Annotated in this window: 40 protein-coding genes, 1 pseudogene and 1 riboswitch (1 of these 42 running past the window's edge); of the genes and pseudogenes, 26 read left to right on the plus strand and 15 right to left on the minus strand. The window is 63.5% G+C overall.

The window, feature by feature from the left end; all coding sequences use genetic code 11:
• Positions 1 to 809, plus strand: partial view of a TonB-dependent receptor gene (locus tag ASE85_RS05975; RefSeq protein ID WP_056685271.1) — the 3' portion only. Its footprint begins 1,597 nt before the window's first position; the window shows 809 of its 2,406 coding nt (coding positions 1,598-2,406); its start codon lies off the left edge, out of view; the stop codon is at positions 807 to 809.
• 242 nt (positions 810 to 1,051) lie between these two features.
• Here ASE85_RS05975 and ASE85_RS24190 read toward each other — a convergent pair whose 3' ends face one another.
• The 3 genes from ASE85_RS24190 to ASE85_RS05985 are packed head-to-tail and all read right to left on the minus strand — an operon-like array spanning position 1,052 to position 1,905.
• Positions 1,052 to 1,183, minus strand: coding sequence for a hypothetical protein (locus tag ASE85_RS24190; protein WP_268795116.1), 132 nt, complete (start codon positions 1,181 to 1,183; stop codon positions 1,052 to 1,054).
• A gap of 56 nt (positions 1,184 to 1,239) precedes the next feature.
• Positions 1,240 to 1,380, minus strand: a complete 141-nt coding sequence (locus ASE85_RS23460; RefSeq protein WP_200928310.1) for a hypothetical protein — start codon at positions 1,378 to 1,380, stop codon at positions 1,240 to 1,242.
• 15 nt (positions 1,381 to 1,395) lie between these two features.
• A complete protein-coding gene (locus ASE85_RS05985; RefSeq protein ID WP_056685134.1) occupies positions 1,396 to 1,905 on the minus strand; it encodes a winged helix-turn-helix domain-containing protein in 510 nt (169 codons plus the stop codon).
• Between the two features lie 379 nt (positions 1,906 to 2,284).
• On the opposite strand from ASE85_RS05985, the gene ASE85_RS05995 reads away from it, so the two are divergent.
• The 3 genes from ASE85_RS05995 to ASE85_RS06005 all read left to right on the plus strand — a co-directional run bounded on the left by ASE85_RS05995 (position 2,285) and on the right by ASE85_RS06005 (position 4,616).
• Positions 2,285 to 2,632, plus strand: coding sequence for a hypothetical protein (locus tag ASE85_RS05995; RefSeq protein ID WP_156358220.1), 348 nt, complete (start codon positions 2,285 to 2,287; stop codon positions 2,630 to 2,632).
• Between the two features lie 101 nt (positions 2,633 to 2,733).
• Entirely contained in the window at positions 2,734 to 4,203 is a 1,470-nt protein-coding gene (locus ASE85_RS06000; RefSeq protein WP_056685142.1) for an aldehyde dehydrogenase, read from the plus strand.
• A gap of 2 nt (positions 4,204 to 4,205) precedes the next feature.
• A complete protein-coding gene (locus tag ASE85_RS06005) occupies positions 4,206 to 4,616 on the plus strand; it encodes a hypothetical protein (RefSeq protein ID WP_056685145.1) in 411 nt (136 codons plus the stop codon).
• A gap of 9 nt (positions 4,617 to 4,625) precedes the next feature.
• On the opposite strand, the gene ASE85_RS06010 is transcribed toward ASE85_RS06005, so the two are convergent.
• From ASE85_RS06010 to ASE85_RS06025, 4 genes are read right to left on the minus strand one after another with little or no spacing between them, the layout of a single operon-like run.
• A complete protein-coding gene (locus ASE85_RS06010) occupies positions 4,626 to 5,537 on the minus strand; it encodes a CmcJ/NvfI family oxidoreductase (RefSeq protein WP_056685148.1) in 912 nt (303 codons plus the stop codon).
• A complete protein-coding gene (locus ASE85_RS06015) occupies positions 5,537 to 6,973 on the minus strand; it encodes an aldehyde dehydrogenase family protein (RefSeq protein WP_056685151.1) in 1,437 nt (478 codons plus the stop codon). The genes ASE85_RS06010 and ASE85_RS06015 overlap by 1 nt, the downstream gene beginning before the upstream one ends.
• An 11-nt stretch (positions 6,974 to 6,984) precedes the next feature.
• Complete coding sequence (locus tag ASE85_RS06020; protein WP_235523287.1) at positions 6,985 to 7,806, minus strand: glutathione S-transferase family protein; 822 nt, start codon at positions 7,804 to 7,806, stop codon at positions 6,985 to 6,987.
• A gap of 3 nt (positions 7,807 to 7,809) precedes the next feature.
• Positions 7,810 to 8,562, minus strand: a complete 753-nt coding sequence (locus tag ASE85_RS06025; RefSeq protein WP_056685155.1) for a glutathione S-transferase family protein — start codon at positions 8,560 to 8,562, stop codon at positions 7,810 to 7,812.
• Between the two features lie 215 nt (positions 8,563 to 8,777).
• Between ASE85_RS06025 and ASE85_RS06030 the strand changes: the two genes are divergently transcribed.
• From ASE85_RS06030 to ASE85_RS06045, 4 genes are all read left to right on the plus strand, one after another.
• Positions 8,778 to 9,449 (plus strand): glutathione S-transferase family protein, encoded by a 672-nt coding sequence (locus ASE85_RS06030; protein ID WP_235523289.1) that lies wholly within the window; start codon positions 8,778 to 8,780, stop codon positions 9,447 to 9,449.
• Positions 9,446 to 9,868 carry an acyl-CoA thioesterase gene (locus tag ASE85_RS06035; protein WP_056685158.1) on the plus strand — a complete coding sequence of 141 codons (423 nt, stop codon included), beginning with the start codon at positions 9,446 to 9,448 and terminating at the stop codon, positions 9,866 to 9,868. Before ASE85_RS06030 ends, ASE85_RS06035 begins: the two co-directional genes overlap by 4 nt.
• A gap of 65 nt (positions 9,869 to 9,933) precedes the next feature.
• Positions 9,934 to 10,605 (plus strand): DUF4197 domain-containing protein, encoded by a 672-nt coding sequence (locus ASE85_RS06040; RefSeq protein ID WP_056685161.1) that lies wholly within the window; start codon positions 9,934 to 9,936, stop codon positions 10,603 to 10,605.
• Between the two features lie 52 nt (positions 10,606 to 10,657).
• Positions 10,658 to 10,921 (plus strand): hypothetical protein, encoded by a 264-nt coding sequence (locus ASE85_RS06045; protein ID WP_056685164.1) that lies wholly within the window; start codon positions 10,658 to 10,660, stop codon positions 10,919 to 10,921.
• 34 nt (positions 10,922 to 10,955) lie between these two features.
• Here the strand turns inward: ASE85_RS06045 and ASE85_RS06050 are convergent, their stop codons facing one another.
• On the minus strand, positions 10,956 to 11,792 hold the full coding sequence (locus ASE85_RS06050) for a helix-turn-helix transcriptional regulator (protein ID WP_056685167.1): 837 nt from the start codon (positions 11,790 to 11,792) through the stop codon (positions 10,956 to 10,958).
• Between the two features lie 137 nt (positions 11,793 to 11,929).
• Here ASE85_RS06050 and ASE85_RS06055 point away from each other — a divergent pair, with 137 nt between their 5' ends.
• The 3 genes from ASE85_RS06055 to ASE85_RS06065 are packed head-to-tail and all read left to right on the plus strand — an operon-like array spanning position 11,930 to position 14,623.
• Positions 11,930 to 12,787 (plus strand): 3-keto-5-aminohexanoate cleavage protein, encoded by an 858-nt coding sequence (locus ASE85_RS06055; RefSeq protein ID WP_268795118.1) that lies wholly within the window; start codon positions 11,930 to 11,932, stop codon positions 12,785 to 12,787.
• 13 nt (positions 12,788 to 12,800) lie between these two features.
• Positions 12,801 to 13,733 (plus strand): SDR family oxidoreductase, encoded by a 933-nt coding sequence (locus tag ASE85_RS06060; protein WP_056685175.1) that lies wholly within the window; start codon positions 12,801 to 12,803, stop codon positions 13,731 to 13,733.
• Positions 13,730 to 14,623, plus strand: coding sequence for an SDR family NAD(P)-dependent oxidoreductase (locus ASE85_RS06065; protein ID WP_056685178.1), 894 nt, complete (start codon positions 13,730 to 13,732; stop codon positions 14,621 to 14,623). Before ASE85_RS06060 ends, ASE85_RS06065 begins: the two co-directional genes overlap by 4 nt.
• A gap of 264 nt (positions 14,624 to 14,887) precedes the next feature.
• On the opposite strand, the gene ASE85_RS06070 is transcribed toward ASE85_RS06065, so the two are convergent.
• The 7 genes from ASE85_RS06070 to ASE85_RS06100 all read right to left on the minus strand — a co-directional run bounded on the left by ASE85_RS06070 (position 14,888) and on the right by ASE85_RS06100 (position 24,321).
• A complete protein-coding gene (locus ASE85_RS06070) occupies positions 14,888 to 15,775 on the minus strand; it encodes an amidohydrolase family protein (protein WP_082462680.1) in 888 nt (295 codons plus the stop codon).
• Positions 15,765 to 17,900, minus strand: a complete 2,136-nt coding sequence (locus ASE85_RS06075) for a PQQ-dependent dehydrogenase, methanol/ethanol family (RefSeq protein WP_056685181.1) — start codon at positions 17,898 to 17,900, stop codon at positions 15,765 to 15,767. Before ASE85_RS06075 ends, ASE85_RS06070 begins: the two co-directional genes overlap by 11 nt.
• A gap of 37 nt (positions 17,901 to 17,937) precedes the next feature.
• A complete protein-coding gene (locus ASE85_RS06080) occupies positions 17,938 to 19,500 on the minus strand; it encodes an AMP-binding protein (RefSeq protein WP_056685183.1) in 1,563 nt (520 codons plus the stop codon).
• Positions 19,501 to 19,504: 4 nt separating this feature from the next.
• Positions 19,505 to 20,254 carry a glutathione S-transferase family protein gene (locus ASE85_RS06085; protein ID WP_056685186.1) on the minus strand — a complete coding sequence of 250 codons (750 nt, stop codon included), beginning with the start codon at positions 20,252 to 20,254 and terminating at the stop codon, positions 19,505 to 19,507.
• A complete protein-coding gene (locus ASE85_RS06090; RefSeq protein ID WP_056685189.1) occupies positions 20,251 to 21,018 on the minus strand; it encodes a glutathione S-transferase family protein in 768 nt (255 codons plus the stop codon). The genes ASE85_RS06085 and ASE85_RS06090 overlap by 4 nt, the downstream gene beginning before the upstream one ends.
• A gap of 65 nt (positions 21,019 to 21,083) precedes the next feature.
• A complete protein-coding gene (locus tag ASE85_RS06095) occupies positions 21,084 to 23,591 on the minus strand; it encodes a TonB-dependent receptor (RefSeq protein ID WP_235523296.1) in 2,508 nt (835 codons plus the stop codon).
• Between the two features lie 274 nt (positions 23,592 to 23,865).
• The gene (locus ASE85_RS06100) at positions 23,866 to 24,321 is read right to left on the minus strand and encodes a MarR family winged helix-turn-helix transcriptional regulator (protein WP_235523303.1); all 456 of its coding nucleotides are present in this window, start codon (positions 24,319 to 24,321) and stop codon (positions 23,866 to 23,868) included.
• Between the two features lie 112 nt (positions 24,322 to 24,433).
• Between ASE85_RS06100 and ASE85_RS06105 the strand changes: the two genes are divergently transcribed.
• The 15 genes and pseudogenes from ASE85_RS06105 to ASE85_RS06180 all read left to right on the plus strand — a co-directional run bounded on the left by ASE85_RS06105 (position 24,434) and on the right by ASE85_RS06180 (position 44,476).
• Positions 24,434 to 25,909, plus strand: coding sequence for a carotenoid oxygenase family protein (locus ASE85_RS06105; protein ID WP_056685196.1), 1,476 nt, complete (start codon positions 24,434 to 24,436; stop codon positions 25,907 to 25,909).
• Between the two features lie 179 nt (positions 25,910 to 26,088).
• Positions 26,089 to 26,736: a gluconate 2-dehydrogenase subunit 3 family protein gene (locus ASE85_RS06110; protein ID WP_235523305.1), complete on the plus strand. Its 648-nt coding sequence runs from the start codon at positions 26,089 to 26,091 to the stop codon at positions 26,734 to 26,736.
• Positions 26,733 to 28,415, plus strand: coding sequence for a GMC oxidoreductase (locus tag ASE85_RS06115; RefSeq protein WP_056685199.1), 1,683 nt, complete (start codon positions 26,733 to 26,735; stop codon positions 28,413 to 28,415). The genes ASE85_RS06110 and ASE85_RS06115 overlap by 4 nt, the downstream gene beginning before the upstream one ends.
• Entirely contained in the window at positions 28,415 to 29,839 is a 1,425-nt protein-coding gene (locus ASE85_RS06120; protein WP_056685202.1) for an MFS transporter, read from the plus strand. Before ASE85_RS06115 ends, ASE85_RS06120 begins: the two co-directional genes overlap by 1 nt.
• A gap of 69 nt (positions 29,840 to 29,908) precedes the next feature.
• Positions 29,909 to 31,144 (plus strand): MFS transporter, encoded by a 1,236-nt coding sequence (locus ASE85_RS06125; protein WP_056685205.1) that lies wholly within the window; start codon positions 29,909 to 29,911, stop codon positions 31,142 to 31,144.
• Positions 31,144 to 32,250 (plus strand): FAD-dependent oxidoreductase, encoded by a 1,107-nt coding sequence (locus ASE85_RS06130; RefSeq protein WP_056685208.1) that lies wholly within the window; start codon positions 31,144 to 31,146, stop codon positions 32,248 to 32,250. The genes ASE85_RS06125 and ASE85_RS06130 overlap by 1 nt, the downstream gene beginning before the upstream one ends.
• An 18-nt stretch (positions 32,251 to 32,268) precedes the next feature.
• The gene (locus ASE85_RS06135; RefSeq protein WP_056685210.1) at positions 32,269 to 33,171 is read left to right on the plus strand and encodes a VOC family protein; all 903 of its coding nucleotides are present in this window, start codon (positions 32,269 to 32,271) and stop codon (positions 33,169 to 33,171) included.
• 4 nt (positions 33,172 to 33,175) lie between these two features.
• Positions 33,176 to 34,333 (plus strand): alpha/beta hydrolase family protein, encoded by a 1,158-nt coding sequence (locus ASE85_RS06140; protein ID WP_056685213.1) that lies wholly within the window; start codon positions 33,176 to 33,178, stop codon positions 34,331 to 34,333.
• A complete protein-coding gene (locus ASE85_RS06145; RefSeq protein WP_056685217.1) occupies positions 34,330 to 35,109 on the plus strand; it encodes a cyclase family protein in 780 nt (259 codons plus the stop codon). Before ASE85_RS06140 ends, ASE85_RS06145 begins: the two co-directional genes overlap by 4 nt.
• Before the next feature lie 3 nt (positions 35,110 to 35,112).
• Positions 35,113 to 36,057, plus strand: a complete 945-nt coding sequence (locus ASE85_RS06150; protein WP_056685220.1) for a fumarylacetoacetate hydrolase family protein — start codon at positions 35,113 to 35,115, stop codon at positions 36,055 to 36,057.
• A 152-nt stretch (positions 36,058 to 36,209) separates the two neighbouring features.
• Positions 36,210 to 38,606: a DUF3772 domain-containing protein gene (locus tag ASE85_RS06155; protein ID WP_235523307.1), complete on the plus strand. Its 2,397-nt coding sequence runs from the start codon at positions 36,210 to 36,212 to the stop codon at positions 38,604 to 38,606.
• Between the two features lie 32 nt (positions 38,607 to 38,638).
• A riboswitch (TPP riboswitch) is annotated at positions 38,639 to 38,749 on the plus strand.
• A gap of 34 nt (positions 38,750 to 38,783) precedes the next feature.
• Positions 38,784 to 41,078, plus strand: coding sequence for a TonB-dependent receptor (locus tag ASE85_RS06160; RefSeq protein WP_056685223.1), 2,295 nt, complete (start codon positions 38,784 to 38,786; stop codon positions 41,076 to 41,078).
• Positions 41,079 to 41,081: 3 nt separating this feature from the next.
• Complete coding sequence (locus tag ASE85_RS06165; RefSeq protein ID WP_056685226.1) at positions 41,082 to 42,191, plus strand: phosphotransferase enzyme family protein; 1,110 nt, start codon at positions 41,082 to 41,084, stop codon at positions 42,189 to 42,191.
• On the plus strand, positions 42,191 to 42,745 hold the full coding sequence (gene pnuC, locus ASE85_RS06170) for a nicotinamide riboside transporter PnuC (RefSeq protein WP_056685291.1): 555 nt from the start codon (positions 42,191 to 42,193) through the stop codon (positions 42,743 to 42,745). Before ASE85_RS06165 ends, pnuC begins: the two co-directional genes overlap by 1 nt.
• Before the next feature lie 367 nt (positions 42,746 to 43,112).
• A pseudogene (locus ASE85_RS06180) lies at positions 43,113 to 44,476 on the plus strand (IS3 family transposase).
• Positions 44,477 to 44,524: the final 48 nt, after the last annotated feature.

Consider the following 44,524-nt stretch of genomic DNA (forward strand, 5'->3'; position numbering starts at 1 on the left):
CCGGCACCTTCAGCGGCAATCGGGTCGATTACCGCATCGGCGTCAACTATCGCTGGTCGAGCGAACTCATGACCTATGCCCAGCTATCGACCGGGTTCAAGGGCGGCGGCATCAACCCGCGCCCGTCCGCGCCCGACCAGGTGCAAAGCTTCGGCCCGGAAAAGCTGACCACCTATGAAGCCGGTTTCAAGGCGGACTTGTTCAGCCGGATGCTGCGTTTGAACGGTGCGGTCTTCCTCAACAAATATAATGACATGCAACTGGTGCGCTATCAGTGCCCGGAAAGCGTCGTCCTGTCCTGTTCGGTGCCGTCGAATGCCGGCGATGCGGAAGTGTTCGGGTGGGAATTGGAAGCACAATTGCACCCGGCGGACGGTCTGTCGTTCGACGCATCGGTCGGCTATCTGGATTTTGATTACAAGACGATCACCAATCCAGCGACTTTGGTGACGAAAGACATGATCGCCCCGTTCATCAGCAAGTGGCAGTTGTCCGCAGGCGTGCAATATGAGGCGGACCTGGGCGGCAACGGCACGCTGACGCCCCGCATCGACTGGTCCTGGCGCTCCAATTTCTATTATAATTCGGTCAACAATCCCTATAATCTGATTGACGCGCCCAGCCTGGTGAATGCGCGGCTGACCTATCAGGCGCCGGACAAGGACTGGTCGCTGAGCGCTGGCGTCACCAACGTCTTCGACAAATTCTACTATAATGGCGTTGCGGAAAATGTCGGTACCTTCGGCGTCGTGACCGGTACCGTCGGCCGCCCGCGTGAATGGACGGTCACCGCCAAGAAGAGCTTCTGATTTCCTGTAGGACTGGGGAGGAAGGCTCGTCCGCAACAAGCGGGCGAGCCTTTTTGGTTGGCGATTATGCACTTTACAAACCTAGTGGTAATCGCCTGTTCGTGTGGGGATGATTAGACCAATCCCCACAACGCCGAGGATGAGTTGAAGAACGCGATTGGACGGCCCCGCGAGACCTGCACCGATAATGCAGGTAATGCCAAGGCTGATCCTAATCCAACGCGGGTAGTCATTCAGCCCCTTCATTCCGGCCTTTCCACCGGCTTGTGCTTTAGACTGGCGAGTGCCTTCAGCTTGGCCTCGTTGCGCTGCTGCTGCGCCCGCTCCCAGTCAGTAGCCGCTTGGCCCTCGACAGGCAGTATCGCTGTAGCCACGCGCGCCTTGCGTCGTGCGCTGCTTGTCCGCGACCGGCTCCCCGCGACAACGCTGTTCATTTCACGCTCGGCTCCACCGGCTTATGCTTCACGACCTTCGCCAGCCTCTCTTTGAAACGCGTCGGATCGTCGTCCGTTTTTAGATCGCTGGCGGCTTCTTTGAACTTGTCGAGTTGAGTTTTTGGATCATCGATCATTTACAATGCTCCTCGTTAGGCAAACGGGTTTCCGCCAAGGTCATTGACCTGAACTTCAAATCCGTTTTCCTCAGGTGCTGGTTCTATGCCCGGGTCAGGCGCAGTGGCTTGCTTCTCCGCAGGTTTAAAGCTGCGGTTTGGATACCACTCCTTTAGACCCCAAGTGCCACGGCTTACGCGGACAACATCGCCTACTTGATTGAACCGTCGCGTGAGGACCGAACTGATGACATTGACGGGGTCAGCACCGGTCAGGACGAGGCCTCCAGCCTTTAATTCGGCGTATATATCTGCGTTCGGCATTGCTCGTTTACGCATACCAAGAAGTTTCTTGGCGGCGTCAACAATGGACATCCCTAGATATGCACCCGCATCCGGGACGGTTGATTCTTGCGAGTGCGTGACAGAATTTTCCGTGCTGACGCTACCGCCAGTCCGCATTGCTGTCAGGAGCATAATTGTCTGGTCGATCTGGTCGCGCTTTGCGCGAAGGTCCAGGAGGACCGCCTCGTACGGGTCGGTCATCTTGACAACTCCATGGTTCACGTTTAGTGAAGGAGCCGTTCCTTGTAGCGCGAAGCTCCAAGGAACGGCGATGCCGTAATCGCTCCGACATCAGGGTTTTTGACCCCTCGGACTATCTCCTCATCGTCATCTTCTTCGCAACCTCCGCTGGACTTTGCCTGAACGCTGGCTTGGTGGAACACGATGCCGGGGTGTAGTGACCCCGGCATCGTCGTATCTGCCATAGGTGATGATTTGAATCAAGCGTCCATATTTTCAATCAAACACAGCGCTTGATTGCTAAGCGTCCCCCGATTTCCTCAGTTTTCTAGGCAGAGGCCCGCAGGGCGGGCAAATCTTTGGTTAATCAGGTGACTGCACTGATAGAAAAGTCACCCTCTTGAGCGCTGTGAATGGTTCCGATGCGGTTTTGTGCGTCGGCACTGTATCGGGCCTGCGCCGATCCCTGCTCGACCATCAGGGATCGGCGCAATTATGCGCCATAGCCCGTGCCATGCCGGGCACCGCTGCCACGATGGCTGACGTGTTGGCCGCGCCGCTGATATTATATGGCCTGAGCAGGCATCATGCGCTCAGTTGTATCGCTTCGGTGACTGCGCTCGCGCTGGGGTGGGCAGTTTACGAGCAGAGTGATGGGCTGCATGATTATCTGGAGGAGATGATCGGTTTTGACGAAAGTTTCGTCGCCGGGCTGGAGGCGATGGTGTCGGGTTTTCGCGTCGATTGACCCGTTGCAATAATAATAACGTTCGTTATGATGAATCTATCATTCGCGCCAGCCGCATGCCCATCAAGGGCGCGGCGGCGACGTGCAGAAGAGGATAGACCATGACTCCCGACGCCATCCGCATCGCCCATCCCGACAAGCTGTTCATCGGTGGCGCCTGGGTCACATCGACAGGGGAGGGCGTGATCGAGATCGTGTCGCCCAACAGCGAAGAGGTCATCGCGCGTGTCGCCGACGGGACGGAAGGGGATATGGACCGCGCCGTTGCCGCCGCACGCAAGGCATTCGATGAAGGGCCTTGGTCGACCATGGCCCCGGCCGAGCGCGGGGTGATCGTCCGACGCATGGGGGCGGAACTGGAAAAGCGCGCGCCCGAACTGGCGGCGGCCTGGACCGCGCAGGTCGGCGGGCTGGCGAACTTCGCGCCGGTCATGACCGGTGGCGCGACAGCAACGCTGATGGCGATTGCCGGCTATGCCGATACCTATCCCTTCGTGGAGCGACGGCCTTCGCACATGGTCAACACCGCGATCGTGGTGCAGGAGCCGGCCGGCGTGGTCGCGGCGATCGCGCCGTGGAATGCGCCCTATGGCATCATGTCGGCCAAGGTCGCCTACGCGCTCGTCGCGGGCTGCACCGTCATCATGAAGCCCTCGCCCGAAACCCCGCTGGAAGCCTATATCATGGCCGAAGCGGCGGAGGCGGCGGGTGTGCCTGCGGGTGTCGTCAATCTTGTCGCGGCCGGGCGCGACGCATCCGATCATCTCGTCCGCAATCCCGGCATCGACAAGGTGACGTTCACCGGGTCAACGCTGGCGGGCAAGCGGATCGGGGAGGTCTGCGCGGGTCGCGTGGCGCGCTGCACGCTGGAACTGGGCGGCAAATCGGCGGCGATCGTGCGCGACGACTTCCCGATCGAGGTGGCCGCCGCGATCCTGGGCAATACCATCACCATCATGAGCGGACAGGTCTGCGCGATGCTGAGCCGCGCAATCGTGCCCAAGCATCGGCATGACGAATTGGCCGACGCCATCGCCAAGGTCATGCAGGGCATCCGTATCGGCCATAGCGACGCGGCCGACACCCAGCTTGGCCCGGTAGCCATGAAGCGCCAACTTGATCGGGTGGAGGACTATATCGCGCTAGGCCGGACAAGCGCTGACCTCGTCACGGGCGGCAATCGGCCTGCGCATATGAACAAGGGCTATTTCATCGAGCCGACCCTGTTCGCCAATGTCGATAATAGCAGCCGCATCGCGCAGGAGGAGATTTTCGGTCCGGTCCTGTGCCTGATCCCGGCGGAGGATGAGGAGGACGCGATCCGCATCGCCAATGATAGCGCCTTCGGCCTCAACGGGTCGGTGCTGACCAACGATGCCGATGCCGCCTATCGCATCGGACGGCGCATCCGTGCGGGCGGTTTCGGGCAGAATGGCATGAAGCTGGAATTCGGCCTGCCCTTTGGCGGCTTCAAGCAATCGGGGATCGGACGCGAGGGCGGGGTCGAGGGGCTGCATTCCTATCTGGAAACCAAGACGATCCTGCTCGACGCGGCGCCTGCGGGCTTCTGATCATGATCGGGTTGAACGCGCAGTTGCGTGGCACCGGTGCGGCGTTCACCGCTGCCCGGATCATGTTCGGGGGCTGGTTCCTCTTCTCGGGGGTGGAATATTTCACCCCCTTCGATCTCCAGCCGCTCGGCAATACGCCGCTGGCACAGGAATTCACGCTGACACTGATCCATTCGGGCCTGTTCGCCTGGATCAAGGTGATGGAGGTGGTCGCCGCGCTGCTGATCCTGGCAAACCGGGCGGTGTTGCCGGCCGCGCTTGCCTGCGTGCCGCTCAACATCGTAATCGGCTACTGGAATTTCGTGCTCGATCCGGGCGTGGTCGAATATGCGTTCGGGGTGGTGACGCTGCTGCTCAATGCGATATTGCTGTGGCCGTGGCGGCAGGAATTGATGGGACTGCTGCGCTGGTAGGGTCGTAATTCATTCGAAGAATGCCACCGCCCGCACTTCGATACTCGACCGGGTCTTCGTGCCCGGCAGGCTGCTGTCGTGGAAAGCGGTGTGCGGGCAGCGCCATGTGACGCTGTGGTCGCTGTCCTGGAATTTGAACAGCAGCACATCGTCCGTCGTCATGTTCGAGAAATACCACCAGCGATGGCGATCTCGATGGCGGAAGATGGAGGCGGCGATCATCTGGTCCTCGCCTTCTACTGGGGCAGTCAGCGCCGCGCCGACCGGCAGTTCGTCCACCACGAACAGGGTGTTCGACGTCGCCTCTTCATCGGACACGGTGCGGCCGTCGCATACCGCAAGCGGCCAATCCTGCGGGCCGGGGGAGAAGGTGCGCCAGAAACTCACGCAGACAGACCGTCTATAGCCTGGCCCATCGGGGAAGGCGGCGGCATAAGCCCTTTCGGCGGCACGCCGACCGGTAATCTCATTATAATCGACATGCGCTTCGCCCGCAGGCGGCTGGATGCCACCCTCATGGCGATAATTCTCGACCTTCTCCTGCGCGCGGGCAGTCAGGTCGGCGGATGTGCGGATCATCCAGCCACCGGCCGATACGCAGGACGCACCGGTCAGCGCCTGTATCGCCTCCTCACATTCGCGCAGATAAAGGCGATCGACCTCCGCCTTGTCGAAGAAATCGTGGATCGCGCTGCGATGCCTGCCGAGCATGAAGCCATGGGTGTCGAAGTGGAAATGATCGCGGATCGGCATGCCGTCGCGCACGCCCATGCGATGGTCGCCATAGCGGCCGGTGTTGATCTCCACGCCGCGCGACACATAGCGCCGCGTGACGAAGTCGCCCTCGTCCAGATAGCGGATCAGCGCGGGCGCCTGCCGTGCGCTGTCCTCTATGTCGGCTGTGACCGGCAGGCTGGCCATCAGTCCACCTCTTCGGGCAAGGCGCCGATCACCGATTTGACCTCCAGAAACTCCTCCAGCCCGAACTTGCCGAATTCGCGGCCATTGCCCGATTGCTTGTAGCCGCCGAACGGCATGTCCATGGCCAGCCCGCCGGCATTGACGAACACCGCGCCCGCGCGGATGTGGCTGACGAATTTGCGCGCATGGGTGGGGTCACCCGCGATATAGGCGCCCAGGCCATAGGGTGTGTCGTTGGCGATGCGGATCGCGTCTTCATCATCGTCATAGGGCATGAGGACCAGGACGGGGCCGAAAATCTCCTCCTTTGCGATGGTCATGTCTGGCGTGACGTCGGCGAACACAGTGGGGCGGACATAGCTGCCCGTGTCCATGCCATCGGGACGGCCGGTGCCGCCGGTGACGAGGGTCGCGCCCTCGTCGATGCCGGTCTGGATCAACCCCTGAATCCGGTCCCACTGGCGCTGGCTGACGACCGGGCCGATATGGTCGCCTTCGCTCAGCGGATCGCCGACCTTCTTGGCGGCGAACATCGCGCCGACCTTTTCCGCCGCTTCGTCATGCTGCGATTTGTGCACCAGCATCCGGGTGGGCGCGACGCAGCTCTGGCCGCTGTTAAGCAGCACGCCGCCCACTCCGCCGGGCAGCGCCTTGTCGAGCGGTGTCCCCTCCAATATGATGTTGGGCGACTTGCCGCCCAGTTCCTGTGCGACCCGCTTGACCGTATCGGCGGCATTCTTGGCCACCATGATGCCCGCGCGGGTGGAGCCGGTGAAGCTCACCATGTCGATATCGGGATGTTTGGCGAGCGCGGTGCCGACGCCTTCGCCATCGCCCTGCACCAGATTGAAGACGCCAGACGGCACGCCTGCGGCATCGAGTATTTCAGCGAAGATCGCGGCGCAGCTTGGCGCTTCCTCGGACGGTTTCAGGATCATGGTGCAGCCGGCCGCCAGCGCCGGGCCGACCTTGGCGACGATCTGGTTCATCGGCCAGTTCCATGGCGTGATCAGCGCCACCACGCCGATCGGCTCACGCACGACGCGGTTGTTGCCGATCTTCTCGGAAAATTCATAGTCCTTGAGCGCCGCCAGCGCTTGCCCCAGATGACCGAGGCCTGATCCCGCCTGCGCGGTCTGCGCCATGGAAATGGGGCATCCCATTTCGGTGGCGATGGCGTGGGCGATGTCGGGCACGCGCTTCTGATATTCGCCGACGATCCGTTCGAGCAGCGCGATGCGCTCTTCGCGGCTGGTCAGCGAGAATGTCTCGAACGCGCGGCGTGCGGCGACCACGGCCGCATCGACATCGGCGGCCGTGCCCAGGATCAGGTCGGCGGCGCTCTGGTCGGTCGCGGGATTGATGACGGCGACGGTCCGGCCGCCCTGGCTGTCGACCCACTGGCCGTCGATATAATGCTGGATCGTGTTGGGCATGATGAATGTCCTTATGCGGGAAGAAGGCCGAGTTCGGCGTCGGTGGCGGGCGTGCCCCATTTGTCGCGCGGCGGCAGGGGGCGGCTGTCCCAGGGCGGGTCGAGGGCGAAGCTGGAGACGGTGCGGCCTTCGGGCAGGCGTCCGTTGCCGCCGCCCTGGGCATAATCATAATAAAGCGTCATCAGTTCCTGATAGCCATGATGACGCTGCGCCACGGGATGTGACAGACAGGCCTCGCGCCAGCGCAGCAGCCGGGTCAGATGCTGCGGAATCTGATAGGCTTCATAATAATCAAGGAACCACAGCCGCTTGAACATCGGCGTGAAGGCGACCTCGGCCCAGCCGAAGCGGTCGAACAGAAAATCGCCGTCCGGGGCGTAATGGCGCAGAAATTCGTCCAGCCGCGCATATTGGGCATCGACCTCCGCCTTGTGCTCGTCGCGCTTGGCGGGATCGCGGTTCAGGATCATGCGGTATCCTGCACCGGTGAACTGGCCATCGGTCGCGCACAGCATTGCTTCGATCGCATGTTCATAGGGGTCTTGCCGCGCCACTGGCGGATCGGGAAAGCGATCCTCGAAATAGCGCATGATGACCATGCTTTCCTTCAGCGTCTCGCCATTTTCCAGTTCCAGCGCGGGAAGCGCGGTGGTGCCGCGCGTCTTGGCGAGCAGCCAGTCGGGCCGGGGCTGCGAAATGTCGATCTCATGGTCGGCCATGATGCCGTGCAGCCCCTTCAGGTCGAGCAGCAATTCGATCCGCTCGGAAAAGGGGCAGCCGGGGATATGATACATGCGCAACTGCCCGGCCGCCGGTTCGTCCTGCCAACCCATGGATCAGGCCGCCGTCGCGGTGGGGCGGGCCGGCATTTCGCTCTTCGATCTGGCGAACATGGCCTGTGTGGCGGGGCGGGCGTTGATCCGGTCGATCCAGGCGACCAGATGCGGGGTCGCGTCCTTGTTGACGATGTCGGCGTAACCAAACTGCATCCCGTTCGCGATCGCGAAGTTGCAGATATCGGCCAGCGTAAAATCTTCCCCCGCCAGCCAGGGGCTTTGCGACAGCCGCTGTTCCAGCCGGTCGATCGACACGCGGATCTTGCGCATCTCCTCGTCCAGCACCGCCTGCGGGAAGCCCGCGCGGGCGCTGCGCCATTTGGCCTGTTGCTCCGGGATCGGGATGTGTTTCAGCTTCTCCTCGAACTCGGCATCCGACAATTTGCGCGCCATCGGGCCGATCATCCGTTCCCAGCCGATGGTCGACACGCACCAGCAGAAATATTCGTCCACCCATTTGGTCCACACGCGCATTTCGGCGATCTGTACCGGATCGGTAGGGCGCAGACGTGGCGCGTCGGGGAAGGCATCTTCCAGATATTCGCAGATCACCGTCGATTCGGTGATGATATGCCCGTCATGGTCGAGTGCGGGCACCTGGCCGCGCGGATTGATCGCCTTGAACCAGTCCTCATGATGTTCGAACCGGGTCGGGTCAACGAAGCGGGGGACGAATTCCAGCCCTTTTTCATACAGGGCCAGCAGGGGCTTCATGGAGTTGGCGGCCGGACCGAAGCTGTAGAGCGTCAACATGCGCTATCCTCACCTTATGTTTGTGGCGTCTGGTGCGCCTTCGGGCATGAAACTGGCCGCCGATCGGGCGGGCCGCAAGTCGTCTGCCGATACTATCAGCACGACTACCCGGCAGCGCGCCCGCTCAACCTGTCAGTCGCAATAATAGCGCCGCCACTCGTCTTGCGGTGGGGCCAAGGCTTTGCTTTGGATAACGACAAGAAAAGCCGGAGAGAATGATGCTGGAACTGCTGACGTCGGAAACGCCCAATGGCTGGAAGGTGTCGATCCTGCTGGAGGAACTGGGCGTGCCCTATAAGGTGACGCCGATTTCGCTCACCGACCGCGTCCAGAAGCAGGACTGGTATGTCGCACTGAACCCCAATGGCCGCATCCCGACACTGGTGGATCATGAGGCGGGGGATTTCGCTATCTTCGAATCCGGTGCGATCCTGCTGTATCTGGCGGAAAAATTCGGGCGGTTCATGCCAGCGGATGCACAGGATCGCAGCCGCGTCATCCAGTGGGTGATGTGGCAGATGTCCGGGCTTGGCCCGATGATGGGGCAGGCGACCGTCTTCAACCGCTATTTCGACGAAAAATTGCCGTCGGTGATCGACCGTTACGTGCGCGAGAGCCAGCGCCTGTTCGGCGTCATGGATGCACGACTGGCGACCCGCGACTATCTGGTGGGCGACTATTCGATCGCCGACATCGCCTGCTTCCCCTGGGTGCGCGGCCATGACTGGGCCGGCGTCGACATGGGTGGCTTCCCTAACCTTCAGCGCTGGTTCGAAAGGATTTCAGCGCGGCCCGCGGTGCAGCGCGGGCTTCTCATCCCCACCCCGCCGACCGATGAGGAAATGGCGGAGAAGACCACGAAGCAAGGAAAGACCATAATCGCGTGAGCGCCTTTCTTCAGCGGATCGTCCGCATCGAATGGGGGCATTGCGACCCCGCCGGCATCGTCCATGCCCCGCGCTATTTCGACATTTTCGGCGAAAGCACGATGCTGTTGTTCGAACAGGCCGGCCTGCCCAAGAAGCGGGAGATGCTGGCGACCATGCCCTTCGCCGGCTTCCCGATGGTCGATGTGTCGGCGCGCTTCTTCGTGCCCACCGCCTATGGCGACGATGCGCTGGTGGAGGCGGACGCGCCGGTCTTCGGCAACAGCAGCTTCACCGTCGCGCACCGCCTGTCGCTGGACGGGCGGCTGTGCGTGGAATGTACCGAAAAGCGGGTGTGGACTGTGTCCGACGCGAGCCGGCCGGGCGGACTGCGGGCAGAGCGCGTACCGGATTCGGTGCGGACGCTGTTTGCAGCCTGATTCATGTTCAGCGCCGGGCAAGCCTGACAAGGCCATAGCATCCACCACGAAGAGGGAGATGCGTCATGGAGCAATCAATCGGCCATTCCGACAGGCGCAGCCTGATCGCGACACTGGCGCTGTTGCCGCTGGCCGCCTGTGCCACGCCGATGGGTCGCTATACGGTCGAGGATGCGGTGCGGCGACTGCTCCAACTGTCTAGCGAGCGGGCCTTTGCCCGGCTGACCGAACCGGGCGGATTTTATGACGACCAACTGACCCGCATTACGCCGCCCGACCTTGGCGGTGGTAAGGGCGGGGCTGTGCTCTCCGCGCTGCTGCGCACCAATGCGGTGCGCAATCAGGTGGCGCGGTCACTTAACGATGTGGCGGTGGATCTGGCCGATAACGCGACGCCGATCGTGATGGACGCAGTACAGCGCATGACGCTGGCTGACGCCGTGTCGGTGCTGCGCGGCGGGCCGACGGCGGCGACTGACCTGCTGGCCGGGGAAGCGCGCGGATCGGTTGTCGAGGCGCTGTTGCCCGGCGCGTCGCGGGCGTTGCGGTCCGATATGTTCGAAATGCTGTCGGTCGCCCTGTCCGCCAGTGGCGGCAAGGATTATGCTGCGATCGCTGACAATGTCTCCGGCCAGATCGGCGATGCCATCTTCCGCGCGATCGGCCGGGAGGAAGCGGAGATTCGCCGCGATCCGGGCGCGACCCGCGATCCCATCCTGATGGCGCTGCTGCGATAGTTTCCGATTCTTAGACCTTGATTTCATCGCCGGGGCGTGGTGTCCCCACGCCATGGAACAGAAATATCCCGGCGTCGCCGGCATCCCCTGGGATCAGCCCGCGACCATGATCGACCTGGACGGCAAGCCGCCGCTGATCGGCACGATCCGCGACTGCGCCGTCCATTTTGGCCTCTACAAGGACCATGCCAAGGCGCAGGCGCGCGTCCTGCTGACGCAGCCGGTCCATCGCGAGGGGCGCAAGACACGCACCTGGTTGCTGGACCCGGAAGAGATCGAAGCGCTGGCCGAGCGGCTGAAGCGCGAAACGAACTGATACCGGCCGGCCCGTTCCCGGCACGCACCGGCGCTCAGGCGAGCGCCGGCGACTCCGTTTCCGCCACCAGTCTGGCGAGGCGCGCGGCGCTGACATCGTCCAGCGGCGCGAAGAGCAGCAAGCGCTGGCCCGGCGCTTCCTCGATCGCATAGCTGGTGTGGCGGAACATGATTTCGCCCACGCCCGGCATATCGGCGATGTTCGTGTCCTCGAAATGGGCCATGATTTCCGATTCCTGCCAATAACGTCGGAAAAATTCGGACTGCTCCATCATGTCGGCGATGATCCCTTCGAACACGTCGGGCTGGGCGGTGCGGCTATAGTCCCATTTGAAGCGGGCGATCAGCCGCCGGCACATATCCTGAAACTTGTCCGGGTCGGCCCGATAGCGCGGGTTCAGCATCAGGATGCGGAACAGGTTGCGCTCTTCGCGCGGCATGGCGCTGTAATCGCGAAAGGCGCGGCCGACGAGGCGGTTCCAGCCGATCACGGTCCAGTCCTCCACGATGACCAGCGCAGGAATCGTCAGTGCGTCCATCAGATGCTGCGTACCGACATGGATCGTCTCGTCCGGGCGGCGCGCCAGTGGCGGCGGGCGATGCTGGGCCAGGGCGAAGAGAAATTCGCGCTCATTGGGATTGAGGCGCAGGGTGCGGCTCAGTCGTTCCAGCATCGGCGCGGATAGCTGCACCTCGCGCCCCTGTTCGAACCAGGTGTACCAGGTGACGCTCATCCCCGCGAGCGTCGCCACTTCCTCGCGCCGTAACCCGCGTGTGCGGCGACGTTCGCCCGGCGGCAGCCCGACTTCCGACGGCGCCAGCTTGGCGCGGGCGGCTTTCAGGAACCGCGACAATTCTTCCCTCTGTGCCATGCCTTATCCAGTTACTCGCAATAATGGGACATCCACCGGCCTTCTTGCGGGCCTTCTCCTCTGCAAGACCCTGCGGTCTGCGATCGGCAACATAGCCGAGACTAGACAGGAGAGCGATATTGGCTGGCAAGCTATTTGTGACATGCGCGGTGACGGGAAGTTCGCCAATGCCGTCACATCCCAATTTTCCCTTCCGCCCGGACCATGTCGCGGCTGAAGCCCTGGCAGCGGCGGAGGCCGGCGCGGCGATCATCCATCTGCATGTACGTGACCGCGAGACGGGCGATCCGTCGCAGGCTTTGGAGGACTATCGTGAGGTCGTTGGCCTGATCCGTGCCAAGAATAATGAGGTGATCCTGAACGTCACCACCGGGCCGGGCTGCACCTGGATGCAGGGGGACGAAGACCCGGCGGTCTGCGGTCCCGGCACATTGATGTTCACCGCCGAGCGGCGGCTGGAGCATATCCTCGATCTCAAGCCCGACATGTGCACGCTCGATATCTGCACCATGCAGTTGTGGGGCGGGGTGGCGATCAACCTCGATCCCATGATTACCAAGATGGGGCATATGATCCAGGATGCCGGCGTGCTGCCGGAGATCGAATGTTTCGAGGCGGGCGATTTCGTTTTCGCCGACGACCTGATGGCCAAGGGCGCGATTCCCAAGAATGTGCCCTTCACCTTCGTCCTGGGCACCAAATATGGCCTGCCCGCCACGCCCGAAGCGATGCTCTATGCGAAGAATCAGATTCCGCGCGGTGCGCAGTTCACCGGCTTTGGCGTCAGCCGTCATAGCTTCCCCATGGCGGCGCAGTCGGCGCTGCTGGGCGGGAACATTCGCGTGGGTTTTGAGGATACCATCTATCTGCGGCGCGGCAGGCAAGCGACGGACAATGCCGACCTGGTGCGCTGGGGCGTGGAACTGGTCGAGCGGATCGGCGGCGATATCGCGAGCGCCGGAGAGGCACGGGCCATGCTTGGCCTGAAACAATAAGGGAGAGGATCAGATGACGACAGCAACCAGCCCGATGGGCGATGTGCATGGCAGGACCGCCTTCATCACTGGCGGCGCGAACGGCATAGGGCTGGGCATAGCCCGCGCGCTGGTGCGGGCGGGCGCCAATGTGGTGATCGCCGACATTCGCGAGGACTCTCTGGCGCAGGCGAAGGCCGACCTTGGTTCGGACGCGCAGGTGCAGACGGTGCAACTGGACGTCACCGACCGCGCGGCTTTTGCCCGCGCCGCAGACGCGGCGGAGGCGCGCTTCGGCAAGATCCATATGTTGATCGGCAACGCCGGCATCGGCGTGATGGGACCAGTGCTGGATGCCCGCTTCGATGACTGGGATTGGGGCATGGGCGTCAATCTGGGCGGGGTCATCAACGGCCTCGTCACGATCCTGCCGCGCATCAAGGCGCATGGCGAGGGCGGGCAGATCGTCACCACCTCCTCTCAATCGGCGCTGATCCCGATCAGCTATTCGGCCATCTATACGGCGGCCAAGGCGGCTGTGCTGGGCATATCCGAAGCGATCCGGGGTGAGCTGGCGGCCGAAAATATCGGTGTATCGGCTTTCATGCCGGGTCCGGTGCAGAGCCATATCGCCCATAGCGGCGAATTGCGGCCAGCCGAGTATCGCGAGGATAGCGGCTATCGCCAGCGTGAAGAGGAACTGGAACAGCGGCCCGTCTCCCCGCTCTGGATGAGCGCGGACGAGGTGGGCGAGCGGGTGCTGGCCGGTATCCGCAACAACGACCTCTACATCCTGACCCATCCCGAATTCGGCGCCGGCATGAAGACCCGGTTCGACGCGATCCTGGCGTCGGTGCCCGATGAGGCGATCAATCAGGATCGGGCGAAGGAGATCGGCTTCCTGCTGTCCAATCCGGTGTTCGATGACCAGTTGGCGCGCCGCAAGGCGAAGGAACTGGCGGCATGACGCAGGTCGCGGGACGCACGGCCTTCATCACCGGCGGCGGATCGGGCGTGGCGCTGGGGCAGGCGAAGGTCTTCGCCCAGGCCGGGTGCAAGGTCGCGATCGCCGACATAAGGCAGGACCATCTGGACGAGGCGATGGCCTGGTTCGACGGGCGCGGCCATGATGTGATGGCGGTGAAGCTGGATATCACCGACCGCGCCGCCTATGCCCGCGCCGCTGACGAAGTGGAGGCGAAGCTGGGGCCGGTGGAACTGTTGTTCAACACGGCGGGCGTGTCGATCTTCGGCCCGCTCCAGAACGCCACCTATGACGATTGGGACTGGCAACTGGACGTCAATCTGCGCGGCGTCATCAATGGCATCCAAACCTTCGTGCCGCGCATGATCGAGCGGGGCAATGGCGGCCATATCGTCAATACCGCGTCCATGTCTGCCTTTGTGGCGCTCAAGGGGACGGGCATCTATTGCACATCGAAGATGGCGATCCGGGGCCTGAGCGAATGTCTGGCGCTGGATCTGGCAGATCATGGCATCGGCGTGTCGATGCTCTGCCCCGGCGCGGTGAATAGCAACATCCATGAAGCGGTGCTGACCCGCCCGGCGCATCTCCAGAAGACCGGCTATTATGGCGCGGACCCCGATGTCATGGCGCATCTGAAGCAGGTGATTGCGGTTGGCATGGAGCCGGAAGTGCTGGCGCACTATGTGCTGAAGGGCGTGGAAGCGGACCAGCTTTACATCCTGCCTTATCCCGAATTTCGCGGGACGCTGGAGGAAATCCACGCGCGCGTCATGGCGGCGGTGGCGCGGCCGGAGGATGATCCCGACTATGCAAAGCGCGTGGCCCATGGCGTGCCGGGGGGCGAGAAGCGGGAAAAGGTCGAGGGTTAGATATGCCTCTGGCCGGGACGGATAAAGGGGTCTGCCCGGCCAGCTTTTTGAAAGCGATTATCCTACAGGAACGGCCTTAACTTCGCACATTTCCCGTAGGTTTTGAAATTTAAGAACAAAAGTTGGACATTATCCAATAAACTGCCGTCATTGCGAGCGCAGCTTCGCTACGTTCGCAATGACGGACTTCATGACAGATAATCGGGCGGTAGGACAGCTACACCTATCCTTCCCCGGCCTTCGCCGGCGAGCAAGGTAAGGAGATCAGCCCAACCCCAGCAGCTTGACCGCATTATCCTTCATGATGAGCGGCAGCACCTCTTCGCGGAAGCCTGCCTCGCGGGCGGCGTCGATCCATTTTTCCGGGCGTATAAGCGGCCAGTCGGAGCCGAACAGCATCTTATGCTTGAGCTGCGTGTTGGCGTACTGGATCACCTGTTTCGGGAAATATTTGGGCGACCAGCCGGACAGGTCCATGAAGACATTATCCTTGTGCAGCGCCATCGACAGGCTTTCGTCGGTCCAGGGCCAGCTTGGATGGGCCAGAATGATCTTCATGTCGGGAAAATCGACCGCGACGTCATCGACCAGGATCGGCTGCCCATATTTCAGGCGCACCCCGCCGCCGCCGCGCATCCCCGTCCCCATGCCGGAATGGCCGGTGTGGAAGATGGCGGGCAGCTTATATTCGGCGATCACTTCATAGATCGGATAGGCGACCCGGTCGGCCGGGTGGCAATCCTGCATGATGCCGTGGAATTTGAAGCCCTTGACCCCGTAATTTTCCACCAGGTCGCGGGCTTCGCGCGCGCCATACTTGCCCTTGCGCGGGTCGATGGAGGCGAAGGGGATCACGATGTCGCTGTCGTTGGCGGCCAGTTCCGCGACTTCATAATTGCTGATCCGCTTGGCCCCGATGCCGCTTTCGCAATCGACGGTGAACAGGCAGAAGGCGATATTCTGGGCGCGGTAATAAGCGATGGTTTCGGGGATGGTGGGCCGCTTGCGATCCGCCTTGAAATAGGCCGAGGCGGCATCGAAATATTTGGCCATCACCGGGTCTTCGGGATCGTGGCACGACACTTCGGCATGGACATGCACGTCGATGGCGATGACTTTGGTCGGATCAATTGGGGTCGGATCAACGGGCATTTGGCTTGCTTTCCAGTGTCTTGTCCTCATTGGCGCGGTGGATGACATAGGCGCGGATGTCTTCGATCTCTTGCGCGGAGAAGATCGACGCGAAGCTGACCATGCCATTATCCTTCAATGCGCCGTCATGCACGATCATCTGCCAGGTCGCCTTGTCGTTCAAGGGGGCGCTGCGGCGCAGGTCGGGGACGATGCTGCCGCCGATCGCCGCGTCGCCATGGCAGGTGCTGCAATAGCGGCCGAAGCGCGCCGCGCCCGCCGCGATCTGCGCCGCGCTGGCGGTGGAGGGCGGCGGGTCGAGCGGCATGGCGGTCAGCGGCGGCGCGGGGGGGAGCGCGGCCTTGCCGTCGAGCTTGAACACCAATAGCCGGCTGATATTACGGCTCGGCCCGCTCTTGTCGGACAGGACGCCGGGGGCCAGCGCCCAGACGCCGCCCCAGCCCGCCATCACCGCGACATATTGCTGCCCGTCCAGTTCATAGCTGATGGGCGCCGCGACGATGCCGGTCTGCGCCGGGAAGGACCAGAGTTTGCGGCCGTCCTTGGTCGCATAAGCGTTGAAGTCGCCGGTCGCCGTCCCCTGAAACACCAGGTCGCCGCCGGTCGCCAGCAGCCCGCCATTCCACGGCCCCTTGTAGGAGACGCGCCATTTTTCCTTCTGCGCGACCGGGTCCCAGGCGATGAGCGCACCAGTGGTCGCCTTCATCGCAGCGTCGCGCACCGCCTTGTCGGCGGGCATGGCGGCGGCGGCGATATCCACGCCGACATTGAAGCCCAGCCTGTTCGCCTTCCACCCCTTTTCCGGGATGTAGGGGAAAGCGGCAAGGTTGGCGGGAATGAACACGGTCTGGCTCTTGGGATCGAAGGCCATGGGATGCCAGCTATGCGCGCCGGTCGCGCCGGGCGAGCCGATGAAGGGCTTGCCGGTCTTGTAGTACCGCGCCTCAGGATTTTCGATCGGACGGCCGGTCGCCATGTCGATGCCGCTGGCCCAGTTGACCGGCACGAAATTCTTTGCCGACAGCAGCTTTCCATTGGTGCGATCCAGCACGTAGAAAAAGCCGTTCTTGGGCGCCTGCATCAACACTTTGCGCTTCTGGCCGCCAATCTCCATGTCGGCGAGCATGATGTGCTGAGTGGCGGTGAAGTCCCAGCTATCGCCGGGCGTGGTCTGGTAATGCCAGGCATATTCGCCAGTCCTGGCATGGACCGCGACGATCGAGGACAGATAGAGATTGTCGCCCTTGCCATCCGACCGATAGGCCTGGTTCCATGGCGATCCATTGCCGACGCCGATATAGAGCAGGTCGAGGTCCGGGTCATAGGCCATGGCGTCCCACACGGTGCCGCCGCCGCCCTGTTTCCACCATTGCCCATACCAGGTGGCGGCCGCTTTCTTGAGGTAGTCCGGCTCCTTTTCCGTGCCGGGCTGGGCCGGGACGGTATAGAATTTCCACTTTTCCGCGCCGGTGTCGGCATCATAAGCCGCGACATAGCCGCGCGCGCCGAACTCCGCCCCGCCATTGCCGATCACGACCATGCCGTTCACCACGCGCGGCGCGCCGGTGATGGTGTAATTTTTGGTCTGGTCGAGCGTGACCTTGCTCCAGACCGGCCTGCCGCTCTTGCGGTCGATCGCGATCAGGCGGCCGTCGAGCGTGCCGACGAACAATTTGTCGCCCCATGCCGCGACACCACGATTGACCGCGTCGCAACAGGCCTTGACCAGGGTGTCGCGCGGGACTTCCGGGTCGTAGGACCAGAGCAGCTTGCCGCTGCGCGCGTCATAGGCCTTCACCATGCTCCAGGCGGTGGAGGTGTAGAGCACGCCATCGATGAACAACGGCGTCGCTTCCTGCCCGCGATTGGTGTCCATGTCCGCGGACCAGGCGAGGCCGAGCTTGCCGACCGTGTCCTGATTGATCGCGGACAGCGGGCTGAACCGCTGCTCGTCATAGGTGCGGCCGGTGGAGAGCCATTCGGCAGGCTTGGCGGCGATGATGCGGGCGGCATCGACGCCGCCAGTCGAGGCCGGGGCGGCCGCTTCCTGGCTCGTGCCTTTGCCGCAGGCCGACAGGGCCAGACTCGTTCCCAACAGCAGCGCAATCGCGACCCGCATTTTCATCCTCTCCTTATGCGGTGCAGGTTTCTGCATCCGGCACCTAATTGACCATCCGCGCGCCGGACCAATAGGCGGCGCGCAGGGCTTTCTTGTCCATCTTTCCGGCGGCGGTCCGGGGGATGGCGGGGACGAAGGCGACGCTCTTGGGCGCCTTCACGCCGCCCAGCCGGGCCTTGGCATGGGATATGATCTCAGTCTCACCGATATTGTCGGCGACGACAATGGCATGGACGGCCTCGCCCCATTTTTCATGGGGGATGCCGATGACCGCACATTCGCGCACCGCTGCCAGTTCGGTGACGGCCGCCTCCACCTCGGCGGAGAAGACGTTGAAGCCGCCGGACACGACCATGTCCTTCTTGCGATCGACGATGTACAGATAGCCGTCCTTGTCGCGCCGGGCGATGTCGCCGGTGTGATGCCAGCCATGGGTGCGCACTTCGGCCGTGGCATCGGGCATGGCATAATATTCGCGCGAGACGAGCACGCCGCGCACCACCAGTTCGCCGGCCTCGCCATCGGGCAGCAGCGCGCCGTCTTCGCCCATGATGGCGACGCGCACGGAGCGGCTGGGCCGACCGCAACTGGCGAGCCGTTCGGGCCGGTCGCCCGATGCCGCCGCCGCGACATCCTCCGGCGAGAGCCAGGTGACGATCATCGGTGATTCCACCTGACCATAGGTCTGGCACAGACAGGGGCCGAATATCTCCACCGCCTGCCGCAGCTTTTCCGGCGAGACGGGCGATCCGACGAGCAGGAAGATTTTGAGGGAAGATGTGTCGCTGCGCGCCAGTTCCGGCGCGTCGAGCAGGCTGTAGAGCGCGGTCGGCGGCATATAGACATGGGTGACGCGATGCCGCGCGATCGTGTCCAGCACGGCGGGGGCGTCGAAGCCGGGCAGGATCACTTGGCTAGCGCCCAGCGACAGCGTGGCCAGCGCCACCGGCCCAGCCGCATGGGTGATCGGTGCGACAACGAGTGAGACAGGTGTTTCGGTTCTTCCGTCGACCGCCTGCGCCAGCGTTTCGATCATCGTGCCCCAGCCCAGATTGGTGACGACCACGCCCCTGGACGGTCCGGTGGTGCCGCCGGTGGGGAAGAGGCCGACGACATCGTCCGGCTTGCCGAAGGGATCGGAGAAGTCCGGCAAGCTGTCCAACTCGCTGTCGCAGATGAACTGATCGAGCGAGGGATCGCCGTCATGGGGCCGGTCGAGGCAGACGAAATGGGTGAGGCCGGGGACGCGGGCCTTGAGCGCCGCCACATCGTCCGCCTGGCTGCTGTGGTAGAAGAGCCAGCCGCAACGCACATAGTCGAGATAGGCGGCGTTGGCGTCGATGGCGTTGCGGGTGTTGACCGGCACCCACTGGCCATTGGCGCGCCAGATGGCGAGCAGGGCGACCATTATCGTCGCGCTGTTGGGACCATAAAGCGCGATCGGCTGCTGGTTGCGGAAGCCCGCCGCGTGGAGTGCGGCGGCGATCCGGATGGTTTGCGTCCTGACCGCCGCGAAGCTCAGCGTTTCGCCGCTCTCCACATCGATCAGGCAGGGGCTTTCGGGGTCGATATCATGGCCCCGGTCGAAATAGTCGATCGCGCGCATCCCATCAGCCCCAGCGGTTGATCTCCGGGCCGATGGCCCAGATGGCTTCGGGGTTGGGCACGGTGGCGAGGCCGAGCGCCCGCGCCACCGCCGGGCGGGCGCGCAGCCGCGCTTCCCAGGCGTCGGTCAGTGGCGCGGCGGCAAAGGCGTCGGGCACGAGGCGGCGCATGCCCGCCAGCCAGGCATGGGTTTCAAGATCCGCGATCGAGAAATCGCCCATCAGCCAGTCGCGGCCGTCGGCCAGTTGCGCCTCGATCTTCTCGACCGCCTGCACGATCTTGGTCCGGCTGTCGGCCAGATGGGCTTCGTCGACCTTGCCTTCCACTGCCTGCGTCCAGCGGGCGGCGAGGTCTGCGCTGGCGATGCCGGCGGGGACGGATGCGGGCGGGGTGGCGGCATTGCCGAGCGCGGCGGCGGCAGGAGCCACGCGCTCGATCACATAACGGCACCAGGCCATCATCTGCCAGCGGGCATAGGGATCGGCCGGGCGGATGGCCGGGCCGCCGCCGACGTCATCCAGATAGCAGGCGAGAAAGACGCTGTCGGTCATCGCCACGCCGTCCACGACCAGCACCGGGCCTTCGCCCTCGATCGATTGATCGACTTCAAGGGGGTGGGGCAGGGCGGTGGAGTGCCGCTCGCCCGCAACCAGATCTATGGCGCGCAGGTCCAGATCGACGCCTTTCTCGAACGCGGCGGCAAGGACGGTGAAGGACGGGCCGTTGGGCTGGCCATGATAGAGGATGCCGGTCATGCGGGTTCGCTTTCGAGCAGGGAGATGCGGCGGGCGAGGTCGGTGCGGCCAAGCGCCCAGCAGGCGCGGGTGGCGGGGCGCGCATAGATGGCGCGCAGCCAGCGCATGATGTTGGGGGTCAATTCGTCATTGCACAGATGCGGTTGCGACAAGGGCATGGCATAGGCGAGGTTGAAGCCGTTGATGTCGGCCAGGCCATAGCTGGCCGACGCCAGCCATTCGCGCTGGCCCAGCGCCTGTTCCAGATAGCCGATGCCGAGAGCTACGCGGCGCTGCGATTCCGTCATCTCCTCTGGCGAGAAGGCACCGTTGATCGCCTTGCGCCAGGCGGTGCGCCGTTCGGGCATGGGGATGCGGTCGATCGCGGCTTCCAGTTCGGCCGGGTCTTTCTGCCGCACCGACGGGCCGACGAAGACGCTCCAGCCGATCATGGAGAAGCTGGGCGCGAGCCACTGGTCGAGGAACTTCATCCACCAGCGCGTGCGCCACTGGTCGACCGGATCGGCGGGCATCAGGCGGGGGCCATCGAATGCCTCATCCACATATTCCATGATCGCGGTGGATTCGGTCAGCACCAATTTGCCATGCGTCATCGCCGGAATGGTGCCGAGCGGATTGACCGCCAGATAGTCGGGCCGGTGCTGGTCGAAATTCAGCAGGTCGAGATAATGGCTGTCGAACGCGACGCCCTTTTCGAACAAGGCCAGCATGGGCTTTCCCGAATTGGCGTTGGGTTCCCAATGATAAAGTGTGACGTCGGTCATGCCGGATGCGTCTCCAAAAAGAAGCCGGCCGGGCCGTGTGCAGCCCGACCGACCGAGGGGGAGGCCTAGAATTTCTTCTTCACGGTGATCGCCCATTCGCGCGGATTGCCGGGGCGTGCCTTCCGCACGCCTGCGCCTGCGCCGCGCAGGTCGAAGATGGAGAGATAATAATATTTATCGAAGAGGTTGGTGACTTCGAACGACACGTCGAGATCCTCGTCCGCATTCTGCCAGGTCAGTCGCGCATTGGCGAGCGTGTAGGCCGGTACGAAGTTGAGGACACGCACGCCATTGATGACCGCGCCGCCGCCGAATTTCTTGTCTTCATAAGTGACGTCGAACCGCGGGGTCAGGCTGCCGGCCTTGTCCAGGTCGATCTTATATTGCGCGCCTGCGCTGAACTTCCAGGGCGGCGATGCCGGCGGATCATTGGCCGACACGCCGCCCGGATTGGTCGGGAATGACGCGGCGGGATCAAGGCTGCTGGCGATATATTTAAAGTCGAGATAGCTGATCGACGCATCGATCGCGAGGCCGTCGATCGGATAGGCGGACAGTTCCGCTTCAAACCCCTTTACCCGCGCATCGCCGGCATTGAGCCGCGCGGCGCAGGGTGCGCCGGGGCAGGTCAGCACCGGGATCTGGATATCGATATAGTCGTTGATGAAGGCGGCGGCGTTCAATCGGACCCGGCGATCGAAGAAGTCGCTCTTGAAGCCGATTTCATAGGCGGTCAGCTTTTCCGGGCGGAAGGCGATGACCTGCTGTGTGTTGAACGGGCGCGGGTTGGAACCGCCGCCCTTGAAGCCGGTGGACACCGAACCATAGACCATCAGGCTGTCGGTCAGGCGATAGTCGGCGGCAATGCGATAGTCCCAGCGTTTGGCGCTATAATGGGCGGTGAGGCCGGACAAGGCCGTGACAGTTTCAGTGGTGTTGCCATTGAAATTGGTATCGAGCGTGTCCGCACCCGAATAGCCGATGCCATAGGCCGCGCCGACCGGATCGAGGAAGGCATTGACCGTGCCGTCATAGTTCAGGCGGAAATAGGTCTGGTCCTTCGTTTCCGTGGTGTAGCGAAGGCCACCGCTGAGTGTCAGGCGGTCGATCGGTTTCCAGGACAGATGTGCGAAGGCGGCCTTCGCCTCTGCCTTGGTCGGGTCGGGCTGGCGGAATTGCAGCGGATAGACCGGGACGTAGCGAATATCCTGAAGCGAGTCATAGGTCGATTTCTGCCTGAAATAATAGCCGCCGACGGTAGCGTTCAGATTGTCGCCCAGTTCCGCGTTCAATCGGACTTCCTGGCTGAAGCTCCAATTCTCCAGATAGTTGCGGCCAAAGCCGATATTGGCGGGCGAGATGTCGTCATCGGAATCGAATTGGGTGTTGAAGGTGCGATAGCCGGTGATGGACGACAGTTTGAAGGCGTCGGACAGGGCATAGTTGATCTGGCCCGACACCCCCCAGCCCTTGTAGAGGCTGCGGTCGGTGCCCTGGGTGGCAGCGAGTGGCGTGCCGGCCGCGCCGAAAGGATCGACCGGGATGGGCGGCACCCACACGCCTGCGGGCTGGCCTGTGCCGATATAGTTGCAATAGCGGCCGCAGATGAAACGATCATCATAGACGACGCCGGGTGCCGGGTTGGTGTTGGGCGAATTGACGGGGTTGGTCGCGATCAGCACTTCGCCGGCGATCGTATGTTCGTCGCGGGTGTAATCGCCGATCACCGTGACATCCAGCTTGTCGCTGGGTTCCCAGAAGGCGATGGCGCGGATCGCCTGATAGCCGACGCCGCCCAGCTTGCTGATGGTGCAGTCTCCGGCCGGCTGGGTCGACGGGATGCCGCTGCCCGGATTGGCGCAGCCATAGTCGATGCGGTCGACGAACCCTTCCTGCTGCTTGGCGACGCCGGAAATGCGGACGGCCAGCGTGTCGGTGATGCCGAAATCGGCGGCGGCGCGGATGCCGATGCGGTTGCGGATGCCGTAATTGACCTCGACAAAGCCGCCGCCATCGCCGCTGGGTCGCTTGGAATAGAGTTTGATCGCGCCGCCCTCGGCATTGCGGCCGGCCAGCGTGCCCTGTGGCCCGCGCAGGATTTCCACGCGGTCGAGATCGAGCAGTTCGAACACCGCGCCGGTCAACTGCGGATAATAGACATCGTCGATATAGATGCCGACACCCGGTTCATAGGCCGGGTTGAAATCGTTCTGGCCCACGCCGCGAATGGAGGCGGTGATGGACGGGCCGAAGGAGGCTCCCTGAGGCTTCAACGATACGTTGGGCGCGGCATCGGCCATCTGCGCCAGGTTGGTCTGGCTCTTGGCTTCCAGTTCGGCGGCGCCGACGGCGGTGATGGAGATCGGCGTGTCCTGCAATCGCTGGGCGCGGAACTGAGCCGTGACGACGATGTCCGCGACGGACGATTGCGACGCCGTGCCCTGCTCGGCCGCCTGCGGTGCGGCCGCTGGCGGCTGGGCCGATGATTGCGCCGACGCTGGCGTGGTGATTGCGAGGATGGAGGCCGACGCCAACAGGGCGCGCGACATCATTGCACGAATATCGTGTTGCATGGGTAATCCCCTCTCCTGATCCGGCTTTGTAAGATCCATCCTGACCGGACGTGATCCGCCTTGTGACATGCTGTGTGTCGATTGTTAGTAAGACATACAATTTTATCGGTTGCAAGGGCCTGATAGCCCCGATGACGAACATTGTCGCAATATTTGCCGACATTGCGAGAGGGCAAATAATGCTGTTGTCTCTATTGGTAGTAGTGCCAGTAACAGGATGGTCGCGGCCGGGAGGGGAAGGCCGCGAAAATCCCGCATATCGTCCTTTGCCGGGTCAGACGTAGACGCGGCGCAGCAACTCCACCAGCATCGCGGTTTCGGCCGGGCTGAACCGGGCCTTGAGCCAATTCTCATGCTCCGCGATGCAGGTGCGCGCATCGCCAAGCGAGTCGCGGCCGCTGTCGGTCAGGCTTAACGTCTGGCGTCGGCGATCCTGTGCGGACGCGCCACGGGTCAGAAAACCCCGGTCCTGCATGCGATTGACGATGGCCATGACGCTGGCCCGGTCCATCTTCAGCCGGCGGCCGATATCGGCCTGGGCGATGCCGGGCTGATCTTCGATCAGCCAGAGGACGGCGACCTGTTTCTGGGTGAGGCCGAGGTCGCTGAACGTTTCGGTAAAATGTTGATAGACCGCCGCGCTGGCCAGCCGGATGTGAAAGCCGACCAGCCCGTCGATGCCGCTGAGGCCGGGATCGGGGAAGAGGTCGAGCGGCTCAATGTCTTTCATGGTATTCATAGTAACAGTGTGCGCAGTAAGACTTGGATCGTCAATCCTGCGGCTTGAAAAAATGTGATTGTCACATACAATATCGTCAACCAGAACAGGGAGAGGATCAGCCGTGGCGCATTTTCCGGACACACCGTCCTTCACGGGTTTCAACACGCCTTCGCGGATCGAGGCGGACATTGCCGATCTGGACGTGAAGGGGGCCGTGCCGCCGGACCTGGACGGGGCCTTCTACCGGGTGCAGCCGGACCCGCAATTTCCGCCATTGCTGGGCGACGACATCGCTTTCAACGGCGATGGCATGATTTCGATGTTCCGGTTCAAGGATGGCCGGGTCGACCTGCGCCAGCGCTGGGCCAAGACGGACAAATGGAAGCTGGAGCATGAAGCGGGCCGGGCGCTGTTCGGCGCCTATCGCAATCCGCTGACCGATGACGAGTCGGTGAAGGGCAAGATACGCGGCACTGCCAACACGACGGCTTTCATCCATGGCGGGCGGCTCTATGCGTTGAAGGAGGATAGCCCGGCGCTGGTGATGGACCCGGCGACGCTGGAGACGGACGGCTATACGCGCTTCGCCGGCGCGATGACGGGGCAGACCTTCACCGCCCATCCCAAGATCGACCCCGTTACCGGTGACATGATCGCCTTCGGCTATGCGGCCAAGGGGGTGCTGACGCGCGACATGACCTATTATGTCGTGTCGCCCGATGGTGCGTTGAAACAGGAGCTTTGGTTCGAAACGCCCTATTATGCGATGATGCACGACTTCGCGATCACGCCCGATTATGCGCTGTTCCATGTGGTGCCGAGCACGTCGAACTGGGAGCGGCTGGAGCAGGGGCTGCCGCATTTCGGTTTCGACACCACGCTGCCCGTCTATCTGGGCGTACTGCCGCGCCGGGCCGATGCGAGCGCCGCGGACATTCGCTGGTTCAAGCGCGACAATTGCTTCGCCAGCCATGTCATGAACGCGTTTCAGGAGGGCACGAAAATCCATTTCGACACGCCCGAAGCGAAGAACAACATGTTCCCCTTCTTCCCCGACATCCATGGCGCGCCGTTCAATGGGCCGGAATCGGCGAGTTTTCTGACGCGCTGGACGGTGGACATGGCATCCAATGGCGAGGATTTCGCCAGCGTGCGGCGCTTGACCACCATGATGGGGGAGTTTCCCCGCATTGACGATCGGCAAACGGGCCTGCCCTATCGCTATGGCTGGCTGCTGGTGATCGACCCGACCAAGCCGGTGGAGTTGAAGGGCGGCAGCCCGTCCGGCATGCTGATGAACACGCTGGGTCTGATCGACCATCGCACCGGGGAGGAGCAACGCTGGTGGTGCGGGCCTGTGTCGTCCTTGCAGGAACCCTGTTTCATCCCGCGGAGCCCCGATTGCGCGGAGGGCGATGGCTGGATCGTACAGGTGTGCAACCGGCTGGAGGAGCATCGCAGCGACCTGCTGCTGTTCGACGCGCTGGATATCGCCAAGGGGCCGATCGCGGAAGTGCGCGTGCCGATCCGGCTGCGTTTTGGCTTGCATGGCAATTGGGCCAGCGCGGACCAGATCGGGCTGGCGGGGAAGGCGTAACAACTTTCCATCAGATCCGTCATTGCGAGCGCTGCGGGCCGCAGCCCGCTGCGCTCGCAAGGACGATATGCCATGAAATCGGACCGCTCTTGACCACCGCCCTCTTCATCTTCTAATAATAGAACAACAATTTTAATTCATATATGGGCGCGGCCTTCATAGCGTCCGTTGGAGGGGTAGTGGCACAGCATAGCGAGCAGGCCTTGGGTGAGCGTGGCCTTGATCGGCGGCAGTTGATCGGGGCGGGACTGTTGCTGGCGCTGGGCGTCGGCACGCCGATCGCACTGTGGCGCCGCCACGCCGAGGGCGAAAGCGGCAGCGCCGATGCCGGGCAGCGGGCGTTGGCCGAGCGGCTGAGCGATCTGGTCGTGCCCGCCACCGACACCCCCGGCGCGCTGGCGGCCAGGGTGCCCGACTGGCTGCTGCTGGCGCTGAGCCATGGGCAGGCCGGGACAGGGACGCAGCCGGCTGGTCCATTTGCGACCGTGCGTGCGGTCGGGGCTGCCGCGCCGATGGGGCTCGGCTGGCTCGATGCTGTCGGGCGCCAGTTGAACGCCATGGCCAGGGGGGATTTCGTCAGCCTCCCCGCCAAGGCGCAGCATGACCTTCTGGCGGCGCTCGATGCAGAGGCGTTCAAGCCCGGCAATGACGCCCATCCCTGGCACAAGATCAAGGAGCTGATCCTGACCGGCTATTACACATCCGAAATCGGCGGGTCGCAGGAGCTGCGCTATGAACTGGTGCCGGGGCGATGGGAGCCGGACATTCCGATCGGCCCGCAGACCCGCGCCTTTTCGAGCGACTGGACTGCGGTGGACTTCGGATGAGCGCGACCTTTGATGCGATCGTCGTCGGCTCCGGTATCACCGGCGGCTGGGCGGCCAAGGAACTCACGCAAGCGGGCCTGAAGGTGCTGCTGGTCGAACGCGGGCCGGATGAGCCGCATGGCCAGTATCCGACCGAGATGAAGGCACCGTGGGAGATGCCCTTTCGCGGCATGGGCGATGCGCAGGAATATCTCAAATCCTATCCGGTCCAGTCGGGCAATCGCCATTTCAACGAATTTACCCAGCATCATTTCGTTCGCGACGACATCAATCCCTACACGGTGGGCGAAGGGCAGGCGTTCAACTGGTGGCGCGGCTATCAATTGGGTGGGCGATCGCTGACCTGGGGGCGGCAATGCTATCGCTGGTCCGACTATGATTTCGGCGCGAACAAGGCGGACGGCCATGGCAGCGACTGGCCGATCCGCTATGCCGACCTTGCCCCCTGGTATGACAAGGTCGAGGAATTCGTCGGCGTGTCGGGATCGGCCGAGGGGCTGGCGGCGTTGCCGGACGGACGGTTCCAGCCGCCCATGGCGCTGAATGTGGTCGAGCAGCATGTGCGCGGCGTGATTGGCCAGCAGTGGCCCGACCGCTGCCTGACCGTGGGCCGCACGGCGAATCTGACGCAGGAAAAGGAGGGGCGGGCCAAGTGCCAATATCGCTCCATCTGCGCGCGCGGATGCAGCTATGGTGCCTATTTCTCGACGCAAAGTTCCACCCTGCCCGCCGCGCAGGCCACCGGCAATCTGACGCTGGTGACGGACAGCATCGTGGACCAAGTGGAGGTCGACCCGGTCACGAGGAAGGCGACCGGGGTGCTGATCCTGAACACCGCCACCGGCAAACATATGCGGGCTACGGCGCGGATGATCTTCCTCAACGCCAGCGCCTTCAACAGCGTCCATATCCTGCTGCGATCGCGGTCGGAACTGTTCCCCAAGGGCCTTGCCAACACCAGCGGCGTGCTGGGAACGCATATCATGGACCATGCCTCCACCCTGTCGGGCATGGCGCTGATGCACGGGTTCGAGGATCGGACCACCTATGGCAACCGGCCGACCGGCATCGTCATTCCGCGCTTCCGCAATCTGGACAAGACGGATGGTCGGGGCTTCACGCGCGGCTACAGCTACCAAGGCGGGGCGCTGCAATCGACCTGGACGCAGGGCAAGCGGATGCCGGGCATCGGCGCGGAGATGAAGGACACGCTCCACAAGGTCGGGCCGTGGAAGATGGTGTTGGTCACCTATGCCGAAAGCCTGCCGCGCGCGTCCAATCGGCTGACGCTGGACCCGGTCAGGACCGACGCCCATGGCATGGCGGCGCTGCACATCGCCTTCGACCATGGCGCCAATGAGCGCGCCGCGCTGGCCGACGCGAAGACCGAGGCGAAGGCGATGCTGGAGGCGGCCGGCGGCACCTATCTGTTCGGTTTCGACCAGCCGGGGGCGGGTGGTTCCTCCATTCACGAAATGGGCGGCGCACGCATGGGGAATGATCCGTCGACGTCGGTGCTGGACAAATGGAACCGCGCGCATGACGTGCCCAACCTGTTCGTCACGGATGGCGCGGCGATGGCCTCGTCCGCCTGCCAGAATCCCTCGCTCACCTATATGGCGCTGACGGCGCGGGCGTGCGACGCGGCGGTCACGATGCTGAAGGACGGGCGGCTTTGATGGACGCGGCGCAAGCGGCGGCATCCCTCAGTCCGGGCCAGCGTCGCGCGGCGCTGGGCACGCTCATCATCGCCTTCGTGGTCGATGTGCTGGACGGCACGATCGTCAATGTCGCGGTGCCGGCGATCCGTTCCGACCTGCATGCCAGCGCGCTGGCGGTGCAGTGGATCGTGGCCGGCTATGCGCTCGCCTTCGGCATGCTCCTCATCAGCGGTGGGCGGTTGGGCGACCTTTATGGTTATCGCCGCCTGTTTCTGACCGGGATCATTGGTTTTTCGCTGAGTTCGGTGGCCTGTGGCCTTGCCGATGACGCACTGCATCTGGTGCTGGCGCGGATCGCGCAGGGGGCGACGGCGGCGCTGATGGCGCCGCAGGTGCTGGCGCTGATCCAACTGCTTTATGGCCCGTCGGAACGGGTGGGCGTGCTGGGCATGTTCGGCCTGCTGGGCGGCGTATCCGCCATTCTCGGCCCGATCGTCGGCGGGGCGCTGATCGACGCGAATATCGGCGGCCTCGGCTGGCGCCCGATCTTCTTCATCAACGCGCCGCTGGGTGTGGCCGGAGTGATCGCCGCGCTGAAATATCTGCCGATCGGGCGATCGGCCCATCCGTTGCGGATGGACTGGCGCGGCAATGTACTGGTGATGGCGACCCTGTTCGCGCTGATCTTTCCGCTGGCGATCGGCCGCGATCTGGGCTGGCCGCTCTGGTGCGTGATGCTGCTCGCGGCGACCGTGCCGCTCCTCTGGACGACGCTGCGCTATCTGACCGCGCGCACGGCGCAGGACGGGTCCGCCCTGCTTGATCCCGCGCTGTTCCGGCAACGCAGCTTCGGGCTGGGCGTGATCGTGTCTTTGATCTTCGCGGTGGCGACGGCGGGCTTGCTGCTGACCATGATGCTGGTGTTGCAGATCGGCCTTGGCATGGACCCGCTGGCGGCCGGTGTGGCGCATATCCCCTTCGCCATTGGTGCGGGGCTGGGTGTCGGGTTCATCGGGCGCGGACTGGTGCCCAGGCTGGGGCGCAATGTGCTGGTGCTGGGCGCGCTGTGCATGATGGCGGGCATTGGCCTGCTGGTACCGGTCTTTGCCTGGGGCGGGCCGATGTTGCCGCTGGCGATCGCGCTGCTGCTGGCGGGATTGGGCATGGGGATGCTGGCCGGGCCGCTGACACCGATCGCGCTGGCGCGCATCGACAAGGCCCATGCCGGGGCGGCGGGCGGCGTGCTGAAGGCGGTGCAGCAACTGGGCAGCGCGATCGGCGCGGCGGGCATCGGGGCGCTGTTTCTATGGCTTGCCAAGGGTGCGCAGGAGGCAGAGGTTACCCGCGCAGCCTTCACGCAAACGGCGGCGGTCATGGTTCTGTTACTGCTGCTGGTCGCGCTGATCGCACGGTTGCTGCCGGCCAGGCTGTTCGACGCTTGACAGACGCCTTGATCGCAGTCAAAAAAGAATCAATATTCTAATAATAGATTTGATGTGAGTGGAGGGTAGATGTCGCGGCTGGTTTCCTTCTTTCGGCGATTGACGCTGGTGCCGCAGGGCATCACGATCGTAACCGCCGCCTTCCTGCCGATCTTTGCGATCGTGTCGATGTTCCCGGCGGTGCCCGCGATCATCGACCATTTCGCGGCCGACCCCGATGCGCGCTGGAAAGTGCCGATGATGGTGTCGGCGCCGGGCCTCACCATCGCCCTGATCGCACCCTTCGCCGGCTGGTTCGTGGACCGGATCGGGCGGCGGCCACTGCTGATCGGTGCCACTCTGCTCTATGGCATTTTCGGCACCGCCCCCTTCTTCCTCGACAGCCTGAACGCGGTGTTCGCCTCGCGCCTGTTGCTGGGGGTGGCGGAGGCGGCGATCCTGACCATCGTCAACACGCTGATCGGTGATTATTGGGAGGATGAGGGGCGGCGCGACTGGTTGATGCTGCAAGGCGTGGCTGGGCCGTTTCTGGCCAGCGGCGTGATCGCCCTGTCCGGTCCGGCCACGGCGATGCGCTGGAACGGCATCTTCCTCGTCTATCTGATCGCTTTCCCGATCTTCTTCGCGATGATGGCCTGGCTGTTCGAGCCGAAGCGGCAGGCCCATGACATGGTCGATGCTACGGACGCTTCGCGCGCTGCCCCGTCTGCCGGAACGCTTTTCCCTTGGATGCCGGTCGGCCTGCTGGGGCTGGTGACGCTTTGTGCGTCATGCCTCTATTATGTGTTCATCATCAATGGCGGCCTGGCGTTTCGTGAAGTCGGCGTGACCGATCCGTCCGCCTTGAGCGCCATGACCGCACTGCCCAGCCTGTCCGTCATCGTCGGTGCGCTGGTCTTCCGGGCGCTCGGTGGCAAGGCCAATGCGGTGCAACTGTCGGCCTTCTTCCTGATGCTGGGCCTTGGCCTGCTGGGTATCGGGATGGCGACCAGTGCGAAATGGATGATCGCCGCTCTGGTGGTGCAGCAGACCGGTGCCGGCATGGCCGTCCCCTCGCTGATCGCCTGGGCGCAGACCAAGTTGCCGTTCCAGCATCGTGGGCGCGGCATGGGGATATGGACCGCCTGCTTCTTCTTCGGCCAATTCTCTTCGCCCTTCCTCGTCCACAAGCTGAATGATGCGACCGGCACGATGCAGGGGGCGTTCATGGCGTCGGGCCTGATCGGGCTGGTGCTTGCGATCATCATCTTCCTGTTTCTCGATCGCTCCGTTCGCGGCGCGCCCGGCAAGCTGGAGACGGCGTGATGAAAGCGCTGATCATCGGCGGCGGCATTGGCGGCCTGTCTGCGGCGATAGCGCTGCGGCGGAGCGGGCATGATGCAATCGTCATCGAACGCGATCCCAACTGGTCGGTCTATGGCGTGGGCATCATCCAGCAGGCCAATGTCGTGCGGGCGATGGCGCAACTCGGCGTGCTCGACGCTTTCCTCGATGCGGCCTGCGGCTTCGATGCGGTGGAAATCTATATTCCCAGCGGCGATCGGGTGGCGCGGGTGCCGTCCCCGGCACTGGTGCTGGGCAAACCTGCCAATGTCGGCATCGGCCGCCGCGCGCTGCAACAGGTGCTGGGGGATAGCGCGAAGGCACTAGGCGCGGACATCCGGCTGGGGCTGACAGTCGAGACGCTGGACGATGATGGCGCGGGCGTGGATGTGCGCTTTTCCGATGGCGGCGTGGATCGCTATGATGTCGTGGTCGGGGCGGACGGGGTTTATTCGCAGACGCGGAATATGATCCTGCCCGATGCCGAAAAGCCGGCATTCACCGGACAGGGCGTGTGGCGCTATAATTTTCCGCGTCCGGCCGGGCTGGATGCGCTGCATGTCTATAATGGCCCGATCGGCGTCGGGCTGGTGCCGATGAGCGCGGAGCAGATCTATCTCTTCGCGACCAGCGCAGAGCCGGGCAATCCGCATTATGCCCGCGCTGATCTGGCCGCGACGATGCGGGCCAAGCTGGCCAACACCGCGCCGCAGATTCAGGCGCTTGCCGCCCAGATCAGCGACAACGACGGCGTCGTCTATCGCCCGCTCGAAGCGATGGTGGTGCATGGTCCCTGGTCGAAGGGAAGGGTCGTGCTGCTGGGCGATGCCGTCCACGCAACCACGCCGCATCTGGGACAGGGTGCGGGCATGGCGATCGAGGATGCGATCGTGCTGGCCGAGGAACTGGGCAAGGTTGAAAGCCCGGAAGCCGCCTTCGCCGCCTATCGCGACCGCCGCTACGAACGCTGCCGCTATATCGTCGAACAGTCGCTGGCCATTTGCCACGGCCAGATCGGCAAGGGGCCGCCGGTCGATAATTACAAGGCCACCGCAGAGATGTTCGCGGTCGTCTCCCAACCCATCTGACAATCAAGGATAGCCGCCATGAGCCGCGTCACCGAAATCCGTTATGTCGGCTATGCCGTCCCCGATCTGGAGGCAGAACGGGCTTTCTATCATGACCAGTGGAAGCTGGTCGAGGCGGGCGAGCAGGACGATATGATCCATTTCGCCGCCGATGGAGGCGAGGAGTTGTATGTCGTGCGTCTGCGCGCGGCAGAGGAGAAGCGCATCGACGTGATCGCGCTGGCCGCCGACAACCGCGCCGATGTGGATGCGCTGCACGACAAGGTCTCGGCGTCGGGCGCACGGATCATCTTCGTGCCCAGGGAACTGACGACGCTGGGCGGTGGATATGGCTTCCGCTTCTTCTCGCCCGAAGGGCTGACCTTCGAGATTTCGAGCGACGTGGCGCGCCGCAGCCCGCGCGACATGGTCCGCTGGGAAGGCGTACCACAGAAGATCAGCCATATCGTGCTGCACGCGCCCGACCATAAGGCGCTGGTGCAATGGTTCTGCGATGTGCTGGGCTTCAAGGTCAGCGACTGGCTGGGCGATTTCATGTGCTTCCTGCGCTGCAACGGCGCGCATCACCGCATCGCCATCCTGCCGGGACCGCCCTGCCTCAACCATGTCGCTTATGACATGTTGAGCGTCGATGACATGATGGTGGGCGTCCATCGTCTGAAGCAGAAAGGCACCGACCTGCGCTGGGGGCCGGGCCGCCATACGGCGGGCAACAACACCTTCAGCTACTTCACGACGCCTGCCGGCTTCGCGGTCGAATATACGTCCGAGCTGGACTATGTGGATTTCGAAACGCATGAGCCGCAGGTTCACATTCCTGGTCCCAAGGTGATGGACCAGTGGGGCATCGGCGTCGGCGGTCCGCAGACCATGCCGCATCCCGAACCCGACAAGGGGCTGTTTCAGGCGGCGGAGGTCTGATCCCATGGCCCTGTTCGAATATTTCCCCAACTATATCTGGAACCTGTCGGTCGCGATCGCGATGGAGAGCGGTGGGCAGATCGGCGAGATCGTCGATATGTGCCAGCCGATCAGGGACGCCACCGCGAACGGTGGCGACGCAGGCACGCCCATGTTCATGAAGGCATGGGCGGCGATGGGCGACAAGCTGGTCGACCTCGCGGCCGAGGACGAGGGGAAGGGGCGCCATGTCTCCGCCTCCAACAAGCTGGAGCGTGCGGCGCTCTACCTCATCATCGCCGAGCGGATGCAGGGGCATGGCGCGCCGGAGCGCGAGGCGACCTATGCCAGGGCGCGCGATGCCTTCGATCGGTCGACAGCACTGGGCAAGATCAACCGCCAGCGGGTGGAAATCCCGCTGGCGACGGGCACCATGCCGGCCCTCTTCACCCGTGCGCCGGGCGAGGGCCGCAAGCCCGTCGTGGTCTTCTGCAACGGTCTCGATAGCTGCAAGGAGCTGCTTTACTGGACGCGGTTGCCGCAGGAGCTGGCGCGGCGCGGCATTTCGACGCTATGCGTCGATCAGCCGGGATCGGGGGAGGCGCTGCGGCTCCAGAACCTGCCCGTCGATCCGCATAGCGAAAACTGGGCGAGCAAGGCGGTCGACTGGCTGGAACAGCAGGCCGAAGTGGACCCCGAAGCGATCGGCATGACCGGCATTTCGCTGGGCGGCCATTTCGCGCCACGCGCCGTCGCCTACGAACCGCGCTTTGCCAGTGGCGCGGTCTGGGGCGCGAACCATAATTGGCGCGCGGTGCAGGACAAGCGCATGGCGCGCGAGGGCGAGAATCCGGTCCCTCATTATTGGGCGCATGTCCACTGGGCGTTCGGGGCGAAGGATCAGGAGGATTTCCTTGCCCGGTCGGAGGCGATGAACCTTAACGGTCACATGGATCGCATCGAGGTGCCCTTCCTGGTCACCCACGGCGCAAACGATCGCCAGATCAGCGTCGCCTATGCCGACGATCTCTACGACCAGCTCGTCAATTCGCCGCACCGGGAGAAGGTGATCTTCACGCCGCGTGAGGGCGGGGTCGAGCATGTCGGTGCCGACAATATGGCCTATGGTCGCGACCTGATTTCGGACTGGTTCGCGGAGACGCTTGGAGGGAAGGTGGCATGACGCGCCGCTTCATCGACCTGTCGATCACGCTGGACAATGACGTCGTTTCCGATCCGCCCTTCATGCGGCCCAAGATCACCTATGAGACGCATCAGGAGACGGTGAAGGAATTGCAGCATTTCTTCCCCGGCGTGACGGCGGAGCAGACACCGGGCGGCGAAGGTTTCGCAGCGGCGGAGTGGGTGACGCTGACCACGCATAACGGTACGCATCTGGATGCGCCCTATCATTTCTCCCCGACAATGGATGGCGGGGAGCGCGCCATCACCATCGATGAAGTGCCGCTCGACTGGTGCTTCCGCCCAGGCGTGAAGCTGGATTTCCGCGCGTTTCCCGACGGCTATGTCGTGACGGCGGCCGATGTCGAGGCGGAACTCAACCGCATCGGCCATGAGCTGCAACCGCTCGACATCGTGCTGGTGAACACGGCGGCGGGCAAGGCGCTGGGCCGGCCCGATTTCGTCAATGTCGGATGCGGCATGGGCTATGAGGCGACCATGTATCTGACGACGCGCGGTGTGCGCGTGACCGGCACCGACGCCTGGAGCTGGGACGCGCCGTTCAGCTATACGGCCGAGAAGGTCAAGCAAACCGGCGATACCTCGCTGATCTGGGAGGGGCATAAGGCGGGCCGGGACATCGGCTATTGCCACCTTGAAAAGCTGCATAATCTCGAAGCGCTGCCCGCCCACGGGTTTACCGTGAGCTGCTTCCCGCACAAGATCAAGGGCGCGTCGGCGGGCTGGACCCGCGCCGTCGCGATCTTCGAGGACTAAGCGATGCGCCTTGCCACCTTCTCCAACGAGACGCCGGACGGCGAACTGGTCGTCGTCTCGCGCGATGCGCAGCGTTGCCTGCCGGCCGGCGGCACGCTGCAACAGGCGATCGAAAGCTGGAGCATGACCGAGCCTGACTTGCGTGCGCTGGCCGCCCGGCTGGAACAGGGCGAGGGCGAACCGCTCGACCATGGCCGGCTGCTCGCGCCGCTGCCCCGCGCCTGGCAATGGCTTGATGGATCGGCCTTTCCCCAGCATGGCGAACTGATGCAGAAGGCGTTCGATCTGCCGCCGATCGAGACGGACCGGCCGTTGATGTATCAGGGCCTGTCCGATCGTTTCCTGTCCGGTACGCAGGACGTGCCCCTGCCCAGCGAGGCGGACGGCATCGATTTCGAGGGCGAATTCGGCATCGTCACCGGCGCTGTGCCGATGGGCACGGCGGCGGATGCGGCACGTCCTCATGTAAGGTTGGTCCTGCTCATCAACGACTGGTCGCTGCGGGCGATCGCGCCGGTCGAGATGAAGACCGGCTTCGGCTGGGTCCAGGCCAAGCCCGCCTGCGCGGTCGCGCCCTTCGCCGTGACACCCGACGAGCTGGGCGAGGCATGGCAGGACGGCCGTGTCCACCTGCCGCTGGAGGTGCAGGTCAATGGCCAGTGGTTTGGCCATCCCCATGGTCGCGAGATGCAGTTCGGCTTCCACGACCTGATAGCCCATGCCGCCCGCACCCGCGATCTGGTCGCCGGCACCATCATCGGGTCGGGCACCGTCTCCAACGCCGATTATGACGAAGTCGGTTCCTCCTGCCTGTCGGAGCGCCGCGCGATCGAGATGATCGCGGCCGGCAAGCCGGAAACGCCCTTTCTGCGGTTCGGCGATCGGGTGCGGATGGAAGCGTTGGGCGGTCCATTCGGCATTATCGACCAGCAAGTGGTACAAGCGTAGCGCGCTACTCGATTGAGGACGCGATGCCCAAGATGGCGCGGCTTTCGCGCTATGTTGCGCCCGCCCGGCCCGATTTCCGTCTGCATGCTGTGGACCTGAACCCCCATCGGCCATAGAGAGGGCCGCAGTTTCGCACAGAAAATGGGTGGTCCTTGTTTCGACACGATCAGGCAATTGATCCGATCCGGCATCGGTATGCTCTGGCGCTGATTCTGCTGGTTCTGAGCATTGGCCTCGCTGGCCCGGTGCGGGCGCAGGTGGACTCTGCTTTGGATCCCGCCGCCCGGCTGGCACAGGCGGAAAAGGATGTGCGCTCGGTCGACCAGAGTCTCGACACGCGCATGGATGCCAGCGATCGCAAGCTGCTGCTGGCGAAGGCGCTGGCGGCCAAGACGACCGCATCGGATGCCGCCGGCGATTTGCAGGATCAATTGGCCCTGCTTGATGCCAAGCTGACTGGCCTCGGCGCCGTTGCGGCAGGCAGCAGCGAAGCGCCCGACATAAAGCGGCAGCGTGCGGCGCTGGCACGGCAGCGATCCGCCATCGATTCGGCGATCAAGCGCGGCAACCTGATCGGTGTCGAAGCGCAACAACTGGCCGACGAGATCGAACGGAGCGAGGCAGAGCAGTTCAGCCAGAAAATTTCGACACGGTCGCCATCGCCATTGTCGCCCGGCTTCTGGTCCGCGCTCGGCCATGCCTTCCCCCGCGACCTGCGGCGGGCGGAGGCGTTCATGGAGGTGGGCCGGACGCAGGTCGCAGAGGCGCTGCGCGATCATCGGCCCTGGCATGCGCTGACGGGCCTGTTGCTTGCCTTGCTGATCGTGGGGCCGGGGCAGGTCGCCGCGCGGCATATGGGACAGCGGATGCTGACCGAAGGCGTGCCGGGACGGCGGGTGCGGCGCTCCAGCTACGCGCTGTGTCGGGTCGCAGTCGGCACGTTCGCCCCGCTGCTGGCGGCGCTTTCGATCGCGCAGGGACTGCGCTGGTCCGGTCTGGTCGCGGATCGTTGGGAGCCGTTGCTCGGCGCGTTCGTCGGCGGCTGTGCCTTTAGCGGCTTCACCTTCTCCGTGATCGGCGCGCTGCTGATGCGCAGCCGCCCGTCCTGGCGGATCGCGGCGATCAGCGACAATGGCGCGACGAAGCTGCGCCCCTACAGCCTGTTGCTGGCGCTGCTGACCTTTCTCGGCGTGATCTACGCCCAGTTCAATGCGTCGGTCGGCGTAGGCAAGGCGGCACAGGAAGCGACCCAGGCGGTCTTCGCCCTGCTCCACATCCTGCTGGTCAGCGCGGTCCTCGTCACCGTCGCGCATTTGCGCGCTGCCAAGGAAGAGAATGAAGAGGGTTCGCGTCAGGAAAGCGTCAGCGGTCTCATCAGCCTTCTGGCGTGGATCGTGGTGACGGTGGCGACGATCGGTCTTCTGCTCGGCTATTTCAGCCTCAGCCTGTTTCTGTTGCAGATGATAAGCTGGGCCACGGTGCTGGGATCGGCGGTCTATCTGCTGATGGCGGCGATCGACGATCTGGCGACGACGATATTCGACCGGTCGAGCCGCTTCGGCATGACGCTGGTCCGCAGCCTCGGCTTGCGTGGCAGCGCGGTCGAGCAGTTCGGCGTGCTGTTGTCCGCTCTGTTGCGGCTGGCGGTGCTGCTGCTCGGCTTCTCGATGCTGTTGTCGCCCTTCGGCGCGGGCAATGTCGCCAGTCTGTTCAGCCGCCTCGGCACGCTGGCACAGGGTTTCGAGGTCGGCGGGGTCGCCATCTCGCCCGGCGCGATCCTGCGCGGGATATTGGTGCTGCTGATCGGCCTGGCGTTGGTGCGCGGCTTCATGCGCTGGCTGGAGCGGCGCTATCTGCCCGTCACCGACCTCGATGGCAGTGGCCGCAATTCGGTGAGTCTGGTCGCCCGCTATGTCGGCATCGCGCTGGCGGTGATCTGGGGGCTGGCATCGCTCGGCATCGGGATGGAGCGCATCGCCATCCTGTTGTCCGCTTTGTCGGTCGGCATCGGCTTTGGTCTTCAGGCGATCACGCAGAATTTCGTGTCAGGGCTGATCCTGCTGGCGGAACGGCCGATCAAGATCGGCGATCTGGTGCGCGTCGGCCAGGATGAGGGCGATGTGAAGCGGATCAGCGTGCGATCGACCGAGATCCAGTTGCCCGACCATTCGACCCTGATCGTGCCCAATTCGGAACTCATCACCAAGACGGTGCTCAATAAAACGCTGGCCAGTCCGCTCGGCCGGATGCAGATCCAGTTTTCGGTGCCGATCGAGACGGATGCGGACAAGGTGCGGGCGATCGTACTGGCGACCTTTGCCGACGAGCCTGCGGTGCTGGCGGAGCCGGCTTATACGGTGTTTATCGATTCGATCGCGGACGGTCGCATCTTCTTCAACAGCTTTGCCCATGTCGCCAGCCCGCGAGCGGCCTACAGCGCCAGAAGCAATGTCCTCACGGTGGTTCTCCGTCGGCTTCGCGAAGAGGGGATAGAAATCGGCACTGTCCCGCAACGGATGGAATTGATTACCACCGCATCCGAGAAATAAGACTTTTCAGGTCGCATTCCACGCACTAGAGGGGCGCATCCCCGGGGGGCCGCTTATGCGCGGCTGAGAGGTGGTCCGCAGACCACGACCCGCTGAACCTGATCCGGCTGATTACCGGCGTAGGGAGGGCAAGGCGGCACGTCCGTCAGTCCCTCCGCGTGGAGTGGACGTGAGACGATGACGATATATGCGACTTGTGTTGGACGGTGCGCGCTGGCGACCGCGATGCTGTTTGCGGCGCCCGCCGCGCTGGCGACCGAGGGCGACGAACAGGAGCGCGCGACCATAGAGGTCACGGGCTATCCCGATCCGCAGGGCCTGCTGCCCGATCAGAGCGCACCCAAGGCCGTCAGTTCGATTGCCGAAGCCTTCATCAGCAAGCAGGCGCCGACGCTCAACGCCTTCCAATTGGTCAACCTGCTGCCTGGCGCGAATGTGTCGTCCAGCGATCCCTATGGCCTGTCCGCAACGTCGAGCCTGACTTTGCGCGGGTTGGGGCAGGACCAGATCGGCGTACTGCTGGAAGGCGCGCCGCAGAACGACATCGGCTATTATTATGCCTACCCTTCGCAATTCGCCGATGCCGAAAATGTGCGGCAGATCGCGCTGGCGCAGGGCGCGGCGGATATCGACGCGCCGGTCGTGGCGGCAGCAGGCGGGACGCTGTCGCTGACGCTGGACGATCCCAGGGCGAAGATGGGTGGCCTCGTCAATCTGTCAGTTGGTTCCTACGATCAGCGGCGCGCCTTTCTGCGGTTCGATACCGGGGAGATCGGAAGCAGCGGCCTCAAGGCGTTCGTCTCCTATTCCAACAACCGCGCCGACAACTGGCGCGGGGCGGGTTATGACAAGCGCCAGCATATCGACGCGAAGCTGCTGCACGAATGGGGCGAGGGCAATCGCGCCAGCCTCGCCGTCTCCTATAATGATGCCATCACCTCCACCTATCCCAGCCCGACGATGGCAGACTGGCAGGCGAGCGGGCGCGGCTTCAACTTTAAGGACCGCTATACGGACGGGGACACCGGCTATTGGCGCCTCTATCGCGCGCCGTTCCGCAATCTCTATTTCGCGGCGCCGGTGCATATCCGGCTGAGTGACGCATTGACCTTCGACAGCAGCGCCTATCTCCAGACGGGGCATGGCAATTCGCCCTATGGAACGCAACTGGCGACCACCGGCAATTTCCTCGGCACGGAGGAACTGACGCAGCCGATCGCGCTGCCCGGGGCGGTGGATGGCGTGGCGACGGTACTGGGCAACTGGACCGGCAAGCAGCGGCGCATCGGTGACGTCAGCAAACTGACATTGCACGCGGGCGTCCACACTATCACCGCAGGCCTGTGGTTCGACTATGGCACCGACCGGGTGACGCAAAGCTATACGTCGATCGACGCGAAGGGGCGGCCGGTCGACGCATGGGGATATCAGGACAAGGCGATCCGCACCGCCGACGGGCGACTGCTCGCTTATGAGAACCAGCGCACCGTCACCGTGACCAAGGGCTTCTTTCTGGCGGACAGCATTGCGGTCACGCCGCGCCTCACGGTCGATGTGGGGTTCAAGGGCGTCAGCCTGCTGCGCAACGGTCGCAACTATCTGCCGGGGCCGCAGTCGAAGGTGCATGTCGACAGCTTCGCCGCTCTGCCGCGCGCGGCGGTTCATTACCGGCTGGACGATCGGCAGCAACTGTTCGCCAACATCACCACCAATTTCCGCACGCCCAACGAATTCGCGCTCTACGACAGCTATTATGGCGGCGAACTGGTCAGTCAGGGCACGCAAGCGCTCAAGAATGAATATAGCGTCGCGCAGGAGTTGGGCTACCGCTATATCGGGCCGAACCTGTCCTTCTCGCTGACCGCCTTCCACTATCATTTCCGTAACCGGCAGGTGGCGACGGTGGTCAACAGCGGGGGGGCGCTGGTCAATTCGACCATCAACGGCGGCAGCCAGACCAGCTATGGGCTGGATGGCGAGATCGACTATCGCCCGTTCAAGGGGTTCAGCCTTTATGCCTCGGGCGAATATCTGCATACGCGGCTGGACGACGATCTGCCGGTGGGCGGCGACCGGTTGCCGACGAAGGGCAAGCAGGCGGTATCCGCCCCGCGCGTCCAGTTCGCCCTTGGCAGCACCTATGATGATGGCCGGCTGTTCGGCAGCACGGCGCTCAAATATGTCGGCCGCCAATATGCGACTTTCATGAATGACGAGAGCATCAAGGGTTATGCCACGCTGGACCTGGCGATCGGCGTGCATCTGGCCGGGCTGATCGACGCAAACGCCATGGATCTGCGCCTCAATGCGATCAACGTCACCAATCCGCGCGTCCTGTCCGGGGTGTCGGCGATCAGCACCAATGCGCAGGATGTGACGGGCCGGAACGGCACGCTGATCGCGGGTTCGGCCCCCAGCTATTATATCAGCAGCGGGCGCGCCTTCGTGGTGACACTGTCGCGGGTCTTCTGACCCATGAGTGGCGGCCATCTCGTCCATGGCATGGGAACGGCGCTGGAGGCGCCGACATGGCCCGCCATCACATGGGCGGAGGCGGAAGCCGTGCTGGCCCGTTTTCCGGCAGCGGGACGGTTGATCGATCTCAACTGGCATTCGCCGCGCCCCTTTTCGGCGGCCGCGCTGATCGAAACGGACCGGAGCGTACTTTTCCTCAAGCGCCATCATCAGCGGCTCCGTTCACTTTCAGCGCTGGCGGAAGAGCATGGCTATATGGCGCATCTGCGGGCGGGCGGGCTGTCAGTGCCGCAGGTCATGGCGGCGGCGGATGGTTCTGGCGCCATTGCGCTGGGTGAATGGACCTATGAACTGCACCGCGCAGCGCCCGGCATCGACGTCTATCGCGATCGTCAATCGTGGACGCCGTTCCTGACGCCGGGCCACGCGCAGGCAGCGGGTGTGGCGCTGGCGCGGCTGCATCGGGCAGCGCAGGGCTATGCGGCACCCGCGCGCGGCGATCATCCGCTGGTCGCCAGCTTCACCATCCTGCCCGCGCATGATCCGCTGGCGGCGGCGGAAGCCTATGTCGCTGCCCGCCCGGCGCTGGCCGACTGGCTGGCAGACAAGAACTGGCGACAGGAACTGGCGCGATTATTCGCGACCCTGGGCGACGATGTGCCGGACCAGTCGCCGCTCTGGACCCATAATGACTGGCATCCGTCCAACCTCCTCTGGACGGACGATAGCAGGGTCGCCAGCATCATCGACTTCGGGCTGGCGACGCGGACCTGCGCGCTTCATGATCTTGCCACCGCGATCGAGCGCACCGCGTTCCGCTGGCTGGAACTGGGGAAGGAAGCGGCGCTGGGCGATGTTGGTGCGGGGCTCGCAATGCTGGAGGGGTATCGCACGATGCTGCCGGTCGATGTCGATGCGCTCGTTCGCCTGCTGCCGCTGGTCCATATCGAATTTGCCCTGTCGGAAATCGACTATTTCGCTGGGATCGTGGGTGATGCCGATCAGGCGGCTGTCGCCTGGCAGGATTATCTCATCGGCCATGCCGACTGGTTCCTGTCCGCCGCCGGACAGGATTTCCTGCGGCGCTTCAAATGCGAGGCGATGGCCTGATGTCGATACTGGAAATCATCGCTGTTGCAGTCAGTTTCCTTGGCATTTGGCTCACGGCAAAGCGGCGCATGCTATGCTGGCCGGTCAATCTGCTGGCCTGCGCGCTCTATTTCAAAATCTTCCTCGATGTGCGCCTTTATGCCGACATGCTGTTGCAGGCGCTGTTCGGTATCGGGATCCTTTATGGCTGGATCGCCTGGGCGCGGGGCAGGGAAGAGGCGGGGGCGGTCGTCGTGGCCCCGCTGCCGCGCGCGCGCGCGGTCTTCGGTCTCGCGACAGGTGCCGTCGGCGCTATCGCGATCGGCTGGGGCATGCACCGCTTCACCGACGCTTCGCTGCCCTGGATGGATGCGGCGCTCAGCAGTTTCAGCCTGGTCGCCCAATATTGGACCGCACGGCGCCATGCGGCCAGCTGGCTGCTCTGGATCGTCGTCGACATCGTCTATGTCGGCATGTTCGCTATCAAGGGCTTGTGGCTCACTGGCGGTCTTTATGCCGCGATGATCGTGCTGGCTATGCTGGGCTATCGCCGCTGGCGGCGGGCTTCCCAGTAGAACTGGCCATTGGGGACGGTTTTTGCCGTCGATCTCGTCAAGCATGACAACGGCCATCACATCTTTGATTGTCAACGTGATCATGAGGCATCGGGAAGTCGCAGAAGGGAATTAAAATCATTTAAATTTCAGTCATTTACTGCGATAATATCGCTGATCTTGGGATCGGTCGGAATACCGTGCTGTTCGCCGTCAGCACCAATGGCACAGATTTGAGGTTTTGATTTAAGGAGGGTTGGGGCTTGGTCGTAGTGACGAAGGAACGAAGATGAAGGCCCANGCTGTTCGCCGTCAGCACCAATGGCACAGATTTGAGGTTTTGATTTAAGGAGGGTTGGGGCTTGGTCGTAGTGACGAAGGAACGAAGATGAAGGCCCAACCCTCCTTGGAAAAATCGCCGACAAAGGCCCCTGCTGAGCGTGTTGTGAAGGATATTCGGGGGCAGACGCGTCGCCATTTCTCGTCCGAGGTCAAGATCCGCATCGTGCTCGATGGGCTGCGCGGCGAGGACAGCATTGCGGAGCTGTGCCGCAAGGAAGGCATCGCCCAGAGCCTGTATTGCACCTGGTCGAAGGAGTTCATGGAAGCGGGCAAGCGCCGGTTGGCCGGTGACACCGCTCGTGCCGCAACCACTGGCGAGGTGCAGGATCTGCGCCGCGAAGCCCGCGCCTTGAAGGAATGCATGGCCGATCTGACACTCGAAAACCGTCTGCTGAAAAAAGCATGATCGCAGATGGGGGCGACGACGAATGAGGTATCCCGCATCCGAAAAGCGCGAGATCATCCGGATCGTGGAACAGTCGCACCTGCCCGCCAAACGCACGCTCGACCAGTTGGGCATCGCCCATCGGACGTTCTACCGCTGGTATGACCGTTATCCTGAGGGCGGGCCGGAGGCGCTGGAGGATCGGCCATCGGCGCCGAGCCGGGTGTGGAACCGGATCGGCCGCGACATCCAGGATCAGATCATCGAACTGGCACTGGATCTGTCCGAACTCTCTCCCCGCGAGCTGGCGGTGCGCTTCACCGACGAGAAGCGCTACTTCGTGTCAGAATCCACGGTTTACCGCCTGTTGAAGGCCCACGATCTGATCACCAGCCCGGCCTATGTCGTGATCAAGGCCGCCGATCAGTTCCACACCAAGACCACCCGGCCGAACGAGATGTGGCAGACTGATTTTACCTACTTCAAGATCATCGGGTGGAGCTGGATGCACCTGTCGACCGTCCTCGACGACTTCTCGCGCTACATCATCGCGTGGAAGCTGTGCACCAACATGCAGGCCGAGGACGTGACCGACACGCTGGACCTGGCGGCTTCCGGCTTCCGGCTGCGACAGCGCCACTGTGCTGCACAAGCCCAGGCTGCTCAGCGATAACGGTCCCAGCTACATCGCTGGCGAACTGGCGGAATACATTGAAGCCCGGAAGATGAGCCATGTGCGCGGCGCCCCGATGCATCTCCAGACCCAGGGCAAGATCGAACGCTGGCATCAGACCCTGAAGAACCGCATCCTACTGGAAAACTACTTCCTGCCCGGCGATCTCGAGGCCCAGATCGAGGCCTTCGTCGAGCACTACAATCACCAGCGGTACCACGAGAGCCTAAAAAATGGGACGCCCGCCGACGCCTGCTTCGGAAGGGCTCCGGCGATCATCCAACAGCGTGAAAGGATCAAGCGACAGACCATCGAACATCGGCGCTTGCAGCACCGCAAGTTTGCCGCCTAACATCAACCCCCAGACGAAGCCCGCACTCCGCTAATTTACCCCGCGAGT

Source organism: Sphingobium sp. Leaf26, assembly GCF_001421665.1.
Taxonomy (GTDB): domain Bacteria; phylum Pseudomonadota; class Alphaproteobacteria; order Sphingomonadales; family Sphingomonadaceae; genus Sphingobium.

Bases quoted from the DNA above. Each gene is read 5' to 3' on its own strand.
- ASE85_RS06080 (WP_056685183.1), bottom strand. From the start codon at position 19,500: ATGCGCGCGATCGACTATTTCGACCGGGGCCATGATATCGACCCCGAA.
- ASE85_RS06125 (WP_056685205.1), top strand. From the start codon at position 29,909: ATGTCGCGGCTGGTTTCCTTCTTTCGGCGATTGACGCTGGTGCCGCAG.
- ASE85_RS06015 (WP_056685151.1), bottom strand. From the start codon at position 6,973: ATGCCCAACACGATCCAGCATTATATCGACGGCCAGTGGGTCGACAGC.
- ASE85_RS06010 (WP_056685148.1), bottom strand. From the start codon at position 5,537: ATGGCCAGCCTGCCGGTCACAGCCGACATAGAGGACAGCGCACGGCAG.
- ASE85_RS06130 (WP_056685208.1), top strand. From the start codon at position 31,144: ATGAAAGCGCTGATCATCGGCGGCGGCATTGGCGGCCTGTCTGCGGCG.
- ASE85_RS06135 (WP_056685210.1), top strand. From the start codon at position 32,269: ATGAGCCGCGTCACCGAAATCCGTTATGTCGGCTATGCCGTCCCCGAT.
- pnuC (WP_056685291.1), top strand. From the start codon at position 42,191: ATGTCGATACTGGAAATCATCGCTGTTGCAGTCAGTTTCCTTGGCATT.
- ASE85_RS06115 (WP_056685199.1), top strand. From the start codon at position 26,733: ATGAGCGCGACCTTTGATGCGATCGTCGTCGGCTCCGGTATCACCGGC.
- ASE85_RS06120 (WP_056685202.1), top strand. From the start codon at position 28,415: ATGGACGCGGCGCAAGCGGCGGCATCCCTCAGTCCGGGCCAGCGTCGC.
- ASE85_RS06165 (WP_056685226.1), top strand. From the start codon at position 41,082: ATGAGTGGCGGCCATCTCGTCCATGGCATGGGAACGGCGCTGGAGGCG.
- ASE85_RS06085 (WP_056685186.1), bottom strand. From the start codon at position 20,254: ATGACCGGCATCCTCTATCATGGCCAGCCCAACGGCCCGTCCTTCACC.
- ASE85_RS06030 (WP_235523289.1), top strand. From the start codon at position 8,778: ATGATGCTGGAACTGCTGACGTCGGAAACGCCCAATGGCTGGAAGGTG.
- ASE85_RS06150 (WP_056685220.1), top strand. From the start codon at position 35,113: ATGCGCCTTGCCACCTTCTCCAACGAGACGCCGGACGGCGAACTGGTC.
- ASE85_RS06000 (WP_056685142.1), top strand. From the start codon at position 2,734: ATGACTCCCGACGCCATCCGCATCGCCCATCCCGACAAGCTGTTCATC.
- ASE85_RS06145 (WP_056685217.1), top strand. From the start codon at position 34,330: ATGACGCGCCGCTTCATCGACCTGTCGATCACGCTGGACAATGACGTC.
- ASE85_RS06070 (WP_082462680.1), bottom strand. From the start codon at position 15,775: ATGCCCGTTGATCCGACCCCAATTGATCCGACCAAAGTCATCGCCATC.
- ASE85_RS06065 (WP_056685178.1), top strand. From the start codon at position 13,730: ATGACGCAGGTCGCGGGACGCACGGCCTTCATCACCGGCGGCGGATCG.
- ASE85_RS06020 (WP_235523287.1), bottom strand. From the start codon at position 7,806: ATGGGTTGGCAGGACGAACCGGCGGCCGGGCAGTTGCGCATGTATCAT.
- ASE85_RS05985 (WP_056685134.1), bottom strand. From the start codon at position 1,905: ATGACCGACCCGTACGAGGCGGTCCTCCTGGACCTTCGCGCAAAGCGC.
- ASE85_RS06005 (WP_056685145.1), top strand. From the start codon at position 4,206: ATGATCGGGTTGAACGCGCAGTTGCGTGGCACCGGTGCGGCGTTCACC.
- ASE85_RS06060 (WP_056685175.1), top strand. From the start codon at position 12,801: ATGACGACAGCAACCAGCCCGATGGGCGATGTGCATGGCAGGACCGCC.
- ASE85_RS23460 (WP_200928310.1), bottom strand. From the start codon at position 1,380: ATGATCGATGATCCAAAAACTCAACTCGACAAGTTCAAAGAAGCCGCC.
- ASE85_RS06100 (WP_235523303.1), bottom strand. From the start codon at position 24,321: ATGAAAGACATTGAGCCGCTCGACCTCTTCCCCGATCCCGGCCTCAGC.
- ASE85_RS06025 (WP_056685155.1), bottom strand. From the start codon at position 8,562: ATGTTGACGCTCTACAGCTTCGGTCCGGCCGCCAACTCCATGAAGCCC.
- ASE85_RS06075 (WP_056685181.1), bottom strand. From the start codon at position 17,900: ATGAAAATGCGGGTCGCGATTGCGCTGCTGTTGGGAACGAGTCTGGCC.
- ASE85_RS06090 (WP_056685189.1), bottom strand. From the start codon at position 21,018: ATGACCGACGTCACACTTTATCATTGGGAACCCAACGCCAATTCGGGA.
- ASE85_RS06050 (WP_056685167.1), bottom strand. From the start codon at position 11,792: ATGGCACAGAGGGAAGAATTGTCGCGGTTCCTGAAAGCCGCCCGCGCC.
- ASE85_RS06045 (WP_056685164.1), top strand. From the start codon at position 10,658: ATGGAACAGAAATATCCCGGCGTCGCCGGCATCCCCTGGGATCAGCCC.
- ASE85_RS06140 (WP_056685213.1), top strand. From the start codon at position 33,176: ATGGCCCTGTTCGAATATTTCCCCAACTATATCTGGAACCTGTCGGTC.
- ASE85_RS06040 (WP_056685161.1), top strand. From the start codon at position 9,934: ATGGAGCAATCAATCGGCCATTCCGACAGGCGCAGCCTGATCGCGACA.
- ASE85_RS06095 (WP_235523296.1), bottom strand. From the start codon at position 23,591: ATGCAACACGATATTCGTGCAATGATGTCGCGCGCCCTGTTGGCGTCG.
- ASE85_RS06160 (WP_056685223.1), top strand. From the start codon at position 38,784: ATGACGATATATGCGACTTGTGTTGGACGGTGCGCGCTGGCGACCGCG.